The sequence below is a fragment of the Parabacteroides chinchillae genome (assembly GCF_900108035.1).
GTDB lineage: Bacteria > Bacteroidota > Bacteroidia > Bacteroidales > Tannerellaceae > Parabacteroides > Parabacteroides chinchillae.
Genome location: NZ_FNVS01000024.1, coordinates 1 through 48,731, shown reverse-complemented (window position 1 = coordinate 48,731; position 48,731 = coordinate 1). Strand labels below are relative to the sequence as shown.

46 protein-coding genes are annotated in these 48,731 nt (G+C 40.3%); 22 read left to right on the top strand and 24 right to left on the bottom strand.

Going from position 1 to position 48,731, the window contains the following annotated elements:
* Positions 1–397: 397 nt before the first annotated feature.
* From C4S38_RS15055 to C4S38_RS15045, 3 genes are all read left to right on the top strand, one after another.
* Positions 398–925, top strand: a complete 528-nt coding sequence (locus C4S38_RS15055; protein ID WP_103984386.1) for a lipocalin family protein — start codon at positions 398–400, stop codon at positions 923–925.
* A 58-nt stretch (positions 926–983) separates the two neighbouring features.
* Positions 984–1,406, top strand: a complete 423-nt coding sequence (gene mscL, locus C4S38_RS15050) for a large-conductance mechanosensitive channel protein MscL (RefSeq protein WP_099463316.1) — start codon at positions 984–986, stop codon at positions 1,404–1,406.
* A 134-nt stretch (positions 1,407–1,540) separates the two neighbouring features.
* Positions 1,541–2,377 carry a head GIN domain-containing protein gene (locus C4S38_RS15045; RefSeq protein ID WP_103984385.1) on the top strand — a complete coding sequence of 279 codons (837 nt, stop codon included), beginning with the start codon at positions 1,541–1,543 and terminating at the stop codon, positions 2,375–2,377.
* A gap of 19 nt (positions 2,378–2,396) precedes the next feature.
* On the opposite strand, the gene C4S38_RS15040 is transcribed toward C4S38_RS15045, so the two are convergent.
* From C4S38_RS15040 to C4S38_RS15005, 8 genes are all read right to left on the bottom strand, one after another.
* Positions 2,397–4,115, bottom strand: coding sequence for a sensor histidine kinase (locus C4S38_RS15040; protein ID WP_394340859.1), 1,719 nt, complete (start codon positions 4,113–4,115; stop codon positions 2,397–2,399).
* A gap of 14 nt (positions 4,116–4,129) precedes the next feature.
* A complete protein-coding gene (locus tag C4S38_RS15035) occupies positions 4,130–5,251 on the bottom strand; it encodes a sensor protein KdpD (protein WP_103984383.1) in 1,122 nt (373 codons plus the stop codon).
* A 19-nt stretch (positions 5,252–5,270) separates the two neighbouring features.
* On the bottom strand, positions 5,271–6,026 hold the full coding sequence (locus tag C4S38_RS15030) for a TorF family putative porin (RefSeq protein WP_103984382.1): 756 nt from the start codon (positions 6,024–6,026) through the stop codon (positions 5,271–5,273).
* An 8-nt stretch (positions 6,027–6,034) separates the two neighbouring features.
* A complete protein-coding gene (locus tag C4S38_RS15025) occupies positions 6,035–6,616 on the bottom strand; it encodes a K(+)-transporting ATPase subunit C (RefSeq protein WP_103984381.1) in 582 nt (193 codons plus the stop codon).
* Positions 6,617–6,752: 136 nt separating this feature from the next.
* A complete protein-coding gene (kdpB, locus tag C4S38_RS15020; RefSeq protein ID WP_103984380.1) occupies positions 6,753–8,792 on the bottom strand; it encodes a potassium-transporting ATPase subunit KdpB in 2,040 nt (679 codons plus the stop codon).
* 24 nt (positions 8,793–8,816) lie between these two features.
* Positions 8,817–10,523, bottom strand: a complete 1,707-nt coding sequence (gene kdpA / locus C4S38_RS15015; RefSeq protein ID WP_103984379.1) for a potassium-transporting ATPase subunit KdpA — start codon at positions 10,521–10,523, stop codon at positions 8,817–8,819.
* An 18-nt stretch (positions 10,524–10,541) separates the two neighbouring features.
* On the bottom strand, positions 10,542–10,622 hold the full coding sequence (locus C4S38_RS15010) for a potassium-transporting ATPase subunit F (protein WP_103984378.1): 81 nt from the start codon (positions 10,620–10,622) through the stop codon (positions 10,542–10,544).
* Positions 10,623–10,929: 307 nt separating this feature from the next.
* Complete coding sequence (locus C4S38_RS15005) at positions 10,930–12,270, bottom strand: sigma-54-dependent transcriptional regulator (RefSeq protein WP_103984377.1); 1,341 nt, start codon at positions 12,268–12,270, stop codon at positions 10,930–10,932.
* A gap of 252 nt (positions 12,271–12,522) precedes the next feature.
* Here C4S38_RS15005 and C4S38_RS15000 point away from each other — a divergent pair, with 252 nt between their 5' ends.
* Together C4S38_RS15000 and C4S38_RS14995 are read left to right on the top strand one after the other, a co-directional pair.
* A complete protein-coding gene (locus C4S38_RS15000) occupies positions 12,523–13,356 on the top strand; it encodes an OmpA/MotB family protein (RefSeq protein ID WP_103984376.1) in 834 nt (277 codons plus the stop codon).
* Between the two features lie 3 nt (positions 13,357–13,359).
* Positions 13,360–15,198 (top strand): carbamoyltransferase family protein, encoded by a 1,839-nt coding sequence (locus tag C4S38_RS14995; RefSeq protein ID WP_103984375.1) that lies wholly within the window; start codon positions 13,360–13,362, stop codon positions 15,196–15,198.
* A gap of 59 nt (positions 15,199–15,257) precedes the next feature.
* Here C4S38_RS14995 and lepA read toward each other — a convergent pair whose 3' ends face one another.
* Complete coding sequence (lepA, locus tag C4S38_RS14990; protein WP_099463320.1) at positions 15,258–17,045, bottom strand: translation elongation factor 4; 1,788 nt, start codon at positions 17,043–17,045, stop codon at positions 15,258–15,260.
* Positions 17,046–17,584: 539 nt separating this feature from the next.
* Between lepA and C4S38_RS14985 the strand changes: the two genes are divergently transcribed.
* The 7 genes from C4S38_RS14985 to C4S38_RS14955 all read left to right on the top strand — a co-directional run bounded on the left by C4S38_RS14985 (position 17,585) and on the right by C4S38_RS14955 (position 26,305).
* On the top strand, positions 17,585–19,759 hold the full coding sequence (locus tag C4S38_RS14985; protein WP_103984374.1) for a tetratricopeptide repeat protein: 2,175 nt from the start codon (positions 17,585–17,587) through the stop codon (positions 19,757–19,759).
* A gap of 163 nt (positions 19,760–19,922) precedes the next feature.
* The gene (locus tag C4S38_RS14980; RefSeq protein ID WP_099463322.1) at positions 19,923–21,044 is read left to right on the top strand and encodes a DUF362 domain-containing protein; all 1,122 of its coding nucleotides are present in this window, start codon (positions 19,923–19,925) and stop codon (positions 21,042–21,044) included.
* Positions 21,045–21,046: 2 nt separating this feature from the next.
* Positions 21,047–22,438 carry a tRNA uridine-5-carboxymethylaminomethyl(34) synthesis GTPase MnmE gene (gene mnmE, locus C4S38_RS14975; protein ID WP_200817988.1) on the top strand — a complete coding sequence of 464 codons (1,392 nt, stop codon included), beginning with the start codon at positions 21,047–21,049 and terminating at the stop codon, positions 22,436–22,438.
* A 250-nt stretch (positions 22,439–22,688) separates the two neighbouring features.
* On the top strand, positions 22,689–23,594 hold the full coding sequence (locus C4S38_RS14970) for a helix-turn-helix domain-containing protein (protein WP_103984372.1): 906 nt from the start codon (positions 22,689–22,691) through the stop codon (positions 23,592–23,594).
* An 84-nt stretch (positions 23,595–23,678) separates the two neighbouring features.
* Positions 23,679–24,785, top strand: a complete 1,107-nt coding sequence (locus C4S38_RS14965; RefSeq protein WP_103984371.1) for a site-specific integrase — start codon at positions 23,679–23,681, stop codon at positions 24,783–24,785.
* Between the two features lie 8 nt (positions 24,786–24,793).
* Positions 24,794–25,159, top strand: coding sequence for a lipofamily protein (locus C4S38_RS14960; RefSeq protein WP_103984370.1), 366 nt, complete (start codon positions 24,794–24,796; stop codon positions 25,157–25,159).
* A 264-nt stretch (positions 25,160–25,423) separates the two neighbouring features.
* Positions 25,424–26,305, top strand: a complete 882-nt coding sequence (locus C4S38_RS14955) for a mobilization protein (protein ID WP_103984369.1) — start codon at positions 25,424–25,426, stop codon at positions 26,303–26,305.
* Between the two features lie 30 nt (positions 26,306–26,335).
* Here C4S38_RS14955 and C4S38_RS14950 read toward each other — a convergent pair whose 3' ends face one another.
* Both C4S38_RS14950 and C4S38_RS14945 read right to left on the bottom strand, forming a co-directional pair.
* Positions 26,336–27,193, bottom strand: a complete 858-nt coding sequence (locus C4S38_RS14950; RefSeq protein WP_103984368.1) for a reverse transcriptase family protein — start codon at positions 27,191–27,193, stop codon at positions 26,336–26,338.
* Positions 27,194–27,217: 24 nt separating this feature from the next.
* Positions 27,218–27,433, bottom strand: coding sequence for a hypothetical protein (locus C4S38_RS14945; protein WP_200817987.1), 216 nt, complete (start codon positions 27,431–27,433; stop codon positions 27,218–27,220).
* Between the two features lie 466 nt (positions 27,434–27,899).
* Here C4S38_RS14945 and C4S38_RS14940 point away from each other — a divergent pair, with 466 nt between their 5' ends.
* From C4S38_RS14940 to C4S38_RS14915, 6 genes are all read left to right on the top strand, one after another.
* On the top strand, positions 27,900–28,265 hold the full coding sequence (locus tag C4S38_RS14940; protein WP_103984366.1) for a helix-turn-helix domain-containing protein: 366 nt from the start codon (positions 27,900–27,902) through the stop codon (positions 28,263–28,265).
* Between the two features lie 11 nt (positions 28,266–28,276).
* A complete protein-coding gene (locus C4S38_RS14935; protein ID WP_103984365.1) occupies positions 28,277–29,653 on the top strand; it encodes a DUF3987 domain-containing protein in 1,377 nt (458 codons plus the stop codon).
* A 78-nt stretch (positions 29,654–29,731) separates the two neighbouring features.
* On the top strand, positions 29,732–30,811 hold the full coding sequence (locus tag C4S38_RS14930) for a DUF6371 domain-containing protein (RefSeq protein ID WP_103984364.1): 1,080 nt from the start codon (positions 29,732–29,734) through the stop codon (positions 30,809–30,811).
* 137 nt (positions 30,812–30,948) lie between these two features.
* The gene (locus C4S38_RS14925; protein WP_010800412.1) at positions 30,949–31,257 is read left to right on the top strand and encodes a MobC family plasmid mobilization relaxosome protein; all 309 of its coding nucleotides are present in this window, start codon (positions 30,949–30,951) and stop codon (positions 31,255–31,257) included.
* The gene (locus C4S38_RS14920; RefSeq protein WP_103984363.1) at positions 31,247–32,188 is read left to right on the top strand and encodes a relaxase/mobilization nuclease domain-containing protein; all 942 of its coding nucleotides are present in this window, start codon (positions 31,247–31,249) and stop codon (positions 32,186–32,188) included. Before C4S38_RS14925 ends, C4S38_RS14920 begins: the two co-directional genes overlap by 11 nt.
* 35 nt (positions 32,189–32,223) lie before the next feature.
* Entirely contained in the window at positions 32,224–32,628 is a 405-nt protein-coding gene (locus tag C4S38_RS14915; RefSeq protein WP_103984362.1) for a hypothetical protein, read from the top strand.
* A gap of 38 nt (positions 32,629–32,666) precedes the next feature.
* Here the strand turns inward: C4S38_RS14915 and C4S38_RS14910 are convergent, their stop codons facing one another.
* The 11 genes from C4S38_RS14910 to C4S38_RS16170 form a co-directional block, all read right to left on the bottom strand.
* Positions 32,667–33,653 carry a virulence RhuM family protein gene (locus C4S38_RS14910; protein WP_103984361.1) on the bottom strand — a complete coding sequence of 329 codons (987 nt, stop codon included), beginning with the start codon at positions 33,651–33,653 and terminating at the stop codon, positions 32,667–32,669.
* 38 nt (positions 33,654–33,691) lie between these two features.
* Positions 33,692–35,602: a hypothetical protein gene (locus C4S38_RS14905; RefSeq protein ID WP_103984360.1), complete on the bottom strand. Its 1,911-nt coding sequence runs from the start codon at positions 35,600–35,602 to the stop codon at positions 33,692–33,694.
* Positions 35,599–36,519 (bottom strand): hypothetical protein, encoded by a 921-nt coding sequence (locus C4S38_RS14900; RefSeq protein WP_103984359.1) that lies wholly within the window; start codon positions 36,517–36,519, stop codon positions 35,599–35,601. Before C4S38_RS14900 ends, C4S38_RS14905 begins: the two co-directional genes overlap by 4 nt.
* A gap of 30 nt (positions 36,520–36,549) precedes the next feature.
* Positions 36,550–37,188, bottom strand: coding sequence for an ATP-binding protein (locus C4S38_RS14895; RefSeq protein ID WP_103984358.1), 639 nt, complete (start codon positions 37,186–37,188; stop codon positions 36,550–36,552).
* The gene (locus tag C4S38_RS14890; protein ID WP_010800418.1) at positions 37,181–38,848 is read right to left on the bottom strand and encodes an ATP-binding protein; all 1,668 of its coding nucleotides are present in this window, start codon (positions 38,846–38,848) and stop codon (positions 37,181–37,183) included. Before C4S38_RS14890 ends, C4S38_RS14895 begins: the two co-directional genes overlap by 8 nt.
* A 5-nt stretch (positions 38,849–38,853) precedes the next feature.
* The gene (locus tag C4S38_RS14885) at positions 38,854–40,026 is read right to left on the bottom strand and encodes a hypothetical protein (protein ID WP_103984357.1); all 1,173 of its coding nucleotides are present in this window, start codon (positions 40,024–40,026) and stop codon (positions 38,854–38,856) included.
* Between the two features lie 5 nt (positions 40,027–40,031).
* On the bottom strand, positions 40,032–40,247 hold the full coding sequence (locus C4S38_RS14880; RefSeq protein ID WP_081615960.1) for a helix-turn-helix domain-containing protein: 216 nt from the start codon (positions 40,245–40,247) through the stop codon (positions 40,032–40,034).
* Between the two features lie 72 nt (positions 40,248–40,319).
* The gene (locus C4S38_RS14875) at positions 40,320–41,261 is read right to left on the bottom strand and encodes a HipA domain-containing protein (RefSeq protein ID WP_200817986.1); all 942 of its coding nucleotides are present in this window, start codon (positions 41,259–41,261) and stop codon (positions 40,320–40,322) included.
* Positions 41,254–41,592, bottom strand: coding sequence for a HipA N-terminal domain-containing protein (locus tag C4S38_RS14870; protein WP_103984356.1), 339 nt, complete (start codon positions 41,590–41,592; stop codon positions 41,254–41,256). The genes C4S38_RS14875 and C4S38_RS14870 overlap by 8 nt, the downstream gene beginning before the upstream one ends.
* Positions 41,589–41,795 carry a helix-turn-helix transcriptional regulator gene (locus C4S38_RS14865; RefSeq protein ID WP_103984355.1) on the bottom strand — a complete coding sequence of 69 codons (207 nt, stop codon included), beginning with the start codon at positions 41,793–41,795 and terminating at the stop codon, positions 41,589–41,591. The genes C4S38_RS14870 and C4S38_RS14865 overlap by 4 nt, the downstream gene beginning before the upstream one ends.
* Positions 41,796–42,349: 554 nt before the next feature.
* Complete coding sequence (locus tag C4S38_RS16170; RefSeq protein ID WP_234999425.1) at positions 42,350–42,769, bottom strand: TPR end-of-group domain-containing protein; 420 nt, start codon at positions 42,767–42,769, stop codon at positions 42,350–42,352.
* Between the two features lie 278 nt (positions 42,770–43,047).
* Here C4S38_RS16170 and C4S38_RS14845 point away from each other — a divergent pair, with 278 nt between their 5' ends.
* The 3 genes from C4S38_RS14845 to C4S38_RS14835 all read left to right on the top strand — a co-directional run bounded on the left by C4S38_RS14845 (position 43,048) and on the right by C4S38_RS14835 (position 46,195).
* Positions 43,048–43,254: a helix-turn-helix domain-containing protein gene (locus tag C4S38_RS14845; protein WP_103984387.1), complete on the top strand. Its 207-nt coding sequence runs from the start codon at positions 43,048–43,050 to the stop codon at positions 43,252–43,254.
* Positions 43,255–43,392: 138 nt separating this feature from the next.
* A complete protein-coding gene (locus C4S38_RS14840; RefSeq protein ID WP_103984354.1) occupies positions 43,393–44,685 on the top strand; it encodes a DUF1810 family protein in 1,293 nt (430 codons plus the stop codon).
* Complete coding sequence (locus tag C4S38_RS14835; protein WP_103984353.1) at positions 44,675–46,195, top strand: hypothetical protein; 1,521 nt, start codon at positions 44,675–44,677, stop codon at positions 46,193–46,195. Before C4S38_RS14840 ends, C4S38_RS14835 begins: the two co-directional genes overlap by 11 nt.
* A 129-nt stretch (positions 46,196–46,324) precedes the next feature.
* On the opposite strand, the gene C4S38_RS15850 is transcribed toward C4S38_RS14835, so the two are convergent.
* Complete coding sequence (locus C4S38_RS15850) at positions 46,325–46,465, bottom strand: hypothetical protein (RefSeq protein WP_160034756.1); 141 nt, start codon at positions 46,463–46,465, stop codon at positions 46,325–46,327.
* A gap of 628 nt (positions 46,466–47,093) precedes the next feature.
* On the opposite strand from C4S38_RS15850, the gene C4S38_RS14830 reads away from it, so the two are divergent.
* Entirely contained in the window at positions 47,094–47,537 is a 444-nt protein-coding gene (locus tag C4S38_RS14830; protein ID WP_103984352.1) for a GNAT family N-acetyltransferase, read from the top strand.
* A 405-nt stretch (positions 47,538–47,942) separates the two neighbouring features.
* Here the strand turns inward: C4S38_RS14830 and C4S38_RS14825 are convergent, their stop codons facing one another.
* A complete protein-coding gene (locus C4S38_RS14825; protein ID WP_103984351.1) occupies positions 47,943–48,383 on the bottom strand; it encodes a DUF6078 family protein in 441 nt (146 codons plus the stop codon).
* Between the last annotated feature and the right edge of the window lie 348 nt (positions 48,384–48,731).

The window sequence follows — 48,731 nt, the reverse complement described above, 5'->3', positions numbered from 1 at the left end:
ATATATTCCAAACTTTATTCCAACTATTTTTTTAAACAAAACAAGGCGCACAACCTAATTTGCATAACATCCGCAAGTTACATATTGAAAAAAAATTATCAGATTCGTTATCCCTAAATCTTAACGATTTATTTATATATATAATGTACGAAAAACCCAGCCAGTAATATTCAAGGAACAAATATAGCATACCTCCAATACCGCCAAAGCCAGATCAGGCATCTTAAAGATACCAAATAAGCTTAATACATTCAAAAATCAGAAAATAAATCATCCCGATGATTTAAAAAAAAGATCGGGATGATTTTATTATTTCATCGGGATGATTGGAATAAAGGCTCCTAAAAAACCTTTTCTCTACAGCTTATGTTTTATAATAAGAAGAAATAATTAAAATATGAATTTAAAACTTACAATCTTTACATATATATTACTAATGAATACTTCATGCATACAACGTGATATCGACAAAACAACTATAAAAACAATTGACATAGATAAATATATGGGCAAATGGTTTGAAATAGCACGGATAGACCATCGTTTTGAACATAACCTGGTTGGCGTTACAGCCCAATACACAAAACTACCCAATGGCAAGATACAAGTGATAAACAGCGGATACTGGAATGATTTCTCCGGAGACTTCAAAACAGCCAAAGGTGTAGCCAAAATAACAAATGCCTCCGAACCCGGAAAATTAAAAGTTTCGTTTTTTCTTTGGTTTTATGCGGAATACAATATAATGGAATTAGACAGCAAAAACTATTCATATGCTTTAATTGGCAGCAATACATCAGAATATCTATGGATATTAAGCCGTACACCTCAGTTGCCCGAAGAAACTATCCGTCTTCTATTAAACAAAGCAGAACAAAGAGGATATGACATCTCCATAGTAAAGAGAATCAAACAAAAGGAATAAACGTTATGATAATGCAAAATTAAAAATTACATTTGTAATTATAACTAAAATACACAATATGGGAAATATATTACAAGAATTTAAGCAGTTTGCCATGCGCGGAAACGTGGTAGATATGGCAGTAGGTATCATTATAGGTGGTGCTTTCGGCAAAATTGTATCATCTGTTGTAGCCGATCTTATTATGCCTCCAATCGGATTACTGATTGGTGGTGTTAATTTCACAGATCTGAAAATTACGCTTAAACATGCAGTTATGGAAGGCGATAAAATCATCACCCCCGCTGTAAGTATAAATTACGGCAACTTTATACAGGTTACTCTTGATTTTATTATCATTGCCTTCGCCATATTCTTATTAATTAAAGGTATGAATTCTTTAAGTAAAAAGAAAGAAGAAACTCCGCCCGCCCCACCGGCTCCTCCTGCCGACATACAATTGCTTACTGAAATTCGGGACTTACTGAAAAAGCAGGGGTAAAGGAACAAAACGTTACGTTATAATTCCATATGCTTTGAGTAGAGGAATCTAACGTAACGTTTTTTGTGCCAAAATATGTAACCATTTTCCTGTTACATGCGTCTAAATAGAAAAACGATTAAATTCTATCGACTATGGAAACAAGAATCATGACATTATTTACGTTGATAACCCTTTGTACAATGCCTTGCATGGCAAAAACAATAAAAGGGAACGGTAAGATCACAACCAAACAAATTTCAGTAGGAGAATACTCTTCAGTCTTACTAAGTTCCAACACATTAGGATCCAACAACAGCTGGTTCAACTGGTTTTCCAGTGGACAACAAACCTCATACATATTTAATTATAAGCAGGAAGAAACAGCTTCACTTCAGATTATTATAGATGAGAATCTCTATCCATACCTGAATATTAAGACGAACAACGAAGAGCTAACTATTACCACAAAAGGAGGGGAGGAATTAATCCCGACCACTTTCAAACTAAATGGAACATCCAAAAATTTAAAGAAAATCCATACATCAGGTAACATAGATTTCGCGTTACAAAGTCCTTTATCCGGTGACGACCTGGAAATATTGACAAGCAAGGGCAGTGATATTACTATGAAATATCCGGTACAAATGAATCATTGTACAGTGACAGCACGGGCAGGAGGAGATATTGTGCTTAGCAGCCTCACTTGCGAATCGATCCAATGCAAAGCTACCAGCGGTAGCGACCTCACTCTTAAAGGGAAAGCAAACAGTGCTTTATATAAAGCTTCCAGAGGATCCAATATTAAAGGAAGCGATTTCATTATAGCCCGGTTAGAGTGTTCTGCCAGTAGCGGATCCGGCATATATACACATGTCACAGACTATTTAAAAGCTTCTGCCAGCGTAGGTAGCGATATACATTATAAAGGGAATCCAGAACTTAACTCTTCGACTTCCGTAGGTAGCAATATTACAAAAGAGGGCTTTTAATTGCCCTCTTTTCTATTTTCTATATGACAAACCGGATTACAAATGTACTTCCTTTCCCAACTTCACTATCCACCCGGATAGTACCGCCATGGGCTTCTACAAAATCTTTACTAATTGCCAGACCTAAACCACTGCCTTGTACTTTCGTACCCGGAACACGAAAATAACGGTCGAAGATACTTTGATGATAACGAGGATCGATGCCTTTCCCGAAATCCTGAACGAAAATATCGATCGCTTTATCCAACTGCCGGGCTCCAATGATGATCCGTCCATTTTCCGGCGTATAATGAATCGCATTAGAAAGCAGGTTTGTAAGTACCCAAGCAATCTTCTCACTATCCACAAATAATTTGGAAATCTTCTCCGGGTATTCTACTTCTATATGACAACCGAAACGTTCGGCCTGCACGCGGTTTGCCTTGATTGCATAATCGATCAATTCAATTGGTTTCGTTATCTTCGGGTTTAACTGCAATTTACCGGTTTCCACTTGCGTCATCTTTAAAAGTTCGCCGGTAATTTCGAGCAAACGATCGCTGCTTTCCTTAATACTTTGTGTTAAAGTTTTCTGCTCGTCGTTCATATCTCCGACACGGTTATCGTCAAGCAGTTTCAAGCTCATCATGATAGCGGCAATAGGTGTTTTCAGTTCATGAGAAATAGTAGAGATAAAAGTAGTCTTAGCCGAATCCAATTCCTTAAACTCTGTAATATTTTTCAGCAAGATCACATCACCGACATACTGGTTCTTCATCGTATCTTCATCCGACACATGGATCGGAATATATTTGGCCTGAAAATAGCTTTCTTTATTATCTGCATAAATCTTCAGCGGCTCGTTCTTCTCATTGGGTTGAATCAATTCGCGAATCAAACGGCGAAGCAAATCATTCTTCAACGCTAATTCGGCTGCGGACTTACCAATCACATTTTCCCGCTTCAGGTTCAGAATCGTTAACGCTTCATCATTGGCAAAAAGAATCGAACGGTCACCATTCAGACCTATAATCGGTTCATTGATACTGTTTACAATTGCTTCAATATATTTCTTTGCCTGAATAATATCCGCCAATGTGCTTTTACGATATTCGGCAAGATGCTCTGCCATACGATTGAAGGAGTTCGCTACTTCTGCAAATTCCTCATACCCGCCCAAATCCAGCCGCTTTTCATAATTATGATTCGCAATTCCCATAATACCGTCTTTCAGTTTACGGATAGGAGCATCAATAGAACGAGGAAGCTTTATCAGAAATACAAAAGCTATAAGTATGCACAACACACCAATCACCCCAATCCAAAGCAAAGCTTGGTGTGCTGTTGATTCCGCCACCTGGCTTTTACGGTAAATAGATGCCATATTCAGACTCATCACCTGATTCAAGGCTATACGCACACGCTGAATTGTTGTATCGTTCCGGTCTTTCAGCATCGACTCATAACGCATAGCCAAATACGAAGTAGCTGCATTTTCATCAACTTCAGTAATATTCTTTTTCTGCAATTCCAGATTCTTCTCAAACTCAGAACGGGCAACCGGGTCTGTTTTGATCCGCTCCAACGCATCCAGCATCCGGCGCGAATAAAGTAAAGAGTTGTAGTTATCTGCCAGAATATTCTGTGTATCGGAAGACATATTCAAAATATTCTCTACCGACAAACAGCCCAGCAAGACAATCATTGCAAACAGCAAACCTATTCCATAAGTCAGCTTTGTTTTAATCTTTAAATGAATGGATTGAAACATACTCAAGCTATAATTACAAGGTCAATATTTAATTGCGACAAATTATTCAATAACATCCGATAATCCAGCAGAGATACAATAACGGACGAGAAACGTAAAGACGGTTTTCCTACACAAACCGTAGTAATTTGTTTCTCCCTGCATACCTGCACGATACATTCCGAAACATTCTTCGATTGCATTTGTATTATTTCTCCACCTAACTCTGTAGCCAGTTTGAAATGATTGGACAAATGACGTTGACTAACCAACGGAATCCGCTCCACACTTTCACGCGGAGTCTGAACATACAGTACATAAAACTTCGAGTTATAACGCGTTGCCAGCCGCGCTACCTTGCGAATTACTTTCCGCGGCGTCTTCTCGTTACTACTAATACAAGCCAAAAAACGTTCGTGACGCACTCTAAAGTTCTCTTGTACATAGTTTTCCACCTTCTTCTCCACCCGTAGTGCTACTTCTTTCAAAGCCAGTTCGCGGAGTTGAAGAATATTCTCAGACTTAAAGAAATTATTCAACGCAGTCTGTATCTTTTCGGGCTTATAAATTTTTCCTGCTTTAAGGCGGGCAAGAAGTTCATCGGCAGTCAAGTCGATGTTTACCACTTCGTCTGCCTGTTCCAGTACGCTGTCAGGAATACGTTCCTTTACTTCTACACCGGCAATATACTGTACCTCTTCGTTCAATCCTTCCAGATGCTGTATATTGACTGCCGTAATCACACTGATTCCAGCCTCCAGAATATCTATCACATCCTGCCAGCGTTTCTCGTTTTTGCTACCTTCTACATTCGTATGCGCTAACTCATCCACTATTACAACTTCGGGATGAATACTCAGAATAGCTTGCAAATCCATTTCTTCCACCTCTTTCCCTTTATAAAATAATTTTTTCCGGGAAATAACGGGCAGTCCGGCCACCAAAGCTTCAGTTTCCACACGTCCGTGTGTTTCAATATAACCGATCTGGATGTCAATACCGCTGTTCAGCAAGTCGTGTGCTTCCTGTAGCATACGATATGATTTGCCTACACCAGCAATCATACCGATGTAGACCTTAAAATTCCCACGGCGGGACTTCTTGAGCAAATCTAAAAAGTGTTGTACGCTATGCTGTCTATCCATATAGTCGCTTTCTGTTGCTTTATGGTTTCAATGTAAATCCGAATACCAAATGCATGTCTTCCAAACGCGGATTCCAGATTGCATGCGCAAATATAGGCAAAGAGAATGAATCCGTTATCTTTATTTCCGTTGTTCCTTTCAAGGCAACATTCGTTACGGCAAAACTATTCGTATAGTATTGCAACGCTTTATAAGGAACGACTCCGCAGGTAACATTCAAACCGACTCTTTTCACCGAGAACGGAAAGTTCAGTTCGGCATACGAAGAATAGTTCTGTCTGCCTTCCGCATTTTTGTCCATCCCGAAAAACATCGTATACCAAGCCATCGAAAGCGGGAACTTCTCTATCGGCAACGTGTATGCCAATCCACCTTCTAAATGGTGCGCCGTTTCTTTACTTTTAAAGTTAAAGAATTTGTTGGCTCCTTGCCCTGCCCACCAAAGATCGGCAACAGACAGCGTCAGTCCGGTATTACCGAACGTATAAGCCGCTGTCATATCAATTTCCTTATTCGCCAATCCTTCCGAAGCCTGATAACCATCAAAGTCCGTAGAACCCCAAACCGTAAACGAGAAACCGGCAACATTCAGTCCCAACGTTGGCTGAAAACTTGCTCCCGTCTGATACATACCGCGCCAGATATATGAACTTACCAAATCACCCTGTACCGTAAAACCTAAACCACTATTATTCGTACTTGCCTTTGCAGCCGAGACAAACAGCAATAAAGCTATTACTGTAATTCCGGCAATCTTTAACTTATCCAATTTCATAACTTCTATCAATTACGGCTTATTGCCTTATCTAATGATACATTCAATTTCAATACATTCACTTTTGCCATGCCGAAAAGACCCAATAAAGGAGCCTCTGTATTTTCTGTAATCAAGGCCATTACCTTTTCTTCGGGCAGTCCACGAGCATCAGCTACGCGCTTGGCTTGCACAAAGGCCGCTTTCGGAGAAATATCAGGATCAAGACCTGACGCACTGGCTGTCACCATTTCGGCCGGTACCTGATCGCGTTTTAAATAAGGATGATACAGTAAAAAAGTATCTATACGGACTTTCACCTCCGCCAGGTATTCTTCGTTGGAAGGACCTTTATTGCTACCTGCCGAACTGGTTGCATCATATCCGTCACCCGCACGTGAAGGACGTCCCCAGAAATAAATATCCTGTGTAAAGGCCTGTCCGATATTGGCTGCACCTATTACCTTTCCATTCAGTTCCACTACTTCGGCATTGCCTTTATTCGGGCTGAACACAAAGGCAAATATCCACAAAACAAATACATAAAAGACACCAAAAAATGCACAAAACGCCAGTGTCAGTTTGAATGATTTCAACAAATTCTTAATCATATCGCTAATTATTTCTTTTTACTATTACGTTTATTTTCTATTTCAACCGAAGAAAGAGTAATTTGATAATTATCAGCCGCTCGGTCTATCATTGTCAACATACTTTTTCTTCCTGTTTTTTCTTTAATTCAAATGCCTAAAAGAAAAGGCTAACTACCATATCGATCAACTTAATCCCGACAAACGGAACAAGAACGCCACTACCACCATAAATCAGCAGGTTACGGCGAAGCAACGCCGAAGCTCCAATCGGTTTGTAAGCTACACCGCGCAGAGCCAAAGGTATCAGAACCGGGATAATGATCGCATTGAAAATAACGGCGCTCAGAATAGCAGACTCCGGACTGTGCAGATGCATGATATTAAGTGCACCCAATGCAGGTATAGAAGCCATGAATAAAGCGGGTATAATGGCAAAGTACTTTGCAACGTCGTTAGCAATACTGAAAGTTGTCAGCGTACCACGCGTCATTAATAATTGCTTACCTATCTCAACAATTTCTATCAGTTTAGTCGGATCATTGTCCAAGTCCACCATATTGCCGGCTTCTTTGGCCGCTTGTGTACCGCTGTTCATCGCCACACCTACATTTGCCTGCGCCAGTGCCGGCGCATCATTCGTACCGTCTCCCATCATGGCAACCAACTTTCCGGCATCCTGTTCTTTCTTAATGTAATTCATTTTGTCTTCCGGCTTTGCTTCGGCTATATAGTCGTCTACACCCGCTTTCTCGGCAATATATTTTGCAGTCAACGGATTATCTCCCGTCACCATCACGGTTTTAACACCCATCTTGCGTAAACGCTCAAAACGTTCCTGAATACCCGGTTTGATAATATCCTGCAATTCGATCACACCGATAATGAAGTTATCTTGGGAGACAACAAGCGGAGTACCGCCATTGCTGGTAATATTCCGTACCAGATCGGCCACTTCTTCCGGATATTGATTGCCAGCAGCTTCACTCATCTTACGGATTGCATCAAAGGCACCTTTGCGGATGCGGGTTCCGTCTTTTAAATCGACGCCGGAGCATTTGGTCTCAGCAGTAAATTTAATCATTCGCGAACCGGAAGTACTTAAATCCCGTATACGAATCCCTTTCTCACGTCCGAGTTCAACAATAGACTTACCTTCCGGAGTTTCATCTGACAAAGACGCCATCAGGCAGGCTCGAACAAAGGATAGTTTATCTATTCCGGATACAGGATAAAACTGGGTTGCCTTACGATTGCCGATCGTAATAGTTCCGGTTTTATCAAGAAGCAAAGTATCTATATCGCCGGCCGTTTCGACAGCTTTGCCCGATTTGGTAATAACATTGGCACGAAGGGCGCGATCCATCCCCGCAATACCGATAGCCGAGAGCAAACCGCCGATAGTTGTCGGTATCAGACAAACAAACAGAGAAATAAAAGCAGCTACCGTAATTGCCGTACCAGAATAATCGGCAAAAGGTTTAAGAGTTGCGCATACAATAACAAACACCAGTGTAAAGCCGGCCAAAAGAATTGTCAGTGCAATTTCGTTTGGAGTCTTTTTACGTGAAGCACCTTCTACCAACGCTATCATCTTATCTAAGAAGCTCTCGCCCGGTTGGGTGGTAACTACTACTTTTATCTGGTCGGACAGTACTTTCGTACCGCCGGTTACGGAACTTTTATCACCTCCGGCCTCTCGAATCACAGGAGCCGATTCACCAGTTATGGCACTTTCGTCAATGGAAGCCAGACCTTCCAGAATTTCTCCGTCGATAGGAATAGTATCACCGGCTTCACAGACAAAGATATCGCCTTTCTTCAACCGGGAAGAACTGACTACTTTAATATCACTACCGATAAGCAGCCTGGCTGGTGTTTCTTCGCGGGTCTTACGCAAACTATCGGCCTGTGCCTTACCGCGTGCTTCGGCAATAGCCTCGGCGAAATTGGCAAACAACAACGTAACAAACAAAACGAGAAACACCAACAGATTGTAACCAAACGAACCTTGATCCTGAGCACCGGTTGCAGCAGCCCAGATTGTAACAATGAACATTACAAAGGTCACAATCTCCACAATAAACATAATCGGATTACGAAACATCGTGCGTGGATTCAACTTAACGAACGATTGCTTTAAGCTTTCTATGACGAGCTCCTTTGGAAACAAAGAAGCGGATTTATTACTTTTCATGAATTATCAATTATAAATTATGAATTACAACGAGAAATACTCGGCGATCGGGCCTAATGATAATGCAGGGAAGAAGGACAAAGCAGCTACAATCACGATAACGCAGAATGTCATCACGGCAAATGTACCTGTGTCTGTCTTTAATGTGCCAGCACTTTCGGGGATGAATTTTTTCTGAGCCAGCAATCCGGCAATAGCAACCTGACCGATAATCGGCAAATAGCGCGAAATAATTAATGCCAGACCACAGGTAAAGTTCCAGAACCAGGTATTATCGCCCAAACCTTCAAAACCGGAACCATTGTTAGCGGACGAAGATGTATATTCATAAAGCATCTCGCTAAAACCGTGGTATCCCGGATTGTTCAACCAGCCGCCTTCCGCTTCCACAATACCGGGATGATGCGCATAAATATAACTTGACAAGGCTGTAAAGAATAAAATTACAAATGGATGAGCAAGTGCCACGATAGTAGCAATCTTCATTTCCCGGGCTTCTATCTTCTTTCCCAGAAATTCAGGAGTACGTCCTACCATCAGCCCGCTAATAAACACAGCTATAATAAGGAACGTATAATAATTAAGAAAACCAACGCCTACACCACCAAACCAAGTATTGATCTGCATATTCAACATAGCAACCATTCCACTAAGCGGCGTCAGGCTGTCGTGCATACCATTTACCGAACCGTTAGAAGTGACCGTAGTCGTTACCGACCATAAAGCAGTGGCAGCCGCCCCGATTCGTGTTTCTTTCCCTTCCATCGAACCACACCGTTGGTCAATCGTCATTTCACTAATCTTCGGATTACCGTTCATTTCCTGATATACATTAAGGCAAACGCCCGCCAGATAAGCAAACAGCATCACGCCAAAGATAGAATAAGCCAGTTTTTTACGTTTCAGATAAAAACCCAAAGCAAAGATCATTGCCATAGGTATAATCAGTATAGACCAGCATTCCAGCATATTCGTCAGATAGGTAGGATTCTCCAACGGATGCGAAGAGTTCACGCCAAAGTAACCTCCGCCATTCGTTCCCAACTGCTTAATAGGAACAATAGCCGCTGTCGGGCCCTGCGAAACTAATTGTTCGGCACCTTCTAATGTTGCAACTTTCATCTTTCCATCAAAACCCATCGGAACACCTTGCAGGATAAGGATTAAACCAACAATCAGAGACATAGGGAACAAAATACGTGTACAGCTTATCACCAGATATTTCCAGAAATTACCAATTGTTTGTGTTGTTTTGGCTGCCATCGCCTTCATTACTCCGGCCATTGCAGCCATACCGGTTGCTGCCGTAATAAACTGAAACAGCATAATAACAAACAATTGAGTGAAGTAAGTCAAACCACTTTCGCCACTATAATGCTGCAGGTTGCAGTTTACCATAAAACTGATACAGGTATTAAACGCCTGATCGGGCGTTTGTCCCGCATTTCCGTCCGGATTCAACGGAAGGTAACCCTGTAATACCAGCAAGATCATTCCCCAAAAGAACCAGAATATATTAATAACAAGCAATGATTTGAGGAAAACCTTCCAGTTCATCTCTTCTTCGGGGTTGATTCCGCAAATCTTATACATAAACTTCTCTACCGGAGCCATAAAACGCATCCAGTCGCTTCCGTCCTTATATACTTTCGCAATATGTTTTCCCAACGGATAGCTCAATACGAGCAAGAGGACTATTTGCGCAATAACGCCCAACAATTCAGTATTCATCTTTTCGTCTTATTAGAATTAAAACTTTTCGGGTTTAACCAATACATACATCAGATACCCGAAGATTACCAAACAAAGTATAGCTAAAATCAAATACATACTTAAATCTCCTTTCTTCTAAATCTTTTCGAACCAATCAACACACTTAAAAAAGAACCAATAACAGGCAACGCCCGTCAAACACATAAATAAAAATGACAGTGAATTTTCCATGACCAAATTTCTTTTAATCTATTCATACTCTTGATTTCGCTATTCTATAAACCAAAGGCATGCCAAAAGAGGAAATAAATCCATAACATACTACAAAGCAGTATTTTACATAAAAAAGAAGGTATAAGAATTTATCTTATACCTTTTCAAAATGGAAGGGTTGGTTTTTCAAAATGAAAAAAAGAACAGAAAATTATAATCCGTATTCTTCTATTTTTCTGTATAATGTAGTAAGGCCTATACCTAGCAGGCGTGAAGTTTCGGTTTTATTACCATTCGTATATTTAAGGACTTTCGAAATGTGCATTTTTTCCATTCCACTCAGGTCAAAACCCGAATAATTATCTGCAGAAGCAGCTTCCGGATGGAGCATATATAAAGGTAGAGTATCGATAGTCAGGACATCTCCATCAGCTATAATAAGACTACGTTCTATTACATTGCGCAGTTCACGAACATTTCCTTTCCAGGGATGAAGCTTTAAGGCGTTAATATATTCGGAAGAAACCCTCATCTGCTTTTTACCCATCTTTGCAGCAAATACATCAACAAACGCTTTTACATAAAGAGGAATATCGCCAGTACGATCACGTAAAGCCGGCAGATGAATCTGGAAAACCGACAGGCGATAGAAAAGATCCTCACGAAAATTATTATTAGCAATTTCTTTGGCTAAGTCCCGATTTGTAGCAGCAATAACACGGACATCAACCTTGATTGGTTTAGTATCCCCGATCTTCAGAAATTCTCCGGTCTCCAGAATACGCAATAATTTAGCTTGCAAATCAAAAGCCATCTCTCCTATTTCATCAAGAAATATCGTACCTCCGGATGCTTCTTCAAACAAGCCTTTTGTCTCCTTCAAAGCTCCTGTGAATGCCCCAGCCTTATGACCAAACATCTCGCTTTCCAAAAGATCACGGCTGAAAGAAGAACAGTTGACCGCAACAAAAGCCTTTCCTTGACGATCACTGTGCCGGTGGATAGATTGGGCAAAGACCTCCTTACCCGTTCCTGTCTCGCCAGTCAGCAAAACCGGAACATCTGTAGTAGCTACTTTCTGTGCCAAAGAAACAGCCTCCCGGATGGCAGGAGAATTACCAACAATCACATCAAAAGAGTATTGCTGCCCTACAGACGAAACTGTTTCTTTTTGTTGACGATAAGCTAACGAAGCTTTGTCCATTGCCTGCGCAATTAAAGGAAGAATACAGTTATTGTCATCTCCTTTTGTTATATAATTGTACGCTCCGTTCTTAATAGCCTGAACACCATCAGGTATATTGCCATGCGCCGTAAGTAAAATAACTTCCGTTAAGGGACACAGCTTCTTCAACTCCGAAACTAATTCCACACCACTTCCATCCGGTAGCCGCACGTCGCACAACACCACTTCCGGTGTATACTGCTCAAGCTGCTTCAAACCGGTTTTACAGGAAGAAGCCTGATAAACTTCATATCCTTCCAGCCCGATAATACGTGACAGTAAACTCAGTATCTGCTTCTCGTCATCAATAATAAGTACTTTCCCCATCTTCTGATACTATGTCAACTTTCCAACAGAATTTTCAAAGTGCAATATTCGATAAAAATCCGAACATATGCAAAGAATTCTTTTCCGAATAAGCAGACACAATCCATCTCTCATAAAAACAGCATAGCATTCTATAATTCGTTTATATTCATACGGCCTATTCTTTAATTATGTTTACGGAAAACAAATAAACTAAACAATATGCATGTAAAATGTAATAAATATTACATTCGCTAAATTTTATTTGTCATTATGAAGAAAGCAGTAATCGTAGCAGCCTCAACACTGTTGGTTTGCACTTCCTGCGTTACAAAAGGGAAGTATTTATTAGCCGAAAACGGTCGTCTGGAAGCTATCGGACGTGCCGAAGCTTTAAAGGAACAACTTGGTAAATGCGGTGACGACAATACCCAGTTATCTGCCCGTCTGAATGAATTGTTGCGCGACACAGCACAAATGGGACGTAACATCCGTAACTATCAGACAATGCTCAATGCCAATATGGGCGAACAGGATAAATTAAATTCGCTTCTTAGTGAAAAGATGAGTGAATTAGACAAGCGCGAACGTACCATCAACGAACTGCAGGATTTGATCCATGCCCAGAACGAGAAAGTACAAAACCTGTTGAATAGTGTAAAAGATGCTCTTCTGGGGTTCAGCAGCGATGAACTTACGGTTACCGAAAAAGATGGCAAAGTATATGTTGCCATGTCCGACAAACTTCTCTTCGAATCGGGCAGCGCCAAAGTAGACAAACGCGGTAAAGAAGCACTGGCTAAATTGGCAGAAGTGCTGAATAAACAGACAGACATAGATGTATATATAGAAGGCCATACGGATAGTAAGCCAATCAACACTGCCCAATTCAAAGACAACTGGGACTTGAGTGTGATCCGTGCAACTTCCGTTGTCCGCATACTTACCAAAGATTATGGTGTGAACCCGTTGCAAATACAACCCAGCGGCCGGGGAGAATTTATGCCTGTAGCCGACAATGAAACAGCTGACGGCCGCAGTAAGAACCGCCGTACGGAAATCATCATGGCTCCGAAGTTGAACAAACTGCTGGAGATACTGAAATAACGGATGAAAGCTATACTTGGAATATCTGCATACTACCACGATAGTGCCGCTGCTTTACTAATAGACGGTGAGGTAATAGCCGCAGCACAGGAAGAACGCTTTACACGTACCAAACATGATTCTTCCTTTCCTCATCATGCCATAAAATATGTATTGGAAGAGGCTGGAATAAACGGTACTGATATTTCATATGTAGCATTCTATGAAAAACCATTCATCAAGTTTGAACGGTTACTGGAAACATACCACGCCTTCGCTCCGAAAGGTTTCCGTAATTTCGCCAAAGCTATGCCTGTATGGGTAAAGGAAAAGCTTTACATGAAACGTATCCTGTGTGAAGAGCTTCTGAAACAAGAAATAGACACACAAATACTATTTCCGGAACATCACTTATCGCATGCGGCAAGTGCTTTCTATCCGTCTCCTTTTGACAAAGCAGCTATCCTGACAGTAGACGGTGTTGGCGAATGGGCGACCACAACAATCAGTATTGGCGAAGGCAAAGAGATCAGGTTACTTCGCGAACTTCAGTTTCCGCATTCTCTCGGACTGCTTTATTCAGCATTCACCTATTACTGTGGATTCAAAGTGAACAGCGGAGAATATAAACTGATGGGATTGGCACCTTATGGCACCCTTTCATCCCAAACACAGGAATACATCCGGATTATAAAAGAAAGTCTGATAGACATCCGCCAAGATGGTTCCTTCCTGCTTAACATGGATTACTTCGACTATGCCACAGGATTAAAGATGACTCAAAACAGTAAATGGGAAAAGCTTTTCGGATTTCCACCCCGGAAGCCGGAGGAGGAATTATCTCAGAAATACATGGATTTGGCTTATGCCATCCAGTCTGTCACTGAGGAAGTATTGCTGCGGCTTATTGAAACCACAAAACAATTGACACAATGTGCCAACCTTGTGCTGGCCGGAGGCGTTGCTCTGAATTGCGTAGCCAACGGAAAGATAGAACGCAGCAATCTGTTCAACAAAATATGGATTCAACCGGCAGCTGGAGATGCCGGGGGCGCTCTAGGTGCCGCTTACGCAACCTGGCACACTTACCTAAAAGAAGAACGAACCGTACACACACCCGACAGTATGTCCGGTTCTTATCTGGGGCCATGCTTTACCGACGCGTCTGTCCAGGCATTTATGCGAAAGAAAAACGCGCAAGGCATAAGGCTGGACAACGATACATTATATAATAAGGTAGCCTCGCTGCTTAACGACGGAATGATTGTAGGCTGGTTCCAGGGAAGAATGGAATTCGGACCAAGAGCATTGGGAAACCGTTCCATCCTGGCCGATCCTAGAAACACCAGCATGCAAAAAATGCTGAATCTCGAGATAAAGTTCAGGGAAAGTTTCCGTCCCTTCGCCCCCAGTGTCTTAGAAGAAGATGTCTCCAAATACTTTGACATGAGCGAAACCTCGCCTTATATGCTTAAAGTAGCAAATCTATCCGTAAGCCACAGATTACCACTACCCTATGATTATGAGGCTTTGCCTTATTTAGAAAAGCTCTACGTAAACCGCTCGTCGCTGCAAGCTATAACACATGTAGACTTCAGTGCCCGTGTCCAGACAGTATCGATGCAAACCAATCCGCGTTATTATTCTTTGTTGAACGCTTTCAAGAAACTGACGGGTTGCAGCGTTCTTGTAAACACAAGCTTCAATGTCAGAGGCGAACCTATCGTTTGTACGCCCGATGACGCCTATTGCTGCTTTATGAGTACGGGAATGAATTACCTGGTCATTGGCAACTGGCTTTTCGCCAAACAGGATCAACCGGAAGAAAACATCAAGTCCGTTCCAATGGAATGGACGGATTAGAAGACAAAAAAGGATGCTTCAAACCGAGGCATCCTTTCTACACATCCAACTTTTTCGTTTTAATCTAATTTCAGTACAGCAAGGAATGCTTTTTGGGGCACTTCCACTGTTCCGATTTGTTTCATACGTTTCTTTCCCTCTTTCTGTTTTTCCAACAGTTTCCGTTTACGCGAAATATCACCACCGTAACATTTAGCCGTAACATCTTTACGGACAGCCTTTATGGTTTCACGGGCAATAATCTTAGCTCCAATAGCAGCTTGAATTGCAATATCGAACTGCTGGCGCGGAATAAGCTCTTTCAGCTTCTCACACATGCGACGTCCAAAGGCTACACTATTATCTACATGTGTAAGTGTAGACAAGGCATCTACCGGTTCGCCATTCAGCAGTATATCCAACTTTGCCAACTTACTGGGGCGAAAATCATGTATATGGTAATCGAATGAGGCATACCCTTTGGAAATACTTTTCAGCTTATCATAAAAATCAATCACAATTTCGCCCAAAGGCAGATCGTAGTGAATCTCGACACGATCACCGGAAATATACTCCTGTTTAAGCAATATACCACGTTTACCCAGGCAAAGTGTCATGATCGGACCAATGTAGGTCGTATTAGTTATGACGGAAGCACGGATAAACGGTTCTTCTATATGGTCAATCAACGTAGGATCGGGCAAACCGCTCGGATTGTGCACTTCGATACATTCGTCTTTCTTTGTATAGACCTTATAAGATACGTTCGGAACTGTTGTGATAACATCCATATTAAACTCGCGATCCAGACGTTCCTGCACGATCTCCATGTGCAACAAACCCAGGAAACCGCAACGGAATCCAAAGCCTAATGCAGCAGAACTTTCCGGTTGGAAGGTAAGGGAGGCATCATTCAACTGTAACTTTTCCAACGACGCACGCAAGTTTTCAAAGTCTTCCGTTTCGATAGGATAAACACCGGCAAACACCATCGGCTTTACCTCTTCGAAACCGGCAATTGCTTCTTTTGCGGGTCTGTCCACGTGCGTAATAGTATCACCTACACGAACTTCCCGGGAAGTCTTTATACCGGAAATTATATAACCTACGTCGCCAGTACGGATTTCACTACGGGGAGACATATCCAGCTTCAATACCCCAACTTCGTCGGCATCATATTCCTTGCCGGTAGCAATAAACTTGACATGATCACCTTTACGTATCACCCCGTTTACCACCTTGAAATAAGCAATAATACCGCGGAAAGAATTAAACACGGAGTCGAAAATAAGACACTGCAACGGAGCTTCGGGATCCCCTTTCGGAGCCGGAACTTTTTCTATAATCGTATCAAGTATCTCGAAAACACCCTCTCCTGTTTTACCACTGGCACGCAGAATGTCTGTCCGAGGGCAGCCCAGCAGCTCTACGATCTGATCTTCCACTTCTTCCGGCATAGCACTCGGCAAGTCAATCTTATTCATCACCGGAATAATCTCTAGATCATTTTCTATAGCCATATACAGGTTGGAAATGGTCTGTGCCTGAATACCCTGTGCGGCATCAATAATCAACAAAGCACCTTCGCAAGCGGCTATGGAACGAGACACTTCATACGAAAAGTCTACGTGTCCCGGAGTATCGATAAGGTTCAGTATATATTCTTCCCCCTTATAATTATACTTCATCTGGATAGCATGGCTTTTAATCGTGATACCACGTTCACGCTCCAGATCCATATCATCAAGAACCTGTGCTTGCAAGTCTTTACCCTCTACAGTTTTGGTGTACTCAAGCAAACGGTCAGCCAAGGTACTTTTACCATGGTCTATATGAGCAATAATACAGAAATTGCGGATATTCTTCATCTTTACACCGTAATTTATTTATTTCTAGAACAGAAACACCTCCGGTAAAGATCATCTTACTACAAGATATCATCTTACGGATGTATGTTTTGCGGTACAAATATACTGTTTTTTTTGGCTCTCTCATAAATATGAAAGAAACGTTCGGCAATACAGCAGTTCTGCAAACAGGATATGCAGCATAAAGGCACGTTCACGGCATAACCCCGTATATACTGCCTACACTCCCTCTTTGTCTTAGCCTCGTCCGGCGTCCCGCCCTCCCCCTGTCAGACCAATCTCCCTAAGTAGGGGGAAATAATCTCCCTAGGTAAGGAGAAAAGATCCCCCTAGGTAGAGGGAAAGTATCTCCCTAGGTAGGGAGATTGGTCTGACAGGGGAATGTAATAGGTTTCTCTGCGCGTAGTCTGCGTAATATGCGCAGTATGCGTTCCTTAATTCCGACTTTTGACACACATTCTTCTATTAAATAGACAAGCAATTGTTTGTTGTTGAAAGAAAAATAATACTTTTGGCATACCATTTGTTGTTAATAGATTATGACAATACAAGAAATAAACAAAGCATACAACCGCATCATTGGTTCATTGGATAGCAGAGAGTTGAAGAATGCTTTCGATTTCCTGCAAGGATTTATAGCCGGCAGTCGTGAATATTCTTTTCAGGATAAATTAGACGAAGCACAGGAGACATACAGATACATGCTTCGCTACCGGGGTGAAGGCGCCAAAGATCCGATGCAGGAACAGATATATAACAATCTGGTAGCTTCGGCATACGAATTGGCAGACTTGGTGAAACATAAAGCATTGGCCATCGAATCGCCTCTGGTTTATTACAGCCATCGACGTAATCTGCAAACCCAGCAGCAGATGAGCTATACCAATCTGCACAGCATGCTATCTACTCCGGTTGGAATAGTAAAAGAGGAAGTACGGTTTGAAGCCGGGCTGATTGTTCTTTTCCACAAGATATGGGTTTCAAACCCTCTTACGGCAGAAGAAGTAGCAGGCATACAAGACATATTGACAGACACCGCTTTGCCTACCAGTGTGGGTGCACAGACGGTGTCTGCCTTAATGCTCGGGTTACAAATGGCCTTTGATAAAGAAAAGCTCATGTTGCTTTTCGATGCTGCATCGTTGGACAATGAAGAAATACGTGTCCGTGCCCTGATCGGCATTTTGCTCACTTTATGTAAATACAGGAAACGCACAGCGTTATATCCGCAGATAGCAAACAGGCTAGCTGCACTGGACGAAAAAACACCCAACCTCACCAAGGCAATCCGTACGATTATCCTACGGTTTATCCTGGCCAGAGAAACGGAAAAGATTACCCGTAAACTGCAAGACGAGATCATCCCTGAAATGATGAAACTAAGTCCTAAGATCAGCAAGAAGATCAATCTGAAAGATTTTAACCCCGAACAACTCGGAGACGAGATGAATCCGGAATGGCAAGAGATGAGTTCGCTAGGTAAGAAGATGGAAGAATTCAGCGAACTACAACAGGAAGGAGCCGATGTGATGCATTCTACGTTTGTTCATCTGAAGAACTTCCCGTTTTTCAGGGAACTAAGCAACTGGTTTATGCCGTTTACCACATCACACACAGCATTTGGAGACCGTTTTAACAAAGACAGTGCCGAAAAACAAATGCTCGACACGATGACTACTGCCGGATTTATGTGTAACTCGGACAAGTATTCGTTTTATTTCAGCATGATGCAACTGCCGGAAGCACACCGTAGCATGATGATGAATCAATTTGACAGCCAGGCCAACGAAATGATACAACAAAGCAAAGAAGAGCTGATCAGTAAAAGAGGCAAAGAGGAAATAATTACAGGACAGTACATTCAGGATTTGTACCGTTTCTTCAAACTATACCCCAGTCATCTCGATTTTGAAGACATATTTACCTCTCCGATCGATTTCCATAATCTTCCGATACTGCAACCCTACATCTCGGACGAAGAAAGCCTGACTACCATTGCGGAATATTACCTCCGCAAGAATTACTTCTCCGATGCCCTGATTATTTACAACCGTTTATCGGAGCATATTCAAGGTAGCGACATCCTATTCCAGAAAATAGGCTATTGCAAACAAATGGGCGGAGATATAGAAGGGGCATTGGAAGCCTACCTTCGTGCCGACCTGCTCAATACGGAAAGCAAATGGGTGATCCGGAGAATTGCAGGCTGCTACCGCACATTGAAACAACCGGAAGAAGCATTGAAGTATTATCGTCGCTACGAAACGCTTAGCCCGGATAACTTATCTGCCCAGATCAGCATAGGACATTGTTATCTGGAACTGAAGAATTACAACGAAGCATTAAAATACTATTTCAAGGTAGATTATCTGGACAACAAAAGCCATAAGGCATGGCGGCCGATAGCCTGGTGCTCGTTTCTGACAGGAAAATATGACCAGGCACGCAATTATTACAAGAAGATAACGGACAGCCAGCCCGATACGCAAGACTATCTGAATGCCGGTCATACCGAATGGGCTCTGCAAAATATCAAAGGGGCACTCTCTTACTATAAGCAGGCCATAGAAGCCGATGATTACGACTTCAATAAATTCCGGGAACAGTTTATCCAGGACATTCCGGACCTGCTTGTTGCCGGCATCGAAGAAAATGAAGTTCCTCTTATGCTAGACCAACTTCAATATACACTAGACGATACATCAAACAGATAAGCAGCAAACATGGAAGCTGTCTCCGGTAAGTTCCTTTCGGGTCGCCATAAGGCCACTTATCATTCCAAAGTGTTTGGAGTTATAGCTCCGGATACTTTGGACAAAAAAGACTTGTTGGACAGCCCCTTCTTTTGTACTTTTGTAACATAAATCAATAAAGAAAATGGAAACCTCAAAAGTTTACTTCACCAACTTACGCACTACGCCGTCAAGCAACCTGCTCGACAAGATGGAGCGCCTTGTTAAACGTGCCGGCATTGAGAAAATCGATTTTAAAGACCAATTTGTAGCCATTAAAATCCACTTTGGAGAGCCTGGCAACCTGGCTTATATCCGCCCTAATTATGCAGCCCGTATGGCAAACTTGCTTCGCAGTTTGGGAGCCAGACCTTTTTTGACCGACTGCAATACGCTATATTCCGGACGCCGCTCCAACGCCGTTGATCACCTAAGGAGTGCCATGGAAAACGGGTTTAATCCTATCTCCGCCCAATGCGATGTAATCATTGCCGATGGCCTGAAAGGAACCGACTGCCGGGAAATCGAAATAAACGGCGAGTACTGCCCGGCACCTAAAATAGGTACAGCCATTGTTGATGCCGATATTGTTCTTTCCATGAATCACTTTAAAGGACACGAACAAAGCGGCTTTGGCGGTGCATTGAAAAATCTGGGAATGGGATGTGCCAGTGTAGCCGGGAAGCTTGAACTACACGGTAATTCGCAACCTGTAATAGACATCGAAAAATGTAAAGGATGCAACATCTGTGTAAAACATTGCGCACATGATGCCATACACCTGAATGATAACCGCAAAGCTGTTATCGATTATGACAAATGTGTAGGTTGCGGACAGTGCGTGGCACTTTGCCAATACGAAGGGGCTGTTCTGGCTTCGTGGGACACTTCCGAACGGCTGAATTACAAGATTGCCGAATACACAAAAGCCGTATTACTGGATAAACCTCACTTCCACGTAAGTTTCATCATGAATGTATCTCCCGAGTGCGATTGTTGGAACCACAATGATGCAGCCATAGTCCCCGATTTAGGAATTGCCGCTTCTTTCGATCCGGTAGCATTGGATAAAGCATGTGCCGATCTGGTTACCAACGCACCTGCACTGCAAACCGTAAACCGTCTCTCGGAAGCTCATCCCCATCAGCATCTGGAAGGCGAAGACAAGTTCCATTTGATCCATCCCGACACAAACTGGCAGGCAGGTTTGGAACATGCCGAAAAGCTAGGGCTAGGAACTCAACAATATGAACTTATAACCGTTTAATCATGAATCAGGATACAATCTGTGCCGTATCTACAGCACCCGGAGCCGGAGGAATAGCAGTTATTCGCGTTTCCGGCCCCGAAGCCATATCAATCTGCAACTCTATCTTTGTTCCCAGAACCAAAGGAAACAGCGTAACGGCGCAAAAAGCCTATACGCTCAGCTACGGTAGCATTTATCGTAACGGAGAGATGATTGACGATGTTTTGCTGGCATTATTCCGTAATCCGCATTCATTTACGGGAGAAGATACGGTAGAGATCACCTGTCATGGTTCTGTTTATGTACAACAACAACTACTGCAACTGCTTATCGAAAAAGGCTGTCGTTCCGCTTTGCCCGGCGAATACACACAACGTGCCTTCCTTAACGGCAAAATAGATCTTAGCCAGGCCGAAGCAGTTGCCGACCTTATTGCCTCTACTTCCGCCGGACAACATAAACTGGCAGTAAGCCAGATGCGCGGAGGATTCAGCAATGAATTAAGCAAACTTCGCAATCAGTTACTAGACTTCACATCCCTCATCGAATTGGAACTCGATTTCAGCGAAGAGGATGTAGAGTTTGCCGACCGTTCAAATCTAAAGCAACTGGCATCCGGCATTGAACAACTAATTCATAAGCTAGCCGATTCCTTTAGTGTGGGCAACGCTATAAAAAACGGTATTCCCGTAGCCATAATAGGTGAAACCAATGCAGGAAAATCTACTTTACTGAATCTTTTAGTGGGAGAAGAACGTGCCATTGTCTCCGATATACACGGCACAACCCGGGATGTGATAGAAGACACGATCAATATTTCAGGCATCAACTTCCGTTTCATTGATACCGCCGGCATCCGCGAGACCAGCGATACGATAGAAAGCCTTGGAATAGAACGAACATTCAAGAAACTGGAACAGGCTTCTATTGTTCTTTGGGTAATTGACCTAACCAGTCCGCCAGAATTAATAGAATCGCTCGCACAAGTCATCATCCCCAAAACCGAAGGCAAGCACACACTATTAATATTTAACAAATCCGACCTGCTGTCACCCGAAGCTCTGGCTGCCAAGCAGCAACTCCTGTCCAATGTTCCGGCAGAACGTCTTTACATCTCAGCCAAGCAACAAAACAATACCGAATTGCTGCAACAACAACTCCTAAAGGCCGCTTCTATCCCAGAGCTAAGCCAAAACGACGTCATCGTCACAAACGTCCGCCATTACGAAGCTCTGACAAAAGCTCATGAAGCCATTACCCGCGTCATAAACGGCCTCGACCAAAACATTTCCGGCGACTTCCTCAGCCAGGACATCCGTGAATGCATGCACTACCTGGGAGAAATAACAGGCCAAATCAGCAATGATGAAATATTAGAGAATATATTTGGTAAGTTTTGCATCGGCAAGTAAGTGGTGATTACCAACGATTAGCATATATCATCAACGATTATCAAGGCGTTCATTTTGAGCGCCTTTCTTTTTAGCCTTATAAGCGATAGTTATCGTTTATAGGGCTTATTCAGCTCATTTTTGTACCGCATTTGTTGCTCGCTTGTTGAAGACCGAAAATCCTGTGGAAAGGTAGTAGAGAAACTATACGCCATTTTACACGGTTTTACGGGAATTTACAGTAATAACGGAGAAATAAAGATGAATTAAAATGAGCAGTAACCTGAAAATTAAGCGAATTTGCGCTTGGTGCGGTAAAGAATTTATCGCCCAGAAAACAACAACGGCATGTTGTTCCAAACAATGCGCCAACTCTCTTTATAAAAAGAAGAAGCGTGATGAAGTAATCAAGGCTAACAATCAATTCGTGGAGAAGAAGATTGATGAAAAGCCTATTGAAAGAATCAAAGACAAACCATTTCTCACAATTACCGAGACCGCAATCTATCTCGGAGTAACCCGACCTACCGTTTACGGATATATTAAACGAGGGGAATTAAAGGTCACTCGATTGGGCTTCAAATACCTTTTGAAGAAAGAGGATATTGATGAGTTATTCAATAATCCGACAGAGTTCCATACTCCTACAAAAGAGAAAGCCCCTATCACCGACTTCTATACTACAACCGAAGTGAAAGAGAAATACCATGTAAACGAGTCATGGATATTTGCGGTAGCTAAGAAAAACAACATTCCTCGAACTTTCAATCGTGGCAAGACCTACTGGAGCAAGAAGCACATGGACGCTTACTTTGCAAAGAAAGCCCCGAATCCCGACATTACCGAATGGTATAGCACACAGGAAATGCAGAAGAAGTTCAGTATGACCTTATCAGCCATCTACACTTTCGTTTCCAAAAACGCCATTCCAAAGAAGAAAGAGGGTATCATGGTGTACTATTCCAAGAAGCATGTCGATATAGCCAAAGGTGTAGCAACACCCGAAGAACCGCAGTATTATACGGTAGCCGAAGCTATGGAGAAGTTCAATCTTACCCGTGACCAACTCTATCATTATGCGAAGTATCATAATATTCCAAAGGTCAAGAAGGGCAAATACACGCTTATCTCCAAACCCGAACTGGATAAGCTACTTGCAGCCCCAAAGATTGAATAAGTTATTTATCGGTGAATATTCCCACCATTGGATCACCTTATTCCTTTGCACCAAACAAATGTAAAACTCTAAATATTAATCAGTATGACACACACGTGTACAAAAGTAACAGTTCGTCAGAGAGCGATTCGGAATAATCGCATCTCCTTGTATCTGGATTATTATCCGGCAGTCCGCAACCCTGAGACTATGCAGATGAGCCGTCGAGAATACCTCGGCATCTACATCTATGCCCACCCGAAAAACGAAATGGAAAGGGAGTTCAACAACGATATGTTGAACAAGGCAGAAGCTATCCGCTGCATCAGAGTGCAGTCGCTCATCAATGAAGAGTTCGGCTTCTTGGATAAGACCAAACAGAAAGCTGACTTCCTTGCCTACTTCAAGAAGATGTGCCGAAGCAAAGACCAGAAATGGACATTTGTCTATCAGCATTTCTATAACTTCGTCAAGGGGCAATGTACCTTCGGTGAAGTGAATGTAGACTTGTGCAAGAAGTTTCGTGAATACCTGTTGAACGCCAAGCAGCTTAAACACAGCAACCGCCCTATATCCCTCAATTCAGCATCCGGCTACTACTCTACTTTTAGAGGATTGTTGAAGATTGCCTATCGGGACAAATGGTTTCGGGAGAACATCAATGATTACCTTGACAAGATAGAGCCGCAAGATGTAAAGAAGGAGTATCTGACATTAGAAGAAGTGAAGCAACTCGCTTCCACTCCTTGCGACATCCCCGTATTAAAAGCCGCTTCTCTATTCGCTTGTCTGACAGGCTTACGCATCAGTGATATTCTCAATTTACAATGGGAGGACTTTACTATCGCTCCCGACCAAGGCTATTGTCTGCGTATCAGAACACAGAAAACCCAAACGGAAGCGACACTCCCCATCAGTTACGAAGCCTACGAACTATGCGGTACGCCCGGAACAGGCAAAGTATTCAAGGACTTGAAACGGAGTATGATTAACTATCCACTGAAAAGCTGGCTCAAAAAAGCAGGAATAACGAAACCGATAACCTTCCACGGGTTTCGTCACTCGTATGCGGTCATCCAAATTTCCTTGGGTACAGATATTTACACAGTATCAAAGATGCTAACGCACAAGAACGTGTCCACAACTCAAATATATGCCGATTTAGTCAATTTCAAGAAGCGAGAAACCGCAAATAAAATATCACTCAAATAGATATAACTATGAAACGAGGAATCATAATAAACGACAGACAAGGCATCCATATTTCCGATGGCGAAGTATGGATGACCGCTTGGGAGATTGCCGACTTGTTCTATACAACAGTTGGATCAATCAATTCTCGTTTAAAAGCAATATTGAAAGCCAATGTCTTAAAGAAGTATGACATCTGCCAATGTATAAAGTTGGAAAATAGGAATAGTGCCAATGTGTATAATCTCAACATGATTATAGCTCTATCCTATCAAATAGACACTGGACATTCTGCAGCATTCAGGAGATGGTTAATAAACAAAGTTACTCATAATCAAGATTACAACATCCTGTTATATCTCAACAAAGGTACAAACCATACATTGTATTGCTAATAAACTATACCTCTATACCCTATTGATTATCTGCATTGTTTATCCCAAATGATGCAGATAATTTTTATTTTTGATATACACAAGTCTGTTGCACCAACTATTTTCATCTAAAAACAAGAAATTTGCAATACGCTTATTATTAAGCATGTAACATGATGAAAAGTGATGAAATATATCGTCAAAAGCCCATTGACAAGCAAAACTATGGATTTTCTCAAAAATTAATCCTATATATTTGCACACAAACGATTAATACAACTCACTATGGATCAGAAAAAGATAGAACAGATAACATTGCATCTGATTGTTTTTGGTACAATCATTATCATTGGTGTTTTAGCCCGTCAGACCGTACTTCACTATGGTTGGGACGAGTTCAGCAGCTACCTTATTCTTATAGTATGCTCTATTGTCATAGGAGCTATCTACCTCAATCTACAAATGGCATTCAGACAACTTCTTTCACCTACAATAGAAAAGTGCTTTATGAGATTTGAAGGCTATCGCAATAAGATTGTGGTAATTAATGCTCCAATAGAGCATCAGGAATTTATTGAAAGCACCATAGATACAGAACCTATCGTTTCCGAATCTGAACCAGAAATCGAAACTACATCTGACACCACAGAAGAAGTTTTTCTTCCCTCAATTCCTGAATCCAATGAAGAAGTAGTAGAACTTCCAAAGGAAGAAGTTCCTCCAGCCTCCATTAGCAACATCCCTATTGAGGTGCTTAATCAACCATCAGAATATGAGATTTCCCGTGCAAACGCTATGGCTGAGAAAGAACGAGCATCACAAGAGAAACTTGAAAAGGTCATTGCTTACACGAAACAAACCTTAGTTCTCTATCTTGATGAAGCTGCACTTAATCGCTTATGTGGATATGTGACAGAATATTACTTGTCAGATACTATGCCCAAAGTCGAGCAAATAAAGGTTGATGCCCAATTAAAAACCATTGACATCATGCACTTTGGTTGGAATATAGGTAAGGCATTTGGCAAGCCACGTTTGCAGACAGCCACATTTATCAAAAGGGTATTTGCTCATACCCTCCGTGATTCAGAAATATCTACCATTGAGCGTAAGATGTCGCATACGGAATCCGTATGCAAGATTAAATTAGATAGGAGAATTGCATAAAATCACCACATATAATGACAACATAAATAGTCAAAGCGAACTTGAATTTTCAATTATTGACAAATACGCTTTTATTCCTTGTAGCTTATTCTTTATAAATTCGTGCGTTGAGAACTGCTTGGATAGTATTGCTATCTTTTTTTTATAACCCAAAGGAGCAAGAAGTCGGTTATTTTGGCATATTACACCTGTTATAATAGGATTTTTAGTTTGATAATGTGTCTTTTTGTGACTGATTCTGAATCCGGACTTTTTAATGATTGCAAGGAACTGAGGTACTAGATTTTTAAAATCAACTTTAGATGACAAAGTTATATCATCAACAAACATTGAAAATTTAATATGATGCTCCTTTGCTAACTGGTCAATTTCCGTACCTATGGGTTTAAATACCAAATTAGCAATTAAAGTTGAGGTTGGAACACCTTGCGGAACTTGATATTTATGAGTAGTTAGTTTAGTTAATATTCTTGCTATAGCAGGCGTACAACCCTCTCGAAGAAACATTTGAAAAACTTGCTTATGAGAAATAGATGGAAAAAATGACTTCAAGTCTGTCGTAAATATATATTTATTTCCTTGATGAAGACGAGCATTACGCACATTATTTTTCCCCCGAATACCACCATAAACATATTGAGGAATTTCAACTTGCTTTGACATAAAATCGTAAAGGTGCGTTTGAACCTCTTTTAGTTTTCCTCTAGACGAGTTTATTTGTCTAGTGGCAATTTCTCCATTACTATTCTTCTTTGGTTTGTCAGTAAACTTATTAAATTTTACTCTTTCAAAAGAATAATAGTAATCTTCTATGTGTGCCAATAAGTAATCCAACTGTCCCTTATTAACGCCCAGTATATATAGTAAATATTTTTCATTTGTTATCATCAAAAAAAGAAATTAGAGAGCTGATTATAACAATTCAAAAAAAGATTTGCACCATTCAATCAAAGGCTTCATTACATTCGATAATTGAATCAATGCCTTTATAAATTCAGCAATGGCTTTAATCCATTTTGCTATTTTTTTTATCTTCTTCTCCTGTGTTACAATCATTGGAGAACAATGGAGGGAAATTTTGTAAGCCTTCTTCCCTCTCTTTGAAGGCTTCTTCTTTTTTTTAGCCATAAGCATTTAATTTTAGTTCGGGCAATATTGCCACGTGCCTAAAATCAATATGACCTAACTAAAATATGCTTAGACATTGTCTTCCATTGTACTCTCTATTTTCACGTGCCTAAAAAATGGACACAAATTAATGAAGTAGATACGAATCTTCCATGTATCGACAATCGGAAATAATGAACGAACTATATGAGATGTTCTTGTCTCCATTCTGCCATACTTCTAAACTATATCTGCCCCATTTTACCAATGACTTGGTGCGATTACTCGCTTTAGGTTTTAGCATAATCTAGTCTCCAAAGCCTTCCTCAGTCTATCAAAGAACTAATACATTGCAAATGTAGCGAAATCTTCGCAATTATTCTACCAACTACATCAAAAAGTTATTCATCAGTTATATTTTGGTGAATGATTCCACCATTGAAACACCTGTTTCCTTTGCCATCGAACAATTAAAAACGATTGGCGTATGCAAAAAGAAACAGTAACATTTGATAAGCTGCCCGAAGCGGTAGGTTATCTGACCGAACAGGTCATCGAGTTGAAAAAGATGGTAGCAGAACTCCAGCCACCAGCATCAGACAAACACGTGTTGGTTGAAATTGAGGATGCTTGCCGTATCATCCGAAAAGCCAAGCCTACCATTTATACATTGGTACGCAAAGGGCTGCTTCCTGCCTATAAGAAAGGCAAGAAACTCTATTTCTACGAAGACGAACTTCTGGCATGGATTGAGAATGGTCGAAGAAAAACTTCCGAGCAAACATACGAAGAGATGCTTGCCAATATGCAAGACGGTGTCCGGCATAAGCCCAAATCATCTGTGAAACTTTAATAGGTGTGGCTATGGATACGTATTCTATTAATCCGGTATCTATCATTGATGAAGCGATTGATTTAAGCACAAGATTGTCCGGTACGGTATTCCCCATCAGCATATTCCCTAACAAAATCCAACGCATCATCCGTGAGGTACACGAATGCCATAACTACCCTACTGACTATATTGCCGCAGCCATCCTCACGGCCATAGCAGTTGGCATAGGCAACACGCACCTTGCCCAAATCAAGCAAGGATGGACGGAGAGCCCCATCCTGTATATGGCATTGATTGGAAGACCGGGAGCAAACAAAAGCCATCCGCTCAGCTTTGCGATGAAACCGTTTCTTGATTATGATTACAAACAGAATCAAGAATTTGAGAAAATGCTTGCCAAGTACAATGAGCTTATGAGCATGAGTCGCAAAGAACGTGCGGATAGTGGTGAAGAGCAATTCCCACAGGAACCAATTCGTAAACGCTTCTTGGTTTCGGATGTAACACCTGAAGGATTGAGCTTCATTCATGCGCAAAACAAACGTGGGCTATGCTTGTGGGCTGATGAATTGTCCGCTTGGTTCAAGAACTTCAACCGCTATAACAACGGTTCGGAAGAACAGTTCTGGCTCTCGGTATTCAGTGCCAAGACCACTATATCCGACCGCAAGAACGCCAAGAGTTCCATCTTTATCAAGCGTCCGTATATATCGGTCATTGGTACTATCCAAAAGAAAATCTTGAACGAGTTGGCTAAAGGTGAACGCTCCAGCAACGGATTTATCGACCGCATCCTGTTTGTGATGCCTAATCTGCAACAGAAAGCACGGTGGAATGACAAGGAACTGCCGGAAGATATAGAGCAAGAATGGAATGCTGTCATTGACAAGCTGATACAATCGGAGTGCAGTCTCAACGAGCATGGAGAGATTGAACCGCAAATTCTTTTCTTCTCAGAGGATGCCAAGAAACGGCTTTACGAGTGGCAGCACCATTTCTCAGAGTTGTGCGACCGGGAAACAAACGACACCATTGTGAGTATCTATTGCAAGTTGGAGATATACATCATTCGCTTCAGCCTGATTATCCAACTGGCACGATGGACTTGCGGAGAGTGCGACAAGACGTGTATCGACCTGCTGACGGTGGAGAGAGCCATAAAACTGACGGAGTATTTTAAGGAGTCCGCATTGAGCGTACAAAATATTCTGAATGAGAATGCCCTCAACAGTCAGCAACAGGCGATAGTCAATCTGCTGCCTCCTTCCTTTACAACTGCCCAAGCGATACAGGTAGCCGAGCAAAACGGAATGAAGGAACGGACATTTCAACGCTTTCTCAATGACAATATCGGAACACTGTTCCGCAAAGAGAAGCATGGAGAATATTCAAAAATTAACCCGTGACATTTTTGTCGGTTTTGACACTTTCCAAGTGAAAACGACAATAACGACAGAAGTGACACTTATAAAAAGAAACATACAATGAGTACACATAGATTCATATTAGAACCCTACAAGGGTGTCAGCACCCGGCATACTTGCCCGAACTGCCACCGTAAAAGATGTTTTTCCAAGTACATTGATACTGATAAACAAATCCAGTTCCCTGATTACGTTGGGCGTTGCGACCACGAGCAGAAATGTGGGTATCATATCACACCCCGTGATTACTTTGAACGGAATCCTTCTGAAAAGGAAAAGTTGTCCGAGGATAACTTTCGGAGCTATACGCCCATTAAAGAAACCGAGTCAAAATCCACTTCCTACATTGATTTGGATATAGTCAGCCAGTCGTTGCAACGCTATCCCGACAACAAACTGTTTCAATTCTTATCGGCTCAATTCGGAGAGACGGAAACATTGAAACTGATGAAGAAATACAAAGTAGGTACTTCCAAGCATTGGGACGGTGCAACCGTATTTTGGCAAATGGATTATCAGAACAGAATCCGCACTGGTAAGATAATGCTTTACAATCCTGAAACTGGCAAGAGGATAAAAGAACCGTACAATCATGTCACGTGGGTACACTCCGTACTTCACAAAGACGGCTATAATTTGAAGCAATGTTTCTTCGGTGAGCATCTGCTCTCAGAAGATAAAAGCCGTCCTGTTGCATTGGTCGAGAGCGAGAAAACCGCTCTCATTGCATCCTACCACCTACCCCAATTCCTATGGATTGCATCAGGAGGAAAGAACGGTTGTTTCAATGCCAACAGCCTGTCCGTTCTTGCAGGAAGAAGCGTTGTGTTATTCCCCGATTTAGGAGCTACCGACTATTGGCAGAGCAAAATAGGGTTGATGAAAAGCTATGGAATTAAAGTACAACTGTTCGATTATCTGGAAGCCAAAGCGACCGAAAACGAACGGAAAGAGGGGTACGACATAGCCGATTATCTGTTGAAGGTACACCCCGATGAAGCCATACTTCAGCAGATGATTAAGAGGAATCCAAACTTGAAAACACTGATAGGAACACTCGATTTGAAGCTCATCAGCGTACAACGAGGCATCCCTCAGCCGAAGGTTTCACCACCTAAGAAACGGGGATTCAGACTTTGAACAAGGGAAAGGAATCGAGACTTTTTTACTGTAGCAAGTTAATGTCGGTGTATTACATTTCCCGACCACTTGCTCCTCAAAAAGTCTGAGGAGGCGGCTCCCGATGGTCACAAATTATTCACTAAAAGCTATTCAAAATGGAAAAGAAACATACGATAACACTCCGTCTGTCTTACGACCAATTCGCATGGCTCGGTGCGCTTTGCAGACGGAGCAAACAGACCCAAAGCGCAGTCATCCGTTCGCTCATTGAGAGCGGAACGGTACGTGAGCGAATCACGAAAGAGCATATCCACATCATCCGTCAGTTGATAGGTGAAAGTACCAATCTCAACCAGTTGGCGAAGCAGGCAAATACCTACGGATTCTTTGCCGTTGCCAAAAGATGCGAGGAGATGTCGCAGCGTATTAACCAACTTATAAAACAACTGAAAGATGATAGGTAAACAAACCAAAGGGACATCGTTCGGCGGCTGTGTCCGCTATGTCCTCAAAGAGGAGAAATCCAAATTGCTGGAAGCTGCCGGAGTGGATGGTACGCCCGAACAGATGGCAGAGCAATTTGAATTACAAGCGTTGCTCAATGACAAGGTAAAGAATATTGTCGGACACACCTCGCTCAATTTCTCTCCTGAAGACAGCGAACACTTGAAGTCTGACGATGCGTTGATGTTGCAAATCGCCCACGACTACATGAAACTGATGGGCATCGAAAACACGCAGTACATCATCGCCCGGCATATCGACCGTGAGCATCCACATTGTCACATCGTTTTCAATCGGGTGGATAATGACGGTAAGACGATTAGCGACAAGAACGACTTCCGCAGAAATGAAAAGGCGTGTAAGATGCTGACGGCAAAATACCGCTTGCACTTTGCCAATGGCAAGGACCATATCAAGGAGGAACGCTTGCACCCATACGACCGGGCAAAGCATGAGATATACAAAGTGTTGAAAGAGGAACTGCCCAAAGCTCAAAGTTGGGATGAACTGAAAGAAGCCCTTGCCGACCGTGGCATTGATATGAAATTCAAGGTCAGCCGGACTACAAGAGAAATACAGGGTGTCAAGTTTGAGTACAACGGCTTTTCTTTCTCCGGCTCAAAAGTCTGCCGGGAGTTCAGCTATTTGAATATCGACAACCGACTGGAGCAAAAAGCTTGTGCTTCTTCATGTGAATACCATAAACAAGGATTCACGCATAAAGATGAAGAGTTACAGCAAAACGTATCCCATTCCGACAATGGTTCAAGCATCGGTCTTGGTTTGTTGAATGGCAGTTCCTCCTATGATGCCACTGCCGCAGAGGAAGCCGAGTTCAATCGCCTGATGAAAAAGAAAAAGGCTAAGCGCAAGCGAGGCTTTCATTTATAATTCACTATTTATTAACTTTTTAAACTCAATCAATTATGTTACAAAACGATTTAATTCTTGATTTCAATCTCTACTTGTGTGAAAAATTCGGCTACAGAAACAGTTGTTGCGTGATGCAAAATGCCAATGGCTTTTGCGTGGACATCCGTGAGCGTGATTTAGACTGCTACATCCGCTTTTGGGAGTACAGCAACAGAAGAGGCAACTTCCCAGACTGGTCTATCATCATCGTGCGCAGTAACTTCAAGAAGAACCAAGCCGAAAACCTGAAAGACTTGGCTCGTTTCTTCAAAGAGTATATGCTACGCTACGGTTACAAATACCTCTGTACAGAAGGTGATGACTACAAGTATTATCAGACACTTGGTTTAAAGCTTATCTATCGAGGAATCTTTGACCAAAACAATTACGGATTGCCGATGAAAGACTTGAATGTCTGATACATCGTTTAGAATTAAGGAGGGGATTTTTCCTCTCCTTATTCTAACATCTTTCTTATTTGCTTATCAAAATCAGAATCAATCCGTTGGGTTTTATTGAAAATATCGTATTCGCTTTCAGCCTTTGCCTTGGCTTGTGCTGCAGAAATGCGCCCTTTGTCTGGCAATATCTGATATTTGCGGAAAGTCAGGAACTCATTGACACTGGCTGCAAACTGATTCATGTTGAACGTATTTTCACGTTCTATGAGATCTTCAATATAGTCGAAATATCCCGTTACTGCTCGTTCCAACCGTCGGATTTCATTCTCCTGCAAATAGTTTTTGGCTATTGATACATCCGATTTCAAGATACGCCCATCAGGTGCATTCTTCCATGTGGTCAGTCCCATGTGTTCTTGGGTATGGTCTGCCTTTGTATAGATGATTTCAGCAGCCGTTTGCCCGGTAATAGCATAGTGAAAACGGTTCTGTATCATGGCATAAAAATCGTGTGTTGTAGGCGAGTTCTTGTCATAGTCGATACTACACTCTGCATATATATCAGTGATCTGTTGCCAAATACGTCGTTCACTGGTACGGATAGAACGTACCCTTTCAAGCAATTCACGGAAATAGTCTTTTCCGAATACTGCCGTTCCCTGCTTTAATCGGTCATCATCAAGTACAAATCCTTTCTTGATATACTCATTGAGAATCTTGGTAGCCCATTGACGAAAGCGAGTGGCTTGAAGCGAATTTACACGATAACCAACTGAGATAACAGCATCAAGATTGTAAAATTGCGTATTATATATTTTGCCATCTTCGGCAGTATGTGCAAATTTTGCACATACTGAATCCTGCTGTAACTCTGATGACTCGAATATATTTTTGAGATGCTTGGAAACGACAGTTCTATCCACGCTAAAAAGTTGAGCCATCGCCTTTTGTGTACACCAAAGGGTTTCATCTCTGATGATTACCTGCACCTTGCCATTCTCTTCTGGAAGATTGTATAATATAAATTGTATCTCTTGCGACATAATAATATATATATATAGTTACGATCTATAGCAAACAATCAACTTTTACGTAATTCGTCATATTCCTTTTTCAATTTATATAACTCTGAATTTTCGTCTGCTATTTCACTTCTATAGTTTTTATAATATTGAAGAATCTGCAATAATTTAGGATTATTCGTTAAATCTTCAATATGATTAAAATCGTTTTTGAATATAATTGGATACAATATATCACGTTCTTCATTAGTCAATGTAGACATTTCGTTTCTCCATTTTTGAGTATAACCCAAGTGTTCAAAGAAAAAACGGAATAGTAAAAATGTTTCAGGCATTATTAACAACTCCATAAATTCATCTTCGTTTTTACCAAACGCTTTCTCAAAGAATGATACACCTCGTCCAATTTTCCCCTTTGTTGCATTTAAAATAGCTTGTACTGCACGTATGTATTTACGATTCCAATGTTTGCCAATATAATCTCGATCATGGCTATGCTCATCTCTGATTGGATGATATTTCATCGGAAATGAATAAATACTAACATTTAATTCTTCGCATAAGTCAACATTTATCCGCATTCTATGGTAAAGATCTATTGGCTTCTCTTTGAAGTTGTAAAGAAGATAATTAGAGAAATCTTTAATACCATATTTTACGCTCATTTTTAATGCACTTGTATATGCTCTTTCCGTTTTGATATCATCAAATGCAATACGTAATGGACGAACAGGAATTTGCGCCAACAAAGAGACAATTTCATCCGTAAACAACCTTGCATCTACGCCTTGGTTGAAATCAATATAACGATTGCGTCCTTTCTGATTTGCATATTTCTTTTCAAAATATGGTGCAAAATTTTTGTAAGTCCGAATTAACGCATCTTTAGTACAGGTTATAGGATGCAACAAACCATTTTCTTCTCTCAATCGATAGATGTGCGTTCTGACCTCCTCATTAAGACGTTTCATCTCATTAATATCTTTAAGGAGCTTCCAGCATTTTCGAATATATCCACGGTCATTCATTCCTAAACGAAGATTACGAATTGCTATCTCATATTGGTTAGGCTCAATATATTTTGCACCTGGAATAAATCCACATGAACGAATATCCGTAATAATTGTAGACAAATCTTTTGATGCAAGCACATTATTATCCATCAACAAAAGATTCTGTTGATCACCGTACAATCTTCTTGTTCGTTCTATTCTATCTTTCAGAGGGAGGTATGGCTGAAACTGTGGTTCCAAAATCGGTACTGCGCAAAATGGACATTTACGAATACAGCCACGTGTTGCGTAGCTAAAAAATGCCCTACCATCTACATATTCATAATCTATTTCTTCTAGTATAGAGTAATCCAAAGGTAATTCGTCAATTACATATGGATTGTCATCATCAATATCCTTATAAGGAGTATGAAGTGTTCCACAATGGGGTTTTATACCTGTTGCATTTTCTATTTCCTTGGGTTGAATAGATGCCAATACCCCACCTACCATGATATTTTTCACATCCTTAACCAATCCCTTCGCAAAAAGAATAGTCTCAATAGTTATATCCCAGTAGAATGTAAATAATGTGGTAACACCTATCCAATCCCACTTAGGATTTTTAAGATATTCCTTCTTGTGATAATAATCTTTGTAATAGTCAACCCATGGAGCCAATAAGATATCATAAGCAGAGTCTTCAAGTCCTATTTTATCTATATCTGTTTTTCTACGATACTTAATATAGGTAGCAATCTTATCTGAACGTAACTTCCAGTTAATAGTATTATCCATTTGATTGAGTTTTTCAACACAATCATTTGTTATATCATTAATTAAAAATTCTTTCAAGTCCCCCTTATAAAAAACAACATTATCACCTCTTAAACGGAAATATGTAGCTAGCTTCATTAAACCAATAGGCGGAAACTTGTTTTTATAATTAGGCTCTAATAAGAGTATATTCCTATTCATTTCGTTATTTGGTCTTCTATATTGCTAATGAGCGCTTCACGTAAGCGTTCATCAGCAATTGCATTACCGATAGCAGTGTAAATTTTGCCAATCAACTTCTTCTCGTTTTTTGAGTATCTAGAGTAGATGGGCTTATCTGTCCTATATCGGGTTTTACTTTCTTTATTTGTCTCTATAGTATTTTTTTCAGAATACTTTGCTTCTTTCTTTGGAGATGCTGGTGTCTCAAAATGCTCAAGAACAGACTTTAATGGCGAATCCTTTGAGGAAATCTTTGCCTTTACATTATCCAATTGCTTTTGAGCCTGTTCTTCTTTTTTCTCTTGCTCCTCTAAACGACGATGCAAATCATCTCGTTCTTTTTGACTAGTATAACCATTTTTTTCCTTTTCTTGAATAGTTGCCCTTAATTCTTCTCCTTTGGCGATTGTCGATGTACTTGAACGTAATTTTTGAGCATCATAACAGAGTTCTTTGAGCTTAAGAAAATCTTGCCGAATTTTTTGTTCAAACTCAATACATTCTTTGCTCTCACCAAAGTAATCTCGTCTTGAGTTCGGTATTAACCCTTTACTAAGCGCATGAATTTCGCCGAAGTAGTAAAACGAGAATCGTTGATCTTCGGTTTTAACGAAGAATTTCTTACAAATTTCTTCATCTCCAATTTGAATGTTCTCTTTACGTAAACGTATACCTCGAGCCAAATTCTTTGGCTTCATTTGCCCTTTCAAGGTAGAAATAGAATACCATCCCCAATAAATGATTGAACCATTATCATCTTTCGCCATCAAGAATTTCACATCTATGATGTCATCAACTTTTTTCTTCCCTCCATTATTGTCTTCGTAAATAGCACCAGTATATGGTTTATAAATTTGGTCATCATTGACAAAAATGTTATAAGTGTCAACCGTCAAACCATTTTCTTTTTTGAAGTCATTAATTTTTTAGCGAAAGATAAAAGATGATGAAATATCAACAGGAGCAACCATAGACAGATAATCATAGACGCTTTCTATGTCAAGCAATTCGTCAGATGATACGTCTTCCATAATTACATTAAAATAGTGTGCATCATCGCTTTCTTTTTCAGTTTCTACTTTAGTTACTTTAGAAAGAACCTCTGTTGCTTCTTCACTATTTTCACGATCATTAATAATATTCTTCAAGAGGTTTGCATCCCAAGTCATGATGGATTTAATTGGCTCTCCATAATATGAAGTCTCAAAAATTAGTTTTGAGCAATAGCCAAGCCCTCCTAAACGACCAATACCACGAAATCCCTTATCTTCACCTCGCTTTTTAGTTGAATGTGCAATATTTCGTAATATAGCCATTACCTTATCCTTGGGTATACCAGTGGCATTATCTTGAACAGATATACTTCTTTTGTCCTTATCAATTCTCACATGAATTGCCTCTTCTCCTTTTTTGAGAAGAGCACAATCAATGGCTTTATCTATCGCATCTGCTGCATTTTGAATGTATTCTCTGTAGATAAATCTACAATCTTCATACATGCCAAGAGTCAAAGATTCTATGACATCCTTACCTATTTGAGGGGCTGTATTCACCTTATCATTCATAGTATTTGTAGATTGGTAATGGAAAGTTTACGTTTAGCATAGAACGGAATACTGGATTTTGAATAATATATTCGCCTTGCTTCTGTCGAGTCAACATAGTTTTATAAACTTGTGGGACAAAACGAAAATCTTCTTTTGTTATCTCAATGGCATTTGTACGACCAAACGCTTGTGTAGCACAATTACCTTTTACTCGTTTGTGAATGTCGCTTACGAACTGTTCTGCACCAAACAAAACAATCCCCAAAGAACGACCTCGTTCAGTTATATCAAGTAGTTGACGCAAAATCGGAGATGATTTTGGCACATCATTGGAGGCATATTTATTCAACTCATCAATAAAAATCACAATTCTATCAGGTATGTCTTCGTCAGAACGCTTAGATGAGCCTAACTTGAGATTATATACGGCACGCATAACATCTCCAAAAACAAACCCTTGAGATTCTTCATCCAATTTCGCCACATCAATTACCATTATATCATTTTTCTTGATTTGGGCTATTTTATCTCTTAGACGAACACTTCTACCATCATTCCCCAATTTTTCTGTAAACATCTGGCGACATTTCTGAAAGCTTTTATTGAAAAGTCGATAGAATTTCCGCCAACTTAGAACAGAAATTTCTTTCCCTGCTCCAGCATTCTTTCCTTGACTTTGTGTCTGTTCCAAAAGAGCTTGTCTGAAATCTTCCCAACATTCAACCCCATTAAATTTTCCTCCATTGGAGATTATGAAGTTTATGATTGACTCTATTGTATCATTAGGGTCATCTACATTGGCAAACAAGAGATCTAAACATTCTTTATCTTCATCCGTTTCAAATAGATACTTATATTGAAATGCCTTTTGAGTTTGCAAACGATCTTGAATTGTTGCTTGCTTTTCGTAGGTGTAAGACGTAAAATCCTTAGAGTATGGATAATAATAACTTACTTGTTTGAAAGCAGACATTTCTAAGCCCAATATATCATAGACTTTTCGAATCTTTTCCAACTCATTTTCACGCTCATTCATTTCGTCTATTTTCAATAAATCTGTTCCCTTGACATTCATCATAACAAAAGCAACAGATTCCTTATTTCCTTTCATTGCGGTATCTTGGATTGCCTTCATTAAGAACATCGCATATGAAGTTTTTGATGCTAATCCTGAGATACCGGAAATATTCAAATGTGCACCTTCCGGCCCAATTAAAAAGTGAGAATTAAAGTTGACAGGCAAAATCTGTTCGTTTGCACCTTCATACATTTTAATGTAACCTGCCGGAATAGGATTTTTTACTTGGTCTAAACCTAGTGCCATCTTGATTTCCGCTGCTGTTGCCAAATATACTTTCTTTCCCTCTTGTACAGGAATATATACATCCTTATCATTACCAACAACCTTACACATCACATAGTTCATGCCTATGCGATCGGTGTATGATTTGGATTCAACATCTCCAAAATCACTTGAGATAAAACCAGCCAACGCACTTGGTGAATCTGTCATATGAGAAATTTCCTCAATGACTCCAAATGTTTTTGAGTTATTAATGTGCTCAACAACTACCACATCAAAAGGCTTCAATTTTAGATCTTTTTTAGTCCAAAATGTAAAGGTCTCTATTGTTGAAGGTTGCTTTTCGGTAGCAATAACCTTTCCGATTGTATCCATACTTATTAGAATAAATTCAAAAAATAATAATCACTTTTAAAGCAGCTTTTACAGTAGCATTCGGTCATATATACTGGATAAAGATGATTTGCCCATCTTGCGTCTGTACCATAACATACAGGGTTACGCTCATTAATAAGATTGGCTGTAATAGAATCTATTTCATCCGTAGATAAACCATACTCAGCCTCTTTACCGGTCATAAGCATTTTCTCCACTTTAAGAATACCAGCATATGGAGATTCAGTTTTGCTAATATCTCTGACACGAACATACCAAATTGCAAAATTTACATTGCCCCACTGTTCTCCTGGCTGCCAAAGGAACGCTGGAGTGCGATGATAAAGCGGTAATCGGGCTATTTGTCCTGCACTACTTTGGTCTTTATTGTCTTTCATCAAGTTCGGATTAAACTTTTTTGAAACCCCAATAACATGGCGATAGTTATTACGAATATGAGCTAGCTCTTTGAAATCCCCTGTTTTCATAGGTTTGTATTGGATTGAGCCATCTTTAATCAAATAGCAGTCTTGATTCAAAAGGTTTTTACTCACAAGATGTGAAACAATACGCTTTTCGCATTCTATCATCTCGTCTTGTATTTTTGCTATCCCTTTATTTTCAAAAGTTTCATGGCCTTCAAGTTTGGTCGGGTAATATAAAATTTTATCTAGTTGTACCCCTGCATTTATCATTTGTGGAAGACCATTTAGTTTATTACAAAGGTTACGGAAAAACACATAATTGTCTATTCCTTCCCCATTAGCTGTTACTGGCAAACAAAGCACCGGATATGATTCTTCATAAACATGATGAAAACTCTTAAATGTATTATCCTCATTCATATCTCTGCTACAACATGCCACAGATATTTGTCCGCTTACAATCGGGAACACTTTCTTGTCATACTGAATATCATCAACTTTATACACCCGACGAGACCCATCCAAGAAATATTTAAACAATGGCGCACCATTCATGAGAATTGCGGCTCTTTGTCGCATATTTCTTGGTTTAGGATCATGAACATCCTCAGCATACTCTTTTAAGTTAATATATTCCTTTTCCGCTTCACCATACTCAATAGCAGGCGCAGTTATTGTGTCATAGCAGTATTTGAATGAGGTAAAACAAGCCCCTTGTGTTTCTTCTGCAATATATTTCAACAATTTGCCCATATTACTTACTTTGTGGGAGTTATTAGTGTTCTCACATCAATATCCAACAAGTTTGCAATTTCCTGTAGTTGGGCAATAGATGGTTGCGACTTATTTGAACACCATCTTGAAATTGTATTCTCTGACTTACCCATTTGCTCTGCCAACCATCTATTAGTTCTTTGCTTTTCCGCAAGCACGACTTTAATCCTATTCATCACTATTTGTTGATTATTCGACACTAACATTCGATTTATACTCATTAAATTGCAAGCAAAAATACATCAAATTTTCCATATAGCCAAGAAGCCAACTTACAATCCCTGTGAAAGCCTCGTAAATCGTTCATTCAACAATTCGCAATACTTTTCTTTTAGCTCAGTACTTAGGAAAGAGTTTTGAATGACAGTCTCAAACTTAGGCAATAGCTTGACATACTTATTTATCAATCGCTCTACAATCACATTCTCTATACCCAACGTAGCTGCTGACCTGATAAAATCCTCTCTTTGAAGTTTTTTCTTCCGACCATTCAAGGTCAATGCCAACTCTTCGTCATCCTTGGGATTGATGATAGCCGCATTTAGCAAATCATAAGCAGGGGTTAAACGTATCTTATCCGCCACCTCATACAAAGAGAAGTTTTTCAAGTGCATGTCGTTATTTCCTGTCAACCAAGAGAAAAGCACCAACTCAAAGAAATTGGTAACATCCATTTTAGGTAAAGACGAGTATTTCAAAACAGCTTTGCCGACACGTTCATAACTACTTTTGTATTTGTGTTCTGTTTGCCTTTCGGTCAGTTGGCACATATCTTCCATTGCTATCTTCTCTCCGGCAGAAGTTCTGTCAATCCGACGGGTAAGATAACATAGCGTATCATCTGCCATCCGCATTAGCGTATGGGGAACCACCTCAATACGTGCCACCTCTGCAAGGTGCATAGTTAAATCCTCGACCTCAGGCATCATTTCATATTGCAAGGTCTGTGGCTTACAAATATAACCGCCCCATAGTCCGACAATAGTCAATCGCTTGCTACCCTCATGCTCATTCAAATGTAAGGATAATTTCGGCTGAACACCGGTTAAAGAGGTTTGGTCTTGAATGATTTGCAAAGCAAGTTGGTCAAGTTGTTCTGTAGTATAATCAAGAACAGGCAATGTTGTTGTCCCGAAGAACTTCTTTATGCAAGCCGTGTGCATATCCTTTTCACCCTTTAAAAGCGGACGATAACAATACAGGCAATTACACATGACTCTCCTCCTTTTCTTCTATTGGAATAACGCTTACTGCCCCGATACAATCTTTGCAGCATGTCAGCAACAACGACATCCGATCAAGAATACTGATGTCTGTATTCCGCAATGCAACATCCAACAGCCATCCTTCAGGAATCAAACCATCGAAGAATGGGAACAACACAGGACTTGTATACGCTTCCTCCTGTAAAGGCAATGTCAGGCTTACAGCCTTTGCCGTTTCCAAAGAGAGATATTCCGGCAAATAGCGGAATTCATATCCGGCATCGTTTTCTGTCAGAATACCAGCTAATTGGTCTTTATAAAATATATGGGCTTGTCTCATTGATTATTATTTTTGGGAGTGGCAACCATTTCATAATTGAAAAAGTCAAGAAGTTGATTCACTTTATCGAGACGTAGCGTTTCCTTTCCTTGTTCAAGGTCTCGCACAAAGCGCAATCCTACTCCCGACTTCAATGAAAGTTCTTCTTGTGTCAGATTATATTGTTTTCGCAACATTTTGACCGTAAAAGAAAGATTATTCATACCATTTTACTTTATACCTTTTCGGGTACAAAGTTAACACAAATATTCGATATTATATCAGTATGGGTATAATTTGTTGTTTCACCATTACAATTATATCAGACAGGGTATAATCCAAGGAAGATTGAGGCATTAATATTAAGGCTAAAAACAAGTACAGCGCATACGGTTTTACACTTTTTCCAACGAATATCACCAATTGCTCTACACTTTTTTAAGCGAATCAAACGTAAACCCTACAAAAGTTTTCAGGTTTTATGACCGATTTTCTATCATCCAACACTTTCTGGAAAATAAAAAACACACCGCAAACCACAGAAATTCCAAGAAAACCACTACCTTTGTATTCAACAAGCGATCTGTAACATGCCTGCAGAAATACCCTATCATTCAATACCTTGTATCTGATAGCGGACATTCGCAAAAAAGCTAAAAGAAAGCGGTACAACACATATATACAAAGCTATGAAATACAACGATTTGCATTTGTCCCCACATTCTGTGTATTTGTCAAAACAGAGGTTGTACCGATTAAAATGAACAGTCACTGATAATCAGTAATGTAAATATGCTGCATCGGTTTCTTCTATTTCCGATTCAAATATCTTCTTATACTGTAGAATCAGTGCTTCAAATTCCGGTAATTCCCTGATTCCGTTCAAATCGTCATCCATTTCAATGTGTGCAAAACGGCGGTATCCTTTTTCCAGTGCTGTTTGCAGAAACTTTATTGATTTTTCAAATTCACCCATTCTTGAATACAAACAGGCTGCGTCATAATAGTTACCGGCATCATCAGGTTCATTGGCAATTACCGATGCAGATAATGCGATGTACGAAGAACGGAGTGTTGAAATTCCATTTTCAAAGGAGAATGGAGTTTGTAAGGTAAAATAATCTATCAATAAATTGCCTTTGTATTTCGTATTTGATACAGGTGCATCAGATGTGTCCATTTCTTCAGTTGAAGCCACCTTTATGATGAAAAATGGCTACTTAAATTCAACAGATGTAATAGGCAAACAGAATTATATGATGGCCAATGGAAAGATAAGCGCTGGCACTGTTATCAACCTTCGATGCAGTAAATTTTGGAGGATTGGATTTGGATAATGTTAGAGCCTCTGTGGTACATAACAAACAGCACCTCTTCTATTGGGACAATCAGTCCTCAATCGTTTAGGTAGTATAGAGATTGATAATATTAAAGGAGTGCTCAAAATAACATATAAAAAGAAAGTTGAGGATAATGATGAGACAAGAAATCAATAGGTTAAAAGTGGTGTTGGCAGAGAAAAAGAGGACAAATCGTTGGCTTGCAGCTCAATTAGAAAAAAACGAAGCGACAATATCTAAATGGTGTACAAACTCAACACAGCCCAGTTTGGATGATTTAGTTGCAATCGCTAAATGTTTGGAAGTTGACACAAAGGATTTGCTTCATTCCATAACCGAATGATCAACGAAGATGCCACCCCACTTAATCGGGTGGTATCTTGCTTTATAATAGTATGGTACTCATGCAAATTATAGAAGAACAACATCCAAAAATAGGCAGAAATGATTAATTTTGTTTGCAAATCAAAAGAATAAAGATATGACTCCGCCCAAATACGAAGAATACATTTCAAAATACAATTTAAGACGATTCGTGGATGCGCATCGTCAAATATACAGCTCTGCCTTGAATGAAATTCGGTCTGGCAAGAAGCAATCGCATTGGATGTGGTATATATTTCCACAGCTTCGAGGTCTTGGGCATAGCCGCAATGCTGCTTATTACGGTATTGCAGACAGAGATGAAGCAATTATGTTTTTACACCATCCTATGTTAGGCAGAAATCTCTATGAAATCACAATGGCAATGCTTACCATTGACAGAAAATCTGCCGAAGAAATTTTAGGTGGAATAGATGCCTTGAAGTTCCGCTCATCGATGACACTTTTTGATTGTGTATGCCCTCACAATATTTTCTCTGATGCCTTACAAAAATACTACGGTAGCAAAGTTGATGAACGGACTTTGGAAATGCTGAAAACAGGAGAAATACAGAACAAACATCTTATTTCTGGCGGTATCATAGGTGCTATTATAGGAGATATAGTCAGTTCTTTTTATGAGTTCTGCAATCACAGGTCAACCAATATAGCTTTATTTACGAGGGGAACTCAGTTTACAGATGATACAGTAATGACCATTGCTGTAGCTGACTGGCTTTTGAGTGGAGTTCCATTGCAGAAAACCATGCCTGATTGGGGAAAGGAATATCCAAACAGAGGATATGGCGGTATGTTCTATGAATGGATGTTTTATAGTGAAAACAAAGAACCATACAATAGTTTCGGGAATGGTACAGGTATGCGTGTAAGCCCTTGCGGTTATTATGCCACTTCGATTGAAGAAGCACTTGACCTCGCAAAGCAATCGGCTGAAGTCACTCACAATCACCCTGAAGGGATCAAGGGTGCACAGGCTATTGCTTCTGCAATCTTCTTGGCTCGCCAGCATAAATCAAAGGATGAGATTCGGGATTATATCGAACACGCTTTTGGCTACAATTTGCATCGTAATAGTGACGAGATTCGGAAAACTTACCAATTTGATGTAACGTGTCAAGGTTCTTGTCCAGAAGCGATAATCGCATTTTTGGATAGTCAGGATTATGAATCAGCGATTCGTTTAGCTGTATCAATCGGAGGTGACAGTGATACAATCGCCTGTATGACTGGAGGTATCGCTGCAGCTTATTATGGCATACCGACATGGATGGTCAAATATGTCTCGACCGAGTATCTGCCACAAAATATGCTGGATATTATTGAAAGATTCAATGAGGTGTGTACAGAAAGATTTGACAGTGTTAAATACATGATAAATTATGTCGGATGATACGCTAATAAAGTCAATTGTAGCAACATGGAGAATTTGCAAATGGTTCTTTGGGCAAATGCTGATGTTCTACCTTACGCCATATCTTTGGGAAGATTATTATAGCACTGGGACAATAATCCTTATGTTTTTATACACGGCAGCTTATGCAATCTATTGGGAAAATATTTCTAAAGAAAAACGATTAGGGCTGCTGTGGTGTCCTTATGTTATCTATTCAGTCATAGCCGTTATACTTTGTTTGGCAATTAGCAGGTGGAGCATCCCGATATGGTTTGCCTTGTTGTTGCCGTTGTACGGCGCATTACTCGTTACGTGCTCTAAAATTCTCAGAAAATATTTCAGGAAACTCGGAAAGCAATACAAACTCGGTTGGCTTGTGAAGTATGCTGCACTTGCTGTGTTTCTTGTCTCATTGAAATCTGTTTGTGTTTCATGGGAATGCTCGCAACACGGTTCGCCCGATAGAGAGAAGGAAGATATTTTTGCGCGGAGAGATTATCTGTCGGACAAGATGATCGCTATCCCTCAAGATGTACTGAACGAAATGCCATCCTCAATTGGAGAACAGTTTCAAGGAGAATGGGCGTTATATTCGTGTTCTATGTTCTCTGCCGCTCTGGTGAATATATCCTGTTTGTATCCGGAAACAAGAACCGAGAATATCCATAACATTGACAGTCTCATTCAAATAGTCATTTCCCCAGAACTGCGCCGATATGATGCTATGCGGTGGTACGAAGATCCGCTGGAAACATTGGACGGAAACGTAAGCCACATCTCATATCTGAGTCATCTGGCTTGGATGATATGCGGCTACAAGAGGGCTGGCGGTGGTACAAAGTATGATAAACTGCTGCCCTCTCTTTGCGAAACAATGAACCGGAGGATTCTCAACAGCAAAACACTTAACCTGCCTACCTATCCAGGAGAATCCATATACGTTCCGGATATGCTTGTTGCCATTGTAGCCCTTAAACAATACGCTGATATGAACAAAGGGAAGTACCGCCCTACGGTAAGGAAATGGGTGGAAAGAGCGCAAAAACAGTGGACAGACGATAACACAGGATTGTTAGTCTCATTTCTGCAAGAAGATGGGACGCAATATGATGGCGTGCCGGTTAAAGGCTCATACTCCGCCTTAAACTGTTATTACTTGACCTATATTGATGCTGATTTTGCCAAGAAACAATATGAAACCCTAAAATCCTTATTTTGGAAAAATGGCATTGTTCCCGGATTAAAAGAATACTATAACAGAACTTGTCATTTGGGATTGGATATAGATGCCGGACCAATTCTATTTGAATTAAGTCCATCAGGAACAGCTTTTATGACAGGAGCCGCTACTTATTTCAATGATGCGGAAATACGAAACGGAATTTTGACCACAGCAGAGATTGCCGGACATACTATCCGGATCAACGGAAAACATCATTATTTTTTGGCAAACATTGCCTTGGTTGGAGAATCTATCATGTTGGCAATGCGAACACATTTCAATTAGTCTAAAAACAAAGAGGCTGACTAAAAAGTCTGAATATCTATCTGAGAATTGAATGTTTGAGAGAAACCTCCATTAGGAGTACAAACACAAAGAGGACGACTAAGACTTTTTAGTCGCCCTCCTCTTAGTTTAATAACAACTGCTTAGTTCGGCAAGTTGATTATAACAGAAGCGGTCGTATTCCTCTTTGTTCGTGCCGCTTTCGATGGTGCGGTCTATGACGTCGCCCAACTCGTCGAAACAGACTTTCTGCTGATATGCTATTCTCATTAAATAACGTGCATGAGAAATTGGTTACTTACATATAATAGTTCTCATTGTTTCTATTTTGTTACCCAGTACAGGTATTCATTGTTTATATTCTTGATAATAAATGTACTATATCATATATTTTGAGTGGAGGAAAAAAAAAGATGTCTTCGCCAAAGCCGAGCCGAACTATATCTGCCGACTTTCTTTTTTGGCTGCAAAAGACACAGAAATTCTGCTCACAAAACAGACATGATTCGAGCTCTTGCCTTACGCCACAAAAACCAACCAAAAAATCCGTAAACCAGTCTTCTATTTTGCAACCCCAATCGGCGAAATTATCCCCGATATACCTTATCTTTGCGAACCGGAGGTTTCGGAGTAAAAGAAAGCCATTTTTCTCTTTTTCCCTTCGTTTGAAGATAAACCAAGGTTAAAAACGTTAAATCTTCGATTTTTGACAAAAAAACAAGTAAATTTTTGGGCAGTCTATCTTTTAAGCCATAAATTATTGGTAGTCAACTAGTCTAATATGCTGCATCGAAATAAGATTTCACCGAATTGAGAAATAACGATCTTTGATCTCACAAACCATTTGCATACGAATAATAACAACAGCCTTCCAATCAAGCTATTATAATATATTAAAATGAAAATAATCCAGCTAACAGAAAATAAAAAACGATACTTAGACTTGCTGTTGCTTGCTGATGAACAGGAATCTATGATTGACCGTTACTTAGAATGTGGAGACATGTTTGTGCTTGATGATAATGGTGTAAAGGCTGTTTGTGTTGTCACGGATGAAGGCGGTGGTGTTTGTGAACTCAAAAACATTGCCGTAACTCCCGAATCACAACGACAGGGATATGGCAAAAGGTTTATTAAACATTTACTCTCCTACTATTCAGACAAGTACAGGCGAATGATAGTTGGTACAGGTGATGTGCCAAGTACAGTTGGTTTCTACAAAAGTTGCGGTTTTGAATACTCGCACCGCATCAAGAACTTTTTCACCGACAATTACGACCATCAGATGATTGAAGATGGTATATTACTGAAAGATATGATATATTTGAAACAAGAACTATGATTATCATAAATCCTGATAGAACAGATGCACTTATCGACGCATTGACTACTTTTTGGGAAGCATAGGTACGTGCTACACATCATTTTCTTTCCGATTATGAAACAATTTTGGCGAAGTCACCCTACTTCTCTGCCAATTGGCTTCTAACAATATCCAACCGTTATATTCCTTTAGTTCGCCTTTCGGTAAGATTCCGGCAAAAAGCAATAAAAACGACAATTTCCTCCATTCCCATTGCCCGTTGTACAACACCTCGCCGACAGAAAGTCTATCCGCTTAGTTATATTCACTTTGTACGTTATCTGAGAAAGTTAATAACCGGCACCCATTTGTTTTCCCTGCACAAAACAAAAGTTTTGTCCTAGGAAAACTTTTGTTTCTTCCTTTCGAAACTTTTATCCTCCCCTATCCCTTTACCCATTGATAGCCTGTCTGCCAAGAATCGAATACAGGTTCTTCCTCTACTCCATAACTAAGAAAAACCTGACGGATATAGTGTTGATCTTCGGGTGAAAAGGCTCTTTCTTTACGCTTAAACTGATAAAACTTATTCTTCCCATACATAGTCAACAAGCTTTGCTTGATACACTTCGCCTCATAACAAGGAATCCGGTCGAACAGGTGATCCATGCCAACAGCATTTTTCAAAGGAGTATCCACCATGAAAGCTTCACATTCGCCATCAAAACTGGTACGTGCAGGATTCACAACTGACACCGACCAAAGCTCATCGGGTATAAAACGGACGATCTGATGCCTCAAACAGTGATCCGCATTCTTGCAATCTCCGTTAAAACAATGTGCAAAACCATTCGGAATCATAGCATAATCCATTTTTTCTATCATATCTGTATTTGTTTTCAATATTACCCCAATATAACACATATCCTCTCCCAAAACAAATAAAAACAAAAAACAAGGCTAAAATGGCAGATATATGATATAAATATAATATATTTTTAACCATGTAAACTATTTGTAACGCAATCAACATATAAAACTATACCTTTATTAAATCAATTTGTGAACAGTTTTAAAGGTTATTCTATACTAGCTGTTACAGAAAACACACCGAAATCAGAATCAGAAGGTATACATTTTTTCATACGTAAATATTAAGCGTCCTACACAGCTTGTAAGACTGGTTTTACAATTAATTTAACATCTGCGAGTTTTTTGAGCAAAAGAAAGAAT

Excerpts from the sequence above, each read along its gene's own strand:
- C4S38_RS15055 (WP_103984386.1), top strand. The coding sequence starts at position 398 with ATGAATTTAAAACTTACAATCTTTACATATATATTACTAATGAATACT.
- mscL (WP_099463316.1), top strand. The coding sequence starts at position 984 with ATGGGAAATATATTACAAGAATTTAAGCAGTTTGCCATGCGCGGAAAC.
- C4S38_RS15045 (WP_103984385.1), top strand. The coding sequence starts at position 1,541 with ATGGAAACAAGAATCATGACATTATTTACGTTGATAACCCTTTGTACA.
- C4S38_RS15035 (WP_103984383.1), bottom strand. The coding sequence starts at position 5,251 with ATGGATAGACAGCATAGCGTACAACACTTTTTAGATTTGCTCAAGAAG.
- C4S38_RS15030 (WP_103984382.1), bottom strand. The coding sequence starts at position 6,026 with ATGAAATTGGATAAGTTAAAGATTGCCGGAATTACAGTAATAGCTTTA.
- C4S38_RS15025 (WP_103984381.1), bottom strand. The coding sequence starts at position 6,616 with ATGATTAAGAATTTGTTGAAATCATTCAAACTGACACTGGCGTTTTGT.
- kdpB (WP_103984380.1), bottom strand. The coding sequence starts at position 8,792 with ATGAAAAGTAATAAATCCGCTTCTTTGTTTCCAAAGGAGCTCGTCATA.
- kdpA (WP_103984379.1), bottom strand. The coding sequence starts at position 10,523 with ATGAATACTGAATTGTTGGGCGTTATTGCGCAAATAGTCCTCTTGCTC.
- C4S38_RS15010 (WP_103984378.1), bottom strand. The coding sequence starts at position 10,622 with ATGTATTTGATTTTAGCTATACTTTGTTTGGTAATCTTCGGGTATCTG.
- C4S38_RS15005 (WP_103984377.1), bottom strand. The coding sequence starts at position 12,270 with ATGGGGAAAGTACTTATTATTGATGACGAGAAGCAGATACTGAGTTTA.
- C4S38_RS15000 (WP_103984376.1), top strand. The coding sequence starts at position 12,523 with ATGAAGAAAGCAGTAATCGTAGCAGCCTCAACACTGTTGGTTTGCACT.
- C4S38_RS14995 (WP_103984375.1), top strand. The coding sequence starts at position 13,360 with ATGAAAGCTATACTTGGAATATCTGCATACTACCACGATAGTGCCGCT.
- lepA (WP_099463320.1), bottom strand. The coding sequence starts at position 17,045 with ATGAAGAATATCCGCAATTTCTGTATTATTGCTCATATAGACCATGGT.
- C4S38_RS14985 (WP_103984374.1), top strand. The coding sequence starts at position 17,585 with ATGACAATACAAGAAATAAACAAAGCATACAACCGCATCATTGGTTCA.
- C4S38_RS14980 (WP_099463322.1), top strand. The coding sequence starts at position 19,923 with ATGGAAACCTCAAAAGTTTACTTCACCAACTTACGCACTACGCCGTCA.
- mnmE (WP_200817988.1), top strand. The coding sequence starts at position 21,047 with ATGAATCAGGATACAATCTGTGCCGTATCTACAGCACCCGGAGCCGGA.
- C4S38_RS14970 (WP_103984372.1), top strand. The coding sequence starts at position 22,689 with ATGAGCAGTAACCTGAAAATTAAGCGAATTTGCGCTTGGTGCGGTAAA.
- C4S38_RS14965 (WP_103984371.1), top strand. The coding sequence starts at position 23,679 with ATGACACACACGTGTACAAAAGTAACAGTTCGTCAGAGAGCGATTCGG.
- C4S38_RS14960 (WP_103984370.1), top strand. The coding sequence starts at position 24,794 with ATGAAACGAGGAATCATAATAAACGACAGACAAGGCATCCATATTTCC.
- C4S38_RS14955 (WP_103984369.1), top strand. The coding sequence starts at position 25,424 with ATGGATCAGAAAAAGATAGAACAGATAACATTGCATCTGATTGTTTTT.
- C4S38_RS14950 (WP_103984368.1), bottom strand. The coding sequence starts at position 27,193 with ATGATAACAAATGAAAAATATTTACTATATATACTGGGCGTTAATAAG.
- C4S38_RS14945 (WP_200817987.1), bottom strand. The coding sequence starts at position 27,433 with ATGGCTAAAAAAAAGAAGAAGCCTTCAAAGAGAGGGAAGAAGGCTTAC.
- C4S38_RS14940 (WP_103984366.1), top strand. The coding sequence starts at position 27,900 with ATGCAAAAAGAAACAGTAACATTTGATAAGCTGCCCGAAGCGGTAGGT.
- C4S38_RS14935 (WP_103984365.1), top strand. The coding sequence starts at position 28,277 with ATGGATACGTATTCTATTAATCCGGTATCTATCATTGATGAAGCGATT.
- C4S38_RS14930 (WP_103984364.1), top strand. The coding sequence starts at position 29,732 with ATGAGTACACATAGATTCATATTAGAACCCTACAAGGGTGTCAGCACC.
- C4S38_RS14925 (WP_010800412.1), top strand. The coding sequence starts at position 30,949 with ATGGAAAAGAAACATACGATAACACTCCGTCTGTCTTACGACCAATTC.
- C4S38_RS14920 (WP_103984363.1), top strand. The coding sequence starts at position 31,247 with ATGATAGGTAAACAAACCAAAGGGACATCGTTCGGCGGCTGTGTCCGC.
- C4S38_RS14915 (WP_103984362.1), top strand. The coding sequence starts at position 32,224 with ATGTTACAAAACGATTTAATTCTTGATTTCAATCTCTACTTGTGTGAA.
- C4S38_RS14910 (WP_103984361.1), bottom strand. The coding sequence starts at position 33,653 with ATGTCGCAAGAGATACAATTTATATTATACAATCTTCCAGAAGAGAAT.
- C4S38_RS14905 (WP_103984360.1), bottom strand. The coding sequence starts at position 35,602 with ATGAATAGGAATATACTCTTATTAGAGCCTAATTATAAAAACAAGTTT.
- C4S38_RS14895 (WP_103984358.1), bottom strand. The coding sequence starts at position 37,188 with ATGAATGATAAGGTGAATACAGCCCCTCAAATAGGTAAGGATGTCATA.
- C4S38_RS14890 (WP_010800418.1), bottom strand. The coding sequence starts at position 38,848 with ATGGATACAATCGGAAAGGTTATTGCTACCGAAAAGCAACCTTCAACA.
- C4S38_RS14885 (WP_103984357.1), bottom strand. The coding sequence starts at position 40,026 with ATGGGCAAATTGTTGAAATATATTGCAGAAGAAACACAAGGGGCTTGT.
- C4S38_RS14875 (WP_200817986.1), bottom strand. The coding sequence starts at position 41,261 with ATGTGTAATTGCCTGTATTGTTATCGTCCGCTTTTAAAGGGTGAAAAG.
- C4S38_RS14870 (WP_103984356.1), bottom strand. The coding sequence starts at position 41,592 with ATGAGACAAGCCCATATATTTTATAAAGACCAATTAGCTGGTATTCTG.
- C4S38_RS14865 (WP_103984355.1), bottom strand. The coding sequence starts at position 41,795 with ATGAATAATCTTTCTTTTACGGTCAAAATGTTGCGAAAACAATATAAT.
- C4S38_RS14845 (WP_103984387.1), top strand. The coding sequence starts at position 43,048 with ATGAGACAAGAAATCAATAGGTTAAAAGTGGTGTTGGCAGAGAAAAAG.
- C4S38_RS14840 (WP_103984354.1), top strand. The coding sequence starts at position 43,393 with ATGACTCCGCCCAAATACGAAGAATACATTTCAAAATACAATTTAAGA.
- C4S38_RS14835 (WP_103984353.1), top strand. The coding sequence starts at position 44,675 with ATGTCGGATGATACGCTAATAAAGTCAATTGTAGCAACATGGAGAATT.
- C4S38_RS15850 (WP_160034756.1), bottom strand. The coding sequence starts at position 46,465 with ATGAGAATAGCATATCAGCAGAAAGTCTGTTTCGACGAGTTGGGCGAC.
- C4S38_RS14830 (WP_103984352.1), top strand. The coding sequence starts at position 47,094 with ATGAAAATAATCCAGCTAACAGAAAATAAAAAACGATACTTAGACTTG.
- C4S38_RS14825 (WP_103984351.1), bottom strand. The coding sequence starts at position 48,383 with ATGATAGAAAAAATGGATTATGCTATGATTCCGAATGGTTTTGCACAT.